Below are 57,671 nucleotides of genomic sequence, written 5' to 3' on the forward strand. Positions count from 1 at the left end.
TGTGGTTATTTCTCCTGCGGTGTCCAATGAAGACGCTACCGGGATATTCAAAAAAGGTTTCAGGGAGGTAAAACCTTACCTGAGACTTACGCCGCAGCCTGATCTCGATTAGTCCGTAGGGGCCGTCGATACGTCGTAAAACAGCAATAAAAAGGAGCGATAGATCTGTGCTATCGCTCCTTTTTTTATAACGAAATATTATTATCCCACTTTTACCAGCTGCACATCAAAAACCAGGGTTGCATCCGGGGGGATCACCCCGCCGGCACCCCGGCTCCCGTAGGCCAGCTGCGGAGGGATTACCAGTCTTACCTTATCTCCGGTCTGAAGCAGGCCTATCCCCTCTTCCCAACCCGGGATCACCTGTCCGGCCCCCAGCCGGAAACTGATGGGCTGGTTTCTCCTGAAAGAAGAATCGAAAACGGTACCGTCCGTAAGCATCCCTTCGTAATGTACGGAAACCTCTTTTCCCTTTTCGGCTTTTTCTCCCTCTCCCTTTTCCAGTACCTTATACCACAATCCGCTTCCGGTCTGTTCAAAACCTTCCGTAAGTTCGCGCAAAGCCTCCTCAGTCTTCTTTCTCTCCAGGGCCAGCCGTTCTTCTTTCGAGGCCTCAAATTTCCTGAAGGCTGCTACGGCATCCCATTGTTCCGCCTCATCTCCTACCCTTACGATTTCCAGTTTTTCTATACGGTCTCCCTGCTGAATGGCATCCACCACATCCTGTCCGTTCTCCACAAACCCGAATACCGTATGCTTATTGTCGAGCCATGAGGTTTCTACATGGGTAATAAAGAATTGGCTTCCATTAGTGCCGGGACCGGCATTGGCCATCGAAAGCACTCCGGGCCCCTTGTGTTTCAACTCCGGATGGAATTCGTCGTCAAACTGATAACCAGGGCCTCCAACACCGGTTCCCTGGGGGCATCCCCCCTGGATCATAAAATCGGGGATAACCCTGTGAAAGGAAAGACCGTCGTAATACGGCTGCCCTTCCGGTTTTACCTCGTTTTCCAGTGTTCCTTCGGCCAGACCTACAAAATTCCCTACGGTCCCCGGTGTCTTATCGTGAGTGAGTTTTACGAGAATTTCCCCCTTACCGGTGTGGAATCTCGCATAAATACCGTTTTGCATGAGTTTTTTATTTGTTTAAGTCCGCAAAGATAGCGATATTTTTTATGCATTCTGGTAGATATACACCTCGGTAGCCCCCATACCGTACTTCCGGTAATCCGCATCGTAGTATTTCAGGTTGTCATAACGTCCGAAAAGAAATTCCAGTTCCGTCCTGAGCACTCCTTCGCCTACACCGTGTATAAATACGACTTTCCTGATCCGCCTGCGAATGGCAAATTCCAGCTGTCTCGTGGCAGTGTCCAGCTGAATGGTGAGTATATCGTAATTGCTCAGCCCTTTTACCGAGGGCACCAGCTTTTCAATATGAAGGTCCACCTCCATGCCGGGCATATCCCGTTCCTTTGCCTTCGGCACCGGTTTTTTCCTGCGTTCCGGCTGCTCCTTATCCGCCAGGTACCTGTCCGGTGACAGGGATGCATTCCGCAACAGGGACTCATCGGATATCTTTACCACTTCGGCAGGTGACAACTGCAATTCAAAACCCTCATCGGTACGTATTACGAGCACGCCGTTCCTTATGCCGGTGACCTCACCCCTGAGGGAGTCGTCTATAGCCTCTACGCGGTCTCCCTTTTGAATGTTTTCCCTCTCCATATCGCCGTTATTCTAAAGTTCTACTCCTCTTCTTCTTCCCTGTTCTCATTGCTGTTGTCACGCGGATTGTCCTTTATCCATTTGGCCGTAGCACCGTACAGGCCGTACATCAGCAAAACAAATCCCGCGATCAGGATATAGGGCCTGTCCTCTCCGCCCTTGCCCTGACCGATAAAAGCCAGTACGGCCCCGAGAATTATCAGAAGAAAATACAACAGGGGGTGATTTTTAAAACGCATGTTTCTTTTTCTCAAAAATAATATTAATTTAGATACCCGTAGCTAAACACCATTTCAATTTTGAAGGCAGATCAATATATGCTTCCCTGCATCAACAAGCAAATTCTGGGCGTGGAATGCCCGGGATGCGGGATGCAGCGCGCCGTAGCCCTGTTGTTCGAAGGCGACTTTACAGCTGCTTTTTACATGTACCCGGCCATTTACCCCCTGATACTGTTTTTTATATCCCTTCTGGCAGACCATCTCTGGAAAAAGAAAAACTTCTCGGGTACCTCATCGGTACTGGCTGCCATAAGTGTTGTTGTTATTCTCGGAAATTATATCATGAAATTCATTTAAACAAACAGACTTCATACTATGGAAACACAAAAATTACCAAACGCCACAACAGCGCTCGTACTGAGTATTGCATCCCTGTTCTGCTGCTGTTTTTACGGCATAGGGATTATCCCGGCAGTCATTGCGCTGGTCCTGGCCAACAAGGACGTCAAAAAATACAAACTGGAACCCGAACTGTACAGCAACTACAACAATGTAAAAACGGCAAAGATCATTGCCATTATTGGTATCGTGATGAACCTGGCATATTTCGTATACTTCCTGGTACTTCTGAGCACCCTTGGCATGGAGGGCATCATGGAGCAGTACAGGATCATGCAGGAGCAATATGACATGTAGTACATCCTGATATACCGGGAGTTATAAAAAAAGAGGCTGCCCTGATCTTTCGGACAGCCTCTTTTTTTTCGAAACGGGATGACATTGATCCGGTTAAAAACTTTGTGCTTCCGGCTTCGCGCCTATTCCGTAATATTCCTTATGTTCCGCAACAGTTGCTCCAGCCCGTTTGCCTTGATCTCAAGCACGGCTTCCAGCTGTTTTCCGAGAGTTCCACCCGGAAAACCTTTTTGCCTGAACCATACGAGGTAAGCTTCCGGAAGCTCCGTCAGGTACCTGTCTTTATATTTGCCGAACGGCATTCTGGCCTTTGCCAGTTTTTCGAGAAATTCCCGGTTGTATCCTGTTTCCATCCTGCATTAATATAGAACTCGTCTTGGGTTGTTTCATTTAGGCTAACCTGCCCTTGCGACAGCTGGCTCGTTCGCTAAAACAGCCCAGTGGGCTGTTTCGTAACGCTCCGCCCTGTGCCCAGATCAAGGCTTTTTGAGCCACATAGCCATAGCTATGGGGAGAGAAAAAGACAAAATATAGGTGCAAAAGATGGTTTTGCAGCATATTATAATAACTCAAGACGAGTTCATATTATATCAGGTAAAAATAGGGATAATTCCAACAAGTCCGAAACATCCATTCATCCGGTATTTAATACTTTTCATCCGGTTTTAAAAAAATTACTTTCATCAATCATGCCCATCACATTCAGGAGATTTATTTTCAGATTTGATATTTAGACAGGTATCCAGTACTCTATTTCACCGGGAAAATGCACTACTTTAATAAAAAAAGCTATAAAACATGCTACAATCCCACTTATTCCTAATGTAAATGTTTAAAAAAATATTATCACACAAACAATCCCTCCGGATTTACTGCCGGAAACTTTTTATTTAAACAGCAACAGCACTATTGTCCTGTTAAAACTTGAAACACGACACATATATTACTGATTATAAATACAATATACATATTTTAAAAGTAAACGGACTTAAATTTTTCTTTGATGATTATTTGCCAAAATTCAAAATTCCTATTTTGCAAACCACTTAAAATCAAATACATTTATAAGTCCAATCGACCTGAATATTAATTATCTGATTTTTATGGGACACTAGTGCAGCAACAGCATAAATAACTATCAACATTTTAATTTAATCCATTATCTATGAAAAAATTTTTAGCTGAATTTATAGGCACCTTCTGGTTGGTCCTGGGAGGATGCGGAAGTGCAGTCCTGGCTGCAGCATTCCCCGAACTGGGAATTGGTTTGCTGGGTGTTTCACTGGCTTTTGGTTTAACGGTACTAACCATAGCCTATGCCCTGGGCCATATTTCGGGTGCACACCTTAACCCCGCCGTATCAGTAGGACTATGGGCCGGGGGACGCTTCAGTACGAGGGAACTTGCTCCCTATATCGTTGCACAAGTACTGGGTGGACTGCTGGCTGCTGTCGTACTTTATGTTATTGCTACTGGTAACGGTAGTGATATAGGCGGTTTTGCGGCTAACGGATACGGTGAACATTCACCGGGAGGATACAGCGTGCAAGCGGCACTGCTCACCGAAATAGTAATGACCTTTATGTTCCTGATTGTAATTTTGGGAGCCACCGACCAAAGAGCGCCTGCCGGATTTGCAGGTATTGCCATAGGACTTGCCCTGACACTGATTCACCTGATCAGTATTCCAGTAACCAATACCTCTGTCAATCCTGCACGAAGTATCAGCCAGGCTGTTTTTGTAGGCGACTGGGCCCTTGAGCAACTATGGTTATTCATCTTGGCTCCTGTTGCAGGTGCCATTCTGGCCGGACTGGTATACCGTATCTTTCAGAAAGAAAGCAATTCCTGACCTCTGACATACATGCACTATAAAAAACGGCACCGGAGATTTACGGTGCCGTCTCATAACATGATATATCTTAACTACTACAAAAGCGTTTTTATAATATACTCCACACTGATATTTTCTGCTTCCGCCTTGTAATTCTTGATAATACGGTGTCTCAGTATCCCGGTGGCCACCGCCTTTACATCCTCTATATCCGGAGAGAACTTCCCGCGAACCGCCGCATGTGTCTTGGCAGCAAGGATCAGGTTCTGCGACGCCCTCGGGCCGGCACCCCAATCCACGTATTCACTTACGATCTTCGCAGCCTGCGGGCTTCCGGGACGTGTACTTCCCACCAGGCGGACTGCGTATTCCACCACGTTGTCGGCAACAGGTATGCGCCGTACCAGATGCTGAACGGCTACAATTTCCGCCGCATCAAATACGGGAGACAGTTTTACTTCCCTGTCTACCGTAGTCGATTTGACTACGGCGACCTCCTCTTCAAAGGAGGGGTAGCCCAGTTCGATGGCAAACATAAACCTGTCGAGTTGTGCTTCGGGCAGGGGATAGGTTCCCTCCTGCTCTATCGGGTTCTGGGTTGCCAGTACGAAGTAAGGCGGTTTGAGGTCATGGCGCTTGCCGGAAACCGTTACCGACCTTTCCTGCATGGCCTCCAGCAGAGCGGCCTGTGTCTTCGGCGGGGTACGGTTAATTTCATCTGCCAGTATGATATTGGCGAATACGGGCCCCTTGATAAAACGGAACTCCCGGTTGGCATCGAGGATCTCATTTCCCAGGATATCACTGGGCATAAGGTCGGGGGTAAACTGTATCCGTTTGAAATCCAGTCCCAGCACGTCAGACACCGTGCGTATCATCAGGGTCTTGGCCAGTCCCGGAACACCGATCAGGAGTGCGTGCCCGCCGGAATATACGGAAAGTAATATTTCTTCTACGACATCTTTCTGGCCTATGATCACCCTGGCTATTTCATCTCTCAGGATTTGATGTTTTTTTACCAGTTCCTTTAAAGCCGCAACATCAGACATAGGTTTTTTCGGTTTAAGAAGATTAGAAAGATTACCGGAAAGTCGCCGGAATCGTTAAAAACAGTCTGTAAAAAGCTTTCCTTTACGCACTATTTCTTAACCCAGTTATTGGAAAAATCACAGCCCTTATAATCGGCATTTACCATAATATAGGTATCCGTTATGGTTTTCTCCATCCATTCTTTTACGGCCTTGATCTGTTTTTCCTTGAGCGCCAGGTCTTTTATCTTGAGGTAATCTTTTACATAATCCGCCTTGTGATCGTCATACCTGTTGGTCACTTTTATAATCTTAAAGGTAACCTTGCCCGGTTTCCTGGGATCTTCTTCTTCATATACGGGAGATATCTTCCCGGTTTCAAGGTTTCTGACCTGGTTATACATGGTGGGGTCCAGTTTGGTAAGCTCAAACCGCGTATCCATATTACTGGGGTTCCGCAACTGTCCTCCCTCGAATTTCGTCTCCTTTTCATCAGAAAATTCCCGTGCGGCATCTGAAAAAGAAACCTCTCCGTCTGCAATCTTCTGACGCACTTCTTCCAATTCCTTTTTGGCCTTTGCCAGGGCTTCGGCCGGGATTTCCGGATTGATCAGTATATGTCTGAGGTCGAGTTCCTGTCCCATGATCTTGTCTACCATAATAATATGCCATCCGAAATCTGTTTCAAAAGGTTCGGAGATCTCTCCTTCCTGCAGGCTATAGGCCACGTCCATAAACTCCTTGGCAAACCCTGTATTCCTGGTAACGTGATAGTACCCTCCCTTGGAACTGGACCCCGGGTCTTTGGAATACAGTATGGCCTTGGTGGCAAAACTGGAACCGTTTTCCTCTATGTCCCGCTTCATCTCATTGAGACGATCGACCACCTTCTGCTTTTCTTCCTCCGGGACTTCCGGTTCTTTCACGATCTGGGAAATCTCCAGTTCCGCACCGAATACGGGGCGCTCATCTTCGGGAATATTGTTGAACCACTGCCGCACTTCCTCGGGAGTGATCTCAATTTCATCAACGATCTTGGTCTGCATGTTTTCCGCCAGCATCCTTATCTTGTTGATCTGGAAAAGCTCTTCCTTAAAGCTTTCCTCATCCGATTTCTTATAATAGGCCAGCAGCTTTTCCATAGTTCCTACCTGTCCCACGAGAAAGTTGAGCTGTTGTTCCGTCTGGGCCATGATCTGCTTGTCAGACACCTCAAGGCTGTCCTGTACGGCCTGATGGGCATAGAGTTTGTCCTCCATCAGTTTTCCGAGCAACTGACAGCGGGTAATATCTTTAATGGAATTACCCTGGTTCTGCAGGTCGATATAACTTTTATCGATATCCGATTCCAGTATGATATAATCTCCCACCACAGCGATCACACCGTCTATTTTCACCTTGTCGGAAGACAGGTTCTGGGATACCTCCGTAGTATCGCGTGCCGCTGCCGCCTCGTTATTCTCTTCCACTGCATTTTCCGCAACTGCCGTTTCCTGCCCCATGGACACCTGCATCACACATAAGGCAACCCCGGCAATAATCTTACTTATCCGATCCATAAATTTCAAATTTCTTTTTACTCAAAGCCTCTTCTACAATTTCTCTCTCTGTGTTCCGTACAAAATCCAGCTTTTTCTTATTCAGCAATATCTGTTTTATCGTCGGTTTCACATAAGAGATAGGAGCGGTGTCATTTCGCTCCAGGATATCATTAATATACACCAAATATACCCCTAAGGAATCTTCCAGCTCAATAAAATGCGATTTTTTTATCTTATTTTCATGTTCTTCCAGTGCAAGAACGGGAATTTTTCGTAATATCTGGGTCTTTTTGGCCCAGATAGTATCTTCCAGGGAATAGGATTTGAACTGTATGGCCATTTCTTCCAGGCTTTCCCGGTCTTCCGGTTCGAAGCGTTCAAATTTTTCCCGTACATCGTCGAGCTTCCCGAAATCGGGACTCAACTCGATATACCGGAACTGCCACAATTCCTCGTTGAGCCTGAAATTATCCTTTCTCATCCCGTAAAAGGAAGTGATTTCCGAATTGGTAATGGCCGTATCCATCGCACTATTCACCAGGGCCTCCTTATAGGTGTTGGTATACAGGTCGATCTTGTATTCCTCTATAAGCTTTTCAAATTCCCTCAGCTGTTCTTCCGGGAGGTTCATTTCGGCCTTTTCCATAACGAGCTGTCTCAGGGCCCAGGAATTCACAAAATTGTTGCGCACCACGGCACTGTCTTCCGCAGACATGTTTTCCCCGTATATCCCGGCGAGATCGCGGGGATAAAGAAAATGGTCCCCTACCCGGGCCACTGCGTCTTTCTCATCTTCTCCCGCAAAATACGAACAACCCGCCAGGGCAAAGAGCATTATAAAAGCGATCACACAATTCCTGTACATCTCATTTTTTTACGCACCGCATCCACAATCCCGGGGAAAACCCGTAAAACAGATCCCTTATCTGCCGGCCATCTTCAAAACGGTGCCATCCAAAAGCAAACAAAAATAGTAATTCGATAAAACATTGCAAGTCAGCCGCCAAACGTTTAACAAAGATTTAGTAGGAACTGCCGGCGGGTTGCTGATTATTACGGTTTACAGCGGTTATTCCCCCGATGTTCAGGGCAGGCACTGCGGTCCCGATGACAACTTCCGGCTTCCGACTCCGGCTACATCACCCTCTCCGGCTGTAGTTCGGCGCTTCTTTTGTAATGGCCACATCGTGCGGGTGGCTTTCGTGAATACCCGAAGAGGTGATCTGCACAAACCTGCCGTTCTCTTTCAGGCTTTCGATATCTCCGGCGCCGCAATATCCCATACCGGCCCTGAGCCCGCCTATAAACTGGTGCATGCTCTCTACCAGGTCGCCCTTATAGGCTACCCGCCCCACGATACCTTCGGGGACCAGTTTTTTGATATCGTCTTCGACATCCTGGAAATAGCGGTCCTTACTGCCCTGTTTCATGGCTTCCACAGAACCCATTCCCCTGTAGCTCTTAAACTTCCGGCCTTCGTAGATAATTGTTTCTCCCGGTGATTCCTTGGTACCCGCAAGCAGCGACCCGAGCATTACACAATCGGCTCCTGCAGCTATGGCTTTGGGAATATCCCCGGTATAGCGTATTCCCCCGTCGGCAATTACCGGAACTCCGGAACCCTTAATGGCCGCAGCCACTTCCAGTACTGCGGAAAACTGCGGAAAACCGACACCGGCAACAACCCTTGTCGTACAGATAGACCCGGGGCCTATGCCTACCTTCACGGCATCTGCACCGTTTTCCACAAGGTATTGTGCAGCTTCGGCCGTCGCTATGTTCCCCACCACAACATCCAGTTCGGGAAAAGATTCCTTGACCAGTTTTAAAATACTCACCACCCCCCGGGTATGCCCGTGAGCCGTATCGATAATAATGGCATCGACCCCGGCACCGACCAGGACTTCGGCACGCTCAACCGCATCTGCAGTAACCCCGATGGCCGCAGCCACCCTGAGACGTCCGTATTTATCCTTGTTGGCCAGGGGCTTCTGGGTAAGCTTGGTGATATCCCTGAAAGTTATAAGCCCTACCAGTTTGTTTTCGGCATTGACCACGGGAAGCTTTTCGATCTTGTTTTCCTGCAGTATCCCTTCGGCATCCACCAGTGAAGTTCCCTCTCCTACCGTGACCAGGTTCTCGGAAGTCATGACCTCCTGAATGGGACGGCCGTCACTTTTCTCAAACCTCAGGTCCCTGTTGGTCACGATCCCCTTGAGGTACCCGTTCTCATCCACTATGGGAATGCCCCCGATACTGTGCTCTGCCATGTTTTTCTTGGCATCGGCCACCTTTGCCGTCAGCGGCAGGGTAACCGGGTCTATGATCATGCCGCTCTCGGCACGTTTTACTTTGCGCACTTCCAGGGCCTGTGCCTCTGCGGTCATATTCTTGTGCAGAACGCCTATCCCCCCCTCTCTCGCCATCGCTATCGCCATGGCAGATTCCGTTACCGTATCCATTGCCGCCGACACGATCGGGACATTGATGGTAATATTTCTGGTAAACCTGGTCTGGATATTCACCTCTCTGGGAAGTACTTCAGAGTAGGCCGGGACGAGAAGGACATCATCATATGTCAACCCTTCTCCTACAATTTTTGAACTATGAGCTTTCATCTGCAACTTATCAATTAGTTGCACGCAAATATACGTCAATTTCAGGGACTACGGCTTCTTTTTCAGATTTTTTAATCCACAGCAAAGATCATTTCGGCCCGAACACCTTTACAGCCTCATTATACGCACTCTCGAAACTCATGGGGGAGAGCCCCGTATCCACTCTCGCAGCGGTAAAATAAGACAGCATCTTTTCCGTGGGCATGTTTCCGGTGAGTTCGTCCCTGGCCATGGGGCATCCTCCGAACCCCTGAATGGCCCCGTCGAACCTCCTGCAGCCCGAACGATAGGCCGCATCCACCTTCTCATACCAGGACGAGGGCGTGGTGTGGAGGTGTGCCCCGAACTCCATCTCCGGATATGCCGGGATCAGGTGGGAGAACAGGTAACGTATGACTTCCGGGGTAGAGCTGCCTACGGTATCGGAAAGCGATAGTATCCGCACTCCCATGCCAGAAAGTTTTTCGGTCCACTCCGCCACGATCTCCACATTCCAGGGATCTCCGTAGGGATTTCCGAAGCCCATGGAGAGATAGGCGACCACTTCCTTCCCGGAGCCCGCAGCGATATCCAGTATCCGTTGTAATATCACGGTAGATTCGGCTATGGTCCTATGCGTGTTCCGCATCTGAAAATTCTCCGATATGGAAAAAGGATAGCCCAGGTAACTGATCCCGGGATATGCCGAAGCATCCTCTGCCCCCCTTACATTGGCCACGATAGCCAGCAGTTTGCTCCGGGTATCCGACAGGTCGAGAGCCTCCAGTACCCTGGCTGTATCGGCCATTTGGGGGATGGCCTTTGGCGATACGAAGCTGCCGAAATCAACCGTGTGAAACCCCACACGCAAAATCGACTGAATATAGGCCACCTTCATTGCCGTGGGTATAAAATCCCGGATCCCCTGCATGGCATCCCTCGGACATTCTATGAGTTTTACGCTATCCATTCACCCGGCAAAGCATTTTCATCTGTTCAGGAGTAAACTCTTCAAAATCGTCGATCAGCAGATCGGCCAGGGACAGGTCCTGGTTTCCCGAATTGGGGTTCCGGTATCCTACCGCCTTCATTCCCGCAGCCCTGGCGGCCTTAACGCCATTGGTGCTGTCTTCTATGACCACAAAGGTTTCCGGAGCGATCCCGTATAATGCCGCAATGCGAAGAAAAATATCGGGAAAGGGTTTGCCCCGGGCCACGTGTTCGCTACTCACCACATGGTCAAAATATCCCGAAAGTCCCGCCTTTTCCATAAAGATCTCGATAAGCCGTACCGGGGAAGAAGACCCCAGTGACAACCGGACGCCTTCTGCCTTCAGCCTGTCGAGCAGGTCTGTAATGCCCCGGGTCAGCGGTACCTCCCGCTCGCCGATGACCTCAAAAAAATAGGACTTATGTGCTTCCAGCAGTTCTGCAGCACCTCCTTCGAGCTTAAAATCCTTCTGCAGTTTCTCCCACATCATCAACGCTCCCATACCTACCAGCCCGAAATGATATTCACGACTGATATGCACTCCTTTAGCCTGCATTACCTCTCCCAGGATCTGCATGTGAATCGGTTCGCTGTCTACCAGCACACCATCCATATCAAAAATAACGTGTTTCATATACTCCAAAATCTTGAACCTGTTTGTTCAAATGTAAAAATTTATTATCGGATTGTAGTCTCCGGGTCACCGTCCTTTATTTCTTATTGCCTCTTTTCAGCAATGCCCTGTTTATCCGTTTTACCAAAGAGGGCCCTTCATAGATAAACCCGGTATACACCTGTACCAGGCTGGCACCGGCTTCGAGTTTTTCCAGGGCGTCTTCCGGCGAATGCACGCCTCCCACACCGATAATGGGAAAACTGCCGCCGCTTTCCCTGTTCAGGAAACGTATCACCTCGGTAGACCGTTCCTTCAGGGGTTTTCCGCTCAGCCCGCCTGTTTCTTCCCTGTTCGGGGAGGCCAGCCCCTCCCTGGAGATCGTCGTATTGGTCGCTATGACCCCTGCTATTCCCGTTTCCCCTACGATGGCTACAATATCCTTTAACTGGCCGTCGGTAAGGTCGGGGGCTATTTTCAGCAATACCGGTTTGGCGCCCTTGTTCTGTAAGGGGTGCTGTTGCAGGGTGAGCAGGAGCTGCTTCAGGGGCTCCTTGTCCTGCAGCGCCCTGAGACCGGGCGTATTGGGCGAACTCACATTCACCACAAAATAATCCACATAAGGGTACAGGGCCTCGAAACACTTGCGGTAATCCCCGGCGGCGGCTTCGTTGGGGGTCACCTTGTTCTTCCCTATATTTCCCCCTATCAGCACACCTTTGTTTTTTTTCAGTCGCTCTGCAGCGGCTTTCACCCCGCCGTTATTAAACCCCATACGGTTTATGACAGCGCTGTCTTCCCGGAGGCGGAACAACCGCTTCGGCGGATTTCCCGGCTGTGGTTCCGGCGTGAGTGTCCCGATCTCTACAAACCCGAAGCCAAAGCCCGAAAGTTCGTTAAACAACCTGGCATCCTTGTCAAACCCCGCAGCCAGCCCTACCGGGTTGCTGAATTTCAGACCGAAAACCTCGCGTTCCAGCGCGGGGTCCTTTACCGTGTACAGGGCAGCGATCAGGCCCCGCATTCCCGGGATGCCGTTTACCCATTTGATAAAGCCGAAAGTAAAATGATGTACTTTTTCCGGATCGAACTGAAAAAGCAGGGGGCGAATAAAATATCTGTACATGATGTCATTGTGTTCTTGTCCGGCAAAAATACGGGAAAAGACCGACAGATCATATACAACGGTTATAAAATGCCGTACTCATATACCAGGAAGTCCGATGGGTCGTAAAGAACGGTCAGGTTCCGGAGATCACTCCCTTTCCGGGAACGTCATCAACTGTCAAAGTCGAGTTTCTTACGGCGAAGTTCAAAATTCTGCCCGAGGTATACCTTGCGCACCATCTCATCGGCAGCCAGTTCTTCCGGTTCCCCGGCCTTGAGTATGCTACCTTCGAACATAAGATACGAACGCTCGGTAATCGCCAGGGTTTCCTGCACATTGTGGTCGGTGATCAGGATACCGATATTCTTGTTCTTGAGCTGTGCCACGATACGCTGTATATCCTCCACCGCCACCGGGTCTACCCCGGCAAAAGGTTCGTCCAGCAGGATAAAATTCGGGTCCGTGGCCAGGGCACGGGCAATTTCGGTCCTTCTCCTCTCCCCTCCCGAGAGCAGGTCGCCCCTGTTTTTGCGGATATGCCCCAGGCCGAATTCCTCGATCAGCCCCTCCATCTTCATGTGCTGCTCCTTTTTGGACAGTTTGGTGAGCTGTAATACGCTGAGTATATTCTCTTCGATACTGAGTTTTCTGAACACCGAAGCCTCCTGGGCCAGGTACCCTATTCCGTTTTGCGCCCTTTTATACATGGGGAAACGGGTAATATTCAGGTCGTCCAGATAGATACTCCCTCCGTTGGGCTTGATAAGACCGACGATCATGTAAAAAGAAGTGGTCTTTCCCGCACCGTTGGGGCCCAGCAGTCCCACGATTTCCCCCCGGTTCACTTCGAGGGAAATCCCCTTGACTACTTTTCGTCCCTTATAGGACTTCATGATATTATCGGCTCTGAGTTTCATGTATTACATTTACTTATTCTGGTCTCCCCCTCTCCGGGCATACGCCTGGACACAAAAAACATGCCGGCATTGCCCGGTGCCATGCATTCCGGCACCTGTGCCGGGTATATTTAATCCTGCTCCACGCGTAAAAATACAAAAAACATCCTTTTTACCTTCCGGTCCGGATATACCTTAACAGCTCTAAGAAGTCTTTTCTTCCAGGGCATCCCAGAACTCATAGGCCCTCCGGAGATGCGGCACTACAATGGTACCGCCTACCAGCGTGGCTATTCCGAGCGCTTCGGTGACCTCTTCTCCCGAAAGTCCTGCCTTATGGCATTGTTCCAGGTGATATTTTACACAATCGTCGCACCGCAATACGGCAGAAGCTACCAGTCCCAGCAACTCCTTGGTACGCACATCGAGGGCCCCGGGCATATAAGCATTGGTATCCAGGTTAAAGATACGTTTTACCAGCTTGTTATTATCAGCCAGGATACGGTCGTTCATCCTGGAACGGTATGCATTAAATTCGTCTACAATATTTTCAGCCATATCCCTTTTGTCTTACATTTTACGCAGCGCTTCCTGTTCCTCTTTTTCCCTTTTGGCCTGTTTTTTCAGTACACGGGACGAAATAAAGATGCTCACCTCGTACAGGATCATGATCGGAATCGACACCACGATCTGGCTCGCGATATCGGGAGGGGTGATCACCGCAGAGAGGATCAGCACGATAACGAGCGACACCTTCCGCTGCTTCCTCAGGAATTCCGGCGTCACCAGCCCCACCCTGGTGAGGAAATAAATAAGTATGGGCAACTCGAAGATCAGTCCGCACGAGATCACCGAGGCCCTGATCGTAGATATATACGAACTCAGGTCGATATCGTTGTGCACCTCCTGGCTCACCTGGTAGGTCGCCAGAAAATTGATGGACAGCGGGGATATCACATAATACCCGAACAACACCCCGATAAAGAACAGCAATGAGGCAATAAAAATAAAGCCCCTGGCATTTTTTCTTTCGTTTTCATACAGTCCGGGACCTATGAATTTCCAGAACTCATAGAGCACATAAGGGAAAGCCAGTATGAACCCCGCCCAGATGGCGGTCCAGATATGTGCCGAAAACTGCCCGGCCATGGTACGGCTCTGTACCTGGAACGGCAGCTCCTTGTCGCAGAAAGAATCGTCCATCCCTATGGCCCTGGACATCTTACAGAAGAACTCATAGGTTACGAAATCAGATTTTTTCGGACCGAAAATGATGGTGTCAAAAATAAAGTCTTTGGCTATAAAGGCCACAACACCTACAATGACCACTGCCAGGGTAGCCCTTATGAGATGCCACCGGAGTTCTTCCAGGTGGTCGAGGAACGACATCTCCTCCTGATTCTTTTTCTCAGCCATTACAGTATTCCTTCTTTTATCAGATTATGCAGATGAAGGACCCCGGCATATCCCTTATCATCCTCTACCAGGAGCTGGGATATACTGTTCTTCTCCATCATCTCCATGGCATCCACGGCCAGCGCATCTGCCTCAATACTTTTCGGGTTTACGCTCATGATGTCCCGGGCCACGAGTTTACCGATATTGTCGTACCTGTTCAGCATCCTCCTGATGTCTCCGTCGGTAATCACTCCCACTATCTTTCCCTGTTCCGTTACAGCAGTGGCCCCCAGCATTTTCTCGGAGATCTCCACGATCACCTTTTTCACATCGGTATCCGGGCTCACTTCAGGCTGCATGTTTGCCGTTACGACATCCCTTACCCGCAGGTATAATTTTTTCCCCAGGGCCCCGCCGGGATGATACTTTGCAAAATCCTTGCTGGTAAACCCCCTCAGGTCGAGCAGGCATATGGCCAGTGCATCTCCGATAACCAGCTGGGCCGTGGTACTGGTGGTAGGCGCCAGGTTATTCGGGCAGGCTTCCTTTTCCACATAGGCATTCAACACGTAATCGGCCTGCTGCCCCAGCAGGGAATCCTTATTGGCCGTAATGGCAATAAGCGTATTGGCCCCGTTTTTGAGCAGGGGCACCAGCACCTTTATTTCGGGGGTATTCCCGCTTTTGGAAATACAGATCACCGTATCGTCTTTCTGGATGGTCCCGAGGTCCCCGTGAATGGCATCTGCGGCATGCATGAATACTGCAGGGGTTCCTGTCGAGTTCAGGGTAGCTACTATTTTTGTAGCTATAATCGCACTCTTCCCGATCCCCGTGATCACCACCCTTCCCGGACTTTCGAAAATATGAGTTACGGCACTTGAAAATTCATCATCTATCAAAGATTTAAGATGATTTATTGCGGTACTTTCAGTTTCAATTACTTTTTTTGCAACTGCTTTTATAGCCTCGTTATTACTCAAGATTTTTTTAAGGATTTATAATTTGTCAAAAATAAAGTTTGTTATATCTTTAGTTGTGCAAATGTATGTAAAATAGTAAAACGATAGAATGAGTTCAGTTGAAATTGACCTGCATAAAAAGTTAAAGCAATATTTCGGCTTTAACCAGTTCAAGGGATTACAGGAGGGCGTCGTAAAAAGCATAGTTGACAATCACAATACATTTGTGATCATGCCTACCGGGGGAGGCAAATCGCTCTGTTACCAGCTGCCTGCGCTGGTGAAAGAGGGTACTGCGATTGTGGTTTCCCCGCTTATCGCACTGATGAAAAACCAGGTAGATGCCCTGCGCGGCCTTTCGTCCAGTGAAGGTATTGCCCATGTGCTCAACTCTTCACTGACCAAAAACGAGGTAAGGACCGTGATGAAGGATATTTCGGAAGGCACGACAAAACTGCTGTATGTAGCCCCGGAATCCCTGACCAAGGACGAGTATATCGATTTTCTCCGTTCCGTGAAAATCTCGTTTGTCGCCATAGACGAAGCACACTGTATTTCGGAATGGGGGCATGACTTCCGCCCGGAGTACCGCAATCTGCGCAACATCATCAAGCGGCTGGGATACGATATTCCCATTATTGCGCTGACGGCTACGGCCACTCCCAAGGTACAGGAAGACATCCTGAAAAACCTGGGGATCACGGATGCCAACACGTTCAAAGCTTCTTTTAACCGTCCCAATCTCTATTACGAGGTCAGGCCGAAGACCAAGAATGTGGATGCCGATATCATCCGTTTTGTAAAACAGAACCAGGGAAAATCCGGGATTATCTACTGTCTCAGCAGGAAACGGGTGGAAGAACTGGCACAGACCCTGCAGGTAAACGGTATAAGTGCCGTTCCGTACCACGCCGGGCTGGATGCCAAGACCAGGGCGAGGCACCAGGACATGTTCCTGATGGAGGACGTAGATGTGGTGGTGGCTACCATCGCCTTCGGAATGGGCATAGACAAACCCGACGTACGCTTTGTCATACACCACGACATCCCCAAAAGCATAGAGAGTTATTACCAGGAAACCGGAAGGGCAGGAAGAGACGGAGGAGAAGGACACTGCCTGGCTTTCTATTCGTACAAGGATATTGAGAAGCTGGAAAAATTCATGGCCGGCAAACCGGTGGCCGAACAGGAGATAGGCCATGCTTTGTTACAGGAAATGGTGGCGTATGCGGAGACTTCCATGTCCAGGAGAAAATTTATCCTGCACTACTTCGGGGAAGAATTTGATGAAGTCAGCGGAGAAGGTGCCGACATGGACGACAATATCCGGAACCCCAAGAAGAAACACGAGGCCAAGGACGATGTGGTCAAGCTGCTCTCCGCCGTCAAAAACACCAACCAGAAATTCAAGGCCAAAGAGATCGTCAACGTGCTTACCGGGAAGGTAAACGCACTGATAAAATCGCATAAAACCGATGAAAAACCGTTTTTCGGGCTCGGAAGCGAAAAAGACTCCAAACACTGGATGGCACTGGTACGCCAGACCCTTGTGGCCGGGTTGCTGAGAAAGGAGATCGAAACCTATGGCGTGCTTTTCCTTACCCCTGCGGGCAGCGATTTTCTGGAACACCCGCAATCGTTCATGATGACCGAAGACCACACTTATGAAGATTCGGGCGAGGACGCCATAGTCACGGCAAAAAAATCGGGTACCTTAGCGGCCGATGCCACATTGCTCCGGATGCTCAGGGACCTGAGAAAACGGGAAGCCCGGAAACTCGAAGTCCCCCCCTTTGTCGTATTTCAGGACCCTTCCCTCGAAGACATGGCCCTGAAATATCCCATTGATATGAAGGAACTGCTCAACGTACACGGTGTGGGAGAAGGAAAAGCCAGGAAATACGGCAGGCCCTTTATAGAGCTCATCGCCAGTTACGTCAGGGAAAACGACATCATAAGGCCCGACGACCTGGTCGTTAAAAGTACCGGCGCCAACTCGGCGCTGAAACTGTACATCATTCAGAATGTAGACCGCAAGCTCCCCCTCGACGATATTGCCCGGGCCAAAGGGCTGGAAATGAATGATTTCATCAAGGAAATGGAACAGATCGTCTACAGCGGTACCAAACTGAATATCAATTACTGGATAGACGAGATCCTGGACGAGGACCAGCAGGAAGAACTCCAGGAATATTTCCTCGAAGCCGAAACCGATAAAATATCCCTCGCCATGGAAGAATTTGACGGGGATTATGAAGATGAAGAAATACGGCTGTACCGTATCAAGTTTATCAGTGAAGTCGCCAATTGATTTTCCCTCTATATACAGTCCCCAACTGTCCGCTCCCTTTCTTACCATAACCTATCCTTCTTCAAAGCCGATTTGCCCAACAATGTCATTCTGCTGTAAATCCGGAGATATTCTTAGCCCTCCCAACTTCAGACTTCGTGCTTTCATATTGCCCCTTTTTGCATATATTTGACAAATTTTTTAACAAAAAGAGCCTGAAGCGTATAAAAAGTCCGGTCCCATTGTATTTAAGGACTTTTTCCAAACAGGCTCCCAGTGTCCATAAAAAACATAAAAACTAAGGAATGAGAAAATTAGTTTATCTGGCCCTGTCGCTGGCCTTTGCCTGCAACAGCTCTCAAAAGGCAACAACACCTATCCAGAAAAAAGCCGATTACGATCCGGTACCTTATGCCGGTACCATTACCCGGGAAGAACTCAAAGACCACCTGTACACCTATGCTTCCGACGAGTTCGAAGGCAGGGAAACGGGAAAACCGGGCCAGAAAAAGGCGGTGGAATACCTGAAAAAACACTATGTAGACCTGGGCATCCCCGCTGCACAGGGGAACGGTGACTATTTTCAGAAGGTTCCGCTTATCATCAGTACCATGCCCGAAGGTACGGCAAGTGTTTCGGGACAGCAGTTTCAGATAGGGGAAGACCTGGTCGCTTTACAAGCCCCTGCCCGGAAAGAATACACTGCCGATGAGATCGTATATGCCGGTTATGGCATCGATACCCCCGAATACTCCGATTTCGACGGTATTGACGTGCAGGACAAAATTATCGTTATCGCTGTCGGAGAACCTAAAAACGACGATGGCACCTATGTTATTTCCGGTACGGCCACACCTTCCAAATGGTCTGACCTGAAAATATCACTTCCGGACCGGCTGGACATTGCGGATAAAAAAGGGGCCAAAGGCGTCCTTATCTTTGACGGGTCGCTGTACACGATGATCCTCCAGCAATACAATTTCATGAAAACCCGTTCCGCCGGCGGACGCATGCAGCTCGACGCCGAAGAAGACAATGATTTCTTCTATGCCTTCGTAAGCCCGGAAATGGCCGGAGCCATTGCCCCGGACCTGGAAAACATGGAAAGCGGTGCTGCGGTCAAAACCGATTTCAGGATCACCTTTACCAGTGAATCGGAACACATCGATTCTGAAAATGTAGTAGCCTATATCAAGGGATCTGAAAAACCGGAAGAATATGTGGTGATCTCCTCGCACCTGGACCATATCGGGGTGAACGACGACGGGCAGATCAATAACGGTGCCGACGACGACGGTTCGGGAACGGTTGCGATGCTGGAAATAGCCCAGGCATTCAAAAAAGCGGCAGACGACGGCAACGGCCCGAAAAGATCGGTGGTATTCCTGCATGTTACCGGCGAAGAAAAAGGATTACTGGGGTCTGATTACTATACCAGGAAACCCGTTTTCCCGCTCGAGAACACCGTTACCGACCTCAATATCGACATGATAGGGCGCATAGACCCGAAAAGGGAGGGAGACCGCAATTATGTATACCTCATAGGATCGGACAAGCTGAGTACCGAACTGCACAACCTCTCTGAGGAAGTCAATAAAAAATACTGTAACATAGAACTGGACTACACCTTCAACGACGACAATGACCCCAACCGCTTTTATTACAGGAGCGACCATTACAATTTTGCAAAAAACAACATTCCCGTGATCTTCTATTTCAACGGGACCCACGACGACTACCACCAGCCCGGAGACACTCCCGACAAGATCAACTACGATCTCCTGGAAAACCGCGCACGACTGGTATTCCACACTGCCTGGGAGGTAGCCAACCGCGACAAGCGGCTCGTGGTAGACAAAGCCATGCCGGAAGAATAGTTTTTCGTATTCCCGCATCAAGACAAGACCGCACTGAAATAACAGGCGGTCTTTTTTGGTTTATGGAATTGCTATGGTTATTAGGTTATTGGGTTATTTAGTCAACACGCAATAACTCAGTAACTCAATAACTCAGTAACTCAATAACTCAGTAACTCAATAACTCAGTAACCCAATAACTCAGTAACTCAATAACCCAAGGATAAAAAATACCTGAAACGAGGGATGGGAATAACCCCTTTTCTCCCCTATATTAGCAGCAATATTTTACGCGAAATACGACCATAATGACAGAAGTATTTATCACAGATGATCATCCCATAGTACTGGACGGGCTCAGGAATCTCCTGGAAACCAGCGAAGACATATTGCCCGCCGGCATCTTCCAGAACGGCACAGACACCCTGAAAGCCCTGAAGGAAAGGGAACCGGACGTATTGCTGCTCGACATCAACCTTCCCGATATCAACGGAATAGAGCTGAGCAAACAAATACACGACACCTATCCCGAACTGAAGATCATCATTCTCAGCGTACACAACGAAAAAGCCGTAATACGAAGTGTACTGCAAAACGGCGTAAACGGGTACGTCCTCAAAAACTCCATTGGCGACGATATCCTGGAAGCCGTCCGGAAAGTGATGGACGGAGACCTCTACATGTGCCGGCAAACCCGGCAGATCTACGAAAGCGAGGACAGCAACGGGCCGGATGTGATCCCGAAGATCACCCGCAGGGAAAGGGAAATACTCCAGCTGGTCACGGAAGGGTACACTTCCGCGCAAATTGCAGACAAACTGTTTATCAGCCCGTATACCGTAGAGACACACCGGAAGAACCTGATGGAAAAATTTGACGTCAACAACATGACAGCGATCATCAGATACGCTACGGAGTTCAAATTGTTATAATGGTTATCGTTGTATTCAGACAACGCGTAATAACCAGACATTCTTCAACAAAATCAACGTTACTTTTAAGAAACTGCGGAACCGGAATTGACATTCATCAGGCACTCAATAGTTATGGTAGTGCCTTTCCCCTTTTCGGATAAGATATCCATATCGCCCCCCAGAAACTCTACCCTGGCTCGGATATTGGTCCATCCCGCACTGCGTTTTCCGGAAATGGCCTCCATGTCAAAACCGACGCCATCGTCTTCCACAGTCAGGAATATCTTGTCTTCTACCTGTTGTAACTGTACGTAGATCAGGGATGCCCTGGCGTGTTTTATCGCATTGTTTACCAACTCCTGCATAATGCGGTAGACCACCATCTGCCTGGAATGGTCCATATCATTCGTATAATTGAAAACACTGCAGTCCATACGTATCCGGGAATTCCTGAACCGTTCGCAATACTCCTTTATCGCCTCTCCCAACCCGTATCTTATCAGTATCTCCGGCATCATACTATGGGCTATACGGCGCAATTCATTAACGGCATCATCCAGGTGTTCCATCGTCTTGTCCATCAGCCCCTGCCCCTTGGCTTCGGTAAGTATATTTCGCACTGCCGACATTTCAATTTTGATTCCCGACAACAGTCCGCCAAGCCCGTCGTGCAGGTCCCGGGCCAGCCTGCTCCGTTCCTGCTCCTGCCCTTCCAGCATGGCAGAGAGCAGGGCTATGTGGTTTTTCTGCTCTATTTCTCCCATTTCCATGAGGTGGAGCTGTTTCTGCTGCTTCATGGCCCTGGTACGTTGCTGATTGGCATAAAACAGGAAGATCACAGCGATAAACCCGATAATGGTAAGGCCTATATAAAGCTGGTTCAGCTTTTTTCCATACACCAGTTTTTCCTGGAGCACTGCCAGCTCCCGTTCTTTTCTGCTGGCCTCATACTGGGCTTCCAGTTTCTGAGCGAGCGCCATTTTCTCCATGTCGAACTTATCGGTATATTCCCGCACATACTGCTTGTAATATTGAAGTGCCTCGGCAGGTTTTCCCTGTTTTTCCCGGATCATGGAAAAGTACTGCGATACCTTGGGTACTATCCGCTGGTTGGCAACCGGGTCTTCATGTACGGAAATAGCCGCATTGCCCACCAGGAATTCTGCCCGGGTATAGTCTTCTTCAGAGATGGCATAATCGGCCAGCATGATATAACTCCTGGCCAGTACCGAATGCTCCCCGATACGACGCGCTTCCTCCACGGCCATATCGAGATAGTTAAACACGGAATCGCGATAAGACACCGGCAGATACCCCGAATATATTTCAGCGATATGGTAAGCGGCCACCGGCAAACGGGAAAGGTGTATCACCCGGTCGCGATGGCGTTCCAGCACGTTTACCGAATGTTTGTAGTAATACAGTGCCGAATCGCGGAGGTGTTCCCTCGACATATCCTTTGTAAAACGGTCGAAAAAGCTATGGGCCTTTAACTGAATGGCCGTGGTCATGGCATCGGGATCTCCGCTTTTCCGGGCATCCTCCATACACAGGGCGGCATATTTACGCTGGTTCTGGGTATCACTCCACTGGCCATAGATATCTGATATATCAGCATATACCTCACTCCGCCATTCGTATTTTTCAGTCCCTTCCAGGTCTTCCAGGGCCCTGAACAGGTCGATAATGGCCTCCCGGAGCTTATTTTCCCTGACCATCAGCCGGCCCCTGGTGTACTGTACATATCCCAGGACCGCCTTATGCGAGGTATTCTTTACATAATAGACAGCACTATCCATACTCTCTCCCGCCTGTAACATCTGGTCGTCACCGGCGTAATACCGGGCAAGAACCGCAAACAGGAAAGCCTTATAGTGCTTGTCTTCAAGGTGGTCGGCAAGCCTCAATGCCCGTTGTATCATCTCAAAACCATCCTTGTGTTCCCTCCGGTAGTATACCACCTCGGCCAGTCTTGCCATGGTCATTATCCTTTCCGGCTCCGACAGGTTCCGCCGCGCAAGTTCCAGCCGGAGGGAATCCTCCACAATATGCGCTTTGACCGGCAGGGCAGCCCCCAGCGCCAATCCCAGAAAAAGCCATAGGGCAAACGAAGCGGGTGATATTTTATACAAGAGGTTCCTGAACATTCGTAAATTATTATTTGAGAAACGGTTTCCGAAAATATGGCTGTTATACCTTCGTACAAAGGTACCCGGGCACGGCATCATGTACAATCCCAGAAAAAGGGTATTTTAGGGAGTATCGGTCTTCCCGTGAGGGACCTCATCCTTCCCCTGCACTGCTGCGGGAAGCCCGTCTTCCAGGTTGGGCAACGGCGCTCCTACCGTAAATTGCTGAGTGGTAATACGCATGGTATAAAAACTTCTCTTTCTCTCGGCTTCCAGCACTATACTTTCTGTAGATGCGAACATGTTTTCGGTAGGTACTTCCCAGAACCCCCACTGCGTCCCTGCCGACCATATGGTTTCCCTGCTGCCATCGGTACGCGTCCAGCGCAACACGGGCTGCCCCAGGAGAATATCTTCCTCGGAAGACATGGTTTCCAGGCTGTCCTGTAGCGATTTCGGGACAGGTACGGGCTCAAAAAAAAGCCGGAAGGCTTCGGGTATACCCGCTTCATCTTCAGATATCACCCCGTCTTTCAGATCATATACTACCGTCCGCCCTGGGGTACGTACCGTGAGATTTCCCTCGAAGGTCAGTTCAAAACGACATTCGCCGGGATTTACATAATGCCCCGTCATGCCAAAACCCCACGATTCCACCCGCTGTACGATCTTGTCCTTATGTATGCTAAGGCGATATCGTCGGGTACCCAGCAGGTCTATTTCCTTTTTCGAAAGGCCCGACACCTTTTTTCCGGCATCCTCACATATTCCTACCGCATCGAGATAACGTTGCCTGATAATATTGTTCCCGTCATCATCTACAGTCTCCATACGCTGATCCACATAGATATCCGGAACTTCATCGGTACCACACGAAAAAAGCAATAACACAACACCCCCGGTAAACAAAAGGCGTAAAACCTGTAACGGGGTGTGCATATTCATGAGGTAACGGTTGTTGTTTTTCGTGGCAATCACGGGGTAAAAATACTTTTTTTCAACAAAACACAGCCTAATAATCATGGTTTTATACACTTCCCCGGAAAGAGATCACTCCCCGGCACAAGCCTGGCTTTGCTTCTCAGAATAATAAACAACCCGGATGTCCGACACCCGGGCTGCCTCCTGTTTTACGGGTAAATTCATTCTTCATGAAAAACGGACACCGAAGGGAAGTAGTAGCCTTCATAGGCCTTTTCTTCCTTTCTGCCGGCAGTGTGTGCGTCGTACAGGAGAAGCAGATTATTACTGAAACTCTCTCCGAACCCTTTATTTACGGTATTGACCACCAGGGTTTCCGCGTTCCGGTCATACCCTATTCCCGAACCATAAGTAACCCGTTCTCCGGGCAGGGTTACAAAGGGAGAAGACAGGGAAGCGGTATCTCCGGTATAGCGATAAATCTCATTTCCCCCGCTAAACGCACTGTTCTTTGCAATATACACCTCCGTATCTCCCGCGGTAATAGACCCCGGGTGCCAGGCTCCCCACGAACCGTGGGCCTGGAACCCGAGTTCCACTTCCACGGTCTCCAGAGAAAACGGTTCTACTCCTATAAGCCGGGTACCCCCGGCCATCCATACCCTGCCGTCGGCGGTCTGTGCAAACCCTGTAACGATCCCCGGTATGGTCTTTTCTATTTCCAGGGAAGAAGCGTTCAGGATTATGGCGCCCTGGCTTTGTGAAAGGACAAAGACATGGTTACCTGCTTTTATCAGGTCGCCGGTCTGCCCGTCAATACCTTCTACCCTACTGCCCATTTCCAGCGGCTCCAGGTTTAAGTTATACAGCCCGTTGCCCGAACTCACCAGCCCCCGGCTGTTATCCAGTCCCGCAAAAGCACGCCAGTCATTACCGCCCTGTGCCGGTATTCTTCCTTTCTCTTTCAAAGAATAGGCATCTGCCACCACCAGGGGGCCGCCTACTTTTGAAAGGAGAAAGAGCTGTTCATTATGGATCGTTCCGAACTGCAGCGTGGAACTTACAGGTAACAGGTCCTTGTCCGGGTTGGCCTTTACGAACACACTGTCCTCCACAGCCCCGGTATCGTACCGGTAAAAACTTAAGGTACCCGTTCCATGCCCGAACCAGCCTTCGTTAACAATAAAAAAACCGTTTTCATATCCTCCGAGAGTATGGATCTTATAGACGACAGCGGCTTCATCCTCATCATTTGTAACGGTAAAAGATATTTCATAATCTCCGCGCTCGGCAGGCTCAAAGGTAAAAACGGAGTCCTTTCCCACTTCTTCGCCGGCAATCATCCAGCGGCAAGAAACCGAACTCCCGGACTGCCATTGAGGCTGTAGTGTAATGGTCTGCCCCAGGGTAAGTGTATCCTGTAGCTTCTGTTCGATGATCACCACGGAATCCCGGGGCACTTCAACCTCTCCCCCGGGGTTTCCTGAGGGATCATCTTCCGTAAAGTTATCATCATCGCTGTCACATGCCACAAAACCGGCAAAAACCAGCAGGCATAGTATGCGGATTATATATCTGGTATGTTTCATTGCTGTAAATTTTATTCGTTGTTTTTTTATGGCATATTAAGATCGGAAACCCCGAGGATCTCGGTAGACAGTTCTCCCAGCCATCCCATATTGGCCTGTATACCGGTCTGTACCCGGATAAAATCGATACCTTCCAGTGATACCTTATCGCCATTTTCATCCATAGCATCCGAAATATCGATCTCATCGCCTCCCTGGATATTATCGGCATATCCGTAATCGAAGGGTGCGCTGGTTATGTATGAAGGATTGCTCATATCAATATTCACAGAAGGCAACAGGGTACCCTTAAGCGTATAACTGTCTTCTTCTATCCATTCCGGGTAATAGGGCTGCTGGTGAAAAGCATTGACAGCCACTTCCCCGCTGTTGCCCCGGTTATCGGTCCACGGTACACTTTGTGCAGGGTCCCCTGGCCGGTAGTATGTCACTTCATAATCGCGGGTAGCCCCTTCCATATCGTGAGCGCTTCCCTTTATCTCATACCAGGTGTCATCAGGCAATCCGTTGCCGTTCTCGTCGGCCATCACATAGATAATACCGGGTTCGGAAAAATTGCTCATCGCATTGTTGGCAAACAGGATATCCGGCTCTCCTTCCCTGTTGATCACCGTATGGTCGAAGCCGAGTACGATACTTCCTCCCCAGGCCCCGAGGGTCACCATCCCGGTTTTACCGAGAATCCCCTCGGCGCTTTCAAAATTACCCGGGCTCTTGTTCATAAACTGCCCCGGGGCAGGGCGATATTCGAAAAGTTCAGTGACATAGCGGTTGCTGTCCCCGGTCACCGGACGGATATTAAGGGGAACTGTAATTTCAAATTTCCTTGTCACTTCTCCCCCATCGTTAAAAGCGCGGTATACCAGGGTATGTTTACCGCTTATTACCGCTTCAAAAACATACCGGTTACCGGAAGCGACCAGCGAATCGTTCAATATCCATTCTTCTTCATATACCAGTTGATCTAAGTTGCCGGAAACAAACTCCAGCTGTTCCCCGATAGGGATTTCCAGTGACGTATCGGTTACCGACAGTGCTACCCTGGGTTTTATGGGGATAAGCTCATCATCCCCTGTACAGGACCCCGTAAAAACGGCCATTACAGCGCTGCATACATAAAGGGCAATGCTTTTACCCAGTGTGTTCTTTGTGTTCATTTCTTTTAGATTAAATAGTTAGTTATTGTAAGCGTCCTTATTTTACAAAAGCTATATGTGCCGGAATATCACCTGTGACCTGTGTCCATTTTAATGTACCATCGGGGTTAAAGCAATACAGGGTTCCCGGGCTTACGTAATCTTTGGCATCGGTAAGCAGTATTTCACCGTTCTCAGGATTAATGGCTATACCATAAGGAACCTCTATGTTTTCCTGAGTTTCATCTTTAATAAACATTTCGTTGATTATTTTCTCCGTACGCGTATCGATCATGCTGTACGAAACCACATTTTCATTGGTGTGATAATTAAATTCGGTGCTATAGGCATAGAGTATCCCGTCATGAAGGGTCATGTTGCTCACTCCAAGGTCAAAAACCTTTTTTACGGTATCTGCCGCTACCACGTACAAACTGGAGGGTATATCGTAATAATCACCTCTAGAAGAGACATACAAATCTCCGTAACTATCGACCTTTACTCGGTGCAGATTGATCCCCAGTGCTATACGCTTCTCCTCTTTAAATGATACTATATCGATCACGGAAAGTGTATTCTCATAATCCGGTGGACTATACCCCCCGGAATTGGCCACATAAAGTTTTCCGTTATACCCGGCCAGCTCCTCCGGTTGTCTTCCCACTTCTACCGTACGGGTAATTTCCAGGCTGGTAGTATCGATCTCGGCCACCATCCCGTTGGGGGCATCGGGGTCTATGGCCACTTCTCCGAGATAGGCGCTCAGGTAGGCCTTCCCCCCGTAAAAAGTGATATAGCGGCAGTTCTGCACATCTATTTTCCCCAGCCGTTTCCCGGTATGTACATCGAGTACTTCCACCTTATTGGAAACATTGACCACCACATAGAGTTTGGAGCCATAGACGGCAATATCGTTCCCCACATCGCCCAGCCCGCCTACCAGGCCGGGATTGGCCTTGCTGAACACATTCCTGGTATAGGTGCCGGAGCCGTAATCGTAAAAATCCAGCGACGCTTTATTCGCCCCCATATTACCTTCGTTCAGCAGGTAAAAGCCATCGGTATATGTTCTTTCCTCTCCTTTTTCTTCGGGATCAAAAGTGTCGTCGTTACGGCAGCCCGCCACCAGGATCACTCCGCAAAAAAACAGGTACCTGAAGTGTACTATATTTTTCATTTGTATTGGTTATTGAGTTATTCGGTTATTAAGGTTATCAGGCATCGTCTGAATAACCGAATAACCTGATAACTTAGTAACTGCTCCGTGCTCCTTCCCTTCTTCACAGGGTATAGTTCAGCACAATACGATAAGAACGCCCCGGCATGGGGAAATTCCTGATCACATCGTAATATTGGTTCAAAAGGTTATTGATCTCGACGGCAACCTCCATTTTGTTTCCGAAAACATTCATTTCATGCCTTGCAGCCATATCATGGGTATACCAGGGCTGCAGGTAATTCGACGGGATATTGGCCTTCTGGCTATAGCGTTCGCCGGTGTATATAAAGCTGTAATTGAGCTGCCATTTGCGGTATGCTGCCGAAATACCGGCGCTTCCGCTGTGCACCGGGATATAGGGGATCTGGTCTCCGTATGCCGAACTTCCGGGAGTTACATCAAGCGCTTCCTGCCAGGTAAAGCTGAGCTGTGCCCCGTATACCAGTCCCCACCCGGTTTCCCCGGACAGCTTTGCTTTCGCCTCTATTCCCGTGGTTTCCACCTTTCCCAGGTTGAGCATCGTCCACCGGAACAGGTTGGTTCCCGGTACGGCAACGATCTTGTCCCTGATCCATATCCTGTAAACATCGCCCTGAAGTTCCAGCAGGTATGTTCCGGGGTGGTACCTATAGGAAAAGCCGGCATTGAGCTGTCTGGTATATTCCGGTTTTAAAAAAGTATTGCCTATAAACGTGTAATAGAGGTCATTGAACGTCGGCATCCGGAAGATACGCTTGTAAAAAGCCCTTAACCTGAAATCCGGGTTACCGAACGGTTGCCAGCCCGCCATCAGGGTGGGGGTAAATTCCTGCCGGTCTTCCGCCCCTTTATAATACCGTACCCGGTCTTTGACCGTGGTACTCAGCAACCCCGCCTGTATGTTTAACCGGGGCAGGTCTATATTGGTGGTCAGTGCCACCAGGTAATTGTTCCGTTCAGGGTAGGCAAAGCGGTACAGATTGGCATCCAGGGTATTGTTTTCGTAATCCACGGCCAGTCCCAGTTTCCAGAAACCGGTGAACCTATACGTATTGGACAGGGAAAAATAAAGGCTTTCCTGGTGGTACCTGTTATCCAGAAAGCCGGAGGTCGTCACCATTTCCGGGTCGAGGTAACGGCTGTAATCCTTGCTGTATTTCCCCCGGAATACCACGGAATAACGTTCGCTTACCTGCTGCCGGAACTCACCCTGGAGAAAACTGTTCCTGTCCCACAGGCGCTGCGCCCGGTAAAACCTGTTGGCCACTACCGCGCCGGGCAGTCCTCTTTCGGAATCGTAATGATAGTATTTCAGGAACCATTTGCTGTTGAACCCCGTGGTACCGTAAAGTGCCCCTTCTACCCGCCAGGCATTGATATCGGCATTTTCCCTGGTGGCCGTAGTGTCGTAAACACCATTGGTAAACCGGTATTTATAACGCCCATGTGCATAGGTATAGGCCGTGCTCAACCGGGCCGAAAGGTAGTCGCTGATCTTGTAATCAAGATTGAGATAAGGATTTGCCAGTCCGAATGAACCCGTTTTTATTCCCGCGTGAAGATGATAGGTCTCGCCCGCTGCAAATTCCGGTTTCCGGGATTGCAGGTATATGGTGCTGGCCGATGCATAGGCTTTTGCCGACTGCCCCGCGTCCGGGCGCTGGCCGTTGTAAAGGGCGATCTCTTCCATATTGTCCAGGGCATACTTGCCCAGGTCTACCTGCCCGTTCTGGGCATTCCCGAGACGGATACCGTCGTAAAACACCCCGGTATGCTCGGTGCCCATACTGCGTACATTGATGGTCTTCAGGCCGCCCACCCCGCCGTAATCCTTAAGCTGCACCCCGCTGAAATACCTGACGGCATCGGCTACCGAAAGGCTGTTCAGCTTTTTCAACGCCTCTCCCGTCAACACCTGTACCGGTACAGGAGCCGTATGTTCCGGCAGTTTTCGCTGTTGCCACAGCACCACCTCTTCCAGCTGGCGGTACTCCGTAAGGCTATCCTTTTCCTGGGCATATCCCGCATAAGCGGCAAACACCGGCAGGCACCCCCACAGGTAACGCCATATTGCAGTACATCTGTTGTTTTTAGCTGACATCTCCCGTATCAAACCTATTTATATGGCCGGGACGACGGAAAGTAAAAGGATACGGATATCCTCATATTCCGGCTTCAATCCCCGAAAGCCATGAATAAACCATATAAACCGGCAGGTATTCTGACTTGCTCCCTCCCCCGGCCTTCCCATTCCTCTCCGGAACAGTGGCCATTAAACGGGTTCGGTTTTTACGAGCTTACAGCTGCGGGACAGTTCCGGATTCACACCGGATTCCCTTTTAATACCGGTGCAGGGCACCGGTAACCGATTTTCGGCAAAGATAGTTTATTTTGGCGAACCGGGGAACGCGGGTCTCATAGAACCGTCAGTTACGGGCTTAAAGCCAGTATTTTCAGTCTGTCACAGGAGTCTGCAATTCCGGGAGAATCCGGGCATAATCGAATCCGATGTGATGGTGATTATAGAAAAAAAACACAGATCATTATTCAGCTTTTATTTCCAGTAAAGCGACCTTCAGATTATGGTTCTGAACAGGGAGTTCATATCATTCCTGTACTATATGGGCCAATAAATTAATGGTCACTCCGTTAGGGTCCTTTATAAAAAATCGCCTTACTCCCCAGCTTTCATTGGTAATCGGATAGACAATTTCAATATTTTGCTTTGTAGCACGCTCATACCAATGATCTATACCGGAAACTTCAATGGATAAGAATACCGCTGAATTATCCGGACTTTTGTCCTTTTCATTCCGGAATACGGATATTTGCGCAGTGGTATTTTCTACAGATACAAAAGTCAGTATCCATCCCATATCCATGGCCAGTTCCATGCCTAAAAAATCTACATAAAATTTCTTACTCTTTTCTATGTCATCCGAATAGATATTCGGCACAATTCTTCGCATGTTTAATGATGTTTTTATGTGTAAGCGGTGACCAATGCTGCGTAATATACAAATATACACAATGATCTATTTCCTTTTACGGACTATCAATGCACATGACACCCTGTCCCGGTTACTTTAAGCATATAGCTGACAAGAATGATACTCCCGGTGATATATACCAGTATTCTAAGGCAGTGCTCCTTAACTCCGGTTGGACGGTTCTTCTGCCATAGGGCAAGGGCAAAAAGCAGTAATAAGGGAATGGTGGCGGGATACAGCTCCAGGCTTTTCCCGAAATTGCCCTGCAGCAGGGCCAGCAACGACCTCTGAAAACCGCAGCCGGGGCAGTCGAGCCCTGTAAGCCACTTTACAGGACAGGGTATAAGATGATGCCGAAGCCAGTGCCAGATCTCAGACATGTCATAAAATGATCATAAAGCCCGGATGTTGGTGTCCGGGCTTTCTGTTTACTATATCGTCCTGCTTTGTTCTTTTGCAGGCTTTCTATATTTCCGGGTCTATCACCTGAGCCTCCTGTGCAGACGGCCCCTGGTAACGGGCATCTCCGAAACCGAGAATGGGGAAAAACACAAATGGCAGCAGCACGAGCCCGATAGTAAATCCTTCGCTCTTTCCGAAACTTTTACTCAACAGGTTGGTGATCCACACCTGAGCCACGATATTGACGCAGGGTAGCAGCAACAGCACGATCCACCACATGGGTTTCCCTACGATCTCTATGAGTACCACAATATTGTATATCGGTACGATCGCGGCCCACCCGGGTTTTCCGGCTTTTTCAAAAACCTTCCACATTCCTGCTATGAGAAGTACTATTATTGCCAGGTAAATTACCATCCCAATAAGTCCGGCTACCGCGCCGATCTGATCATTTGTTTCCATTTTTACTACCGTTTGAAGTTTTTAGATTATGTATGCTGCAAAAATAGCAAAAACCACAAACCGTACACCATCCCCGAAAACAAGTATTTTAACCGGATCGGGGAAAGATCTCTACCTGGGCACAAGAGCTTCAACAGCATAACGGAAGTCCCGGAGATTTAACTGCGTTGAGCCCTTCGGGGTTCTCCTATCCCGATGCTCGGGACAGACTGTCGGAATGACAACCACGAACCTGTTCAGAGTCATGAGCCCCCCCCCATCAACAACTTGTAAACCAGCACACTAATAACTAACAACTACGAACTAAGAACTAAGAACTACACCCCCTAATGTACCGCCGAGGCATCAACTTTCCCGGAGCCCTTTCTGATGAGCAGTACAAAAGGTACGCAGACCAGGAACAACACCCCGAGGTACATAAAGATATCCATATACGACAATACGGTACTCTGCCTGGTAATGGCCCCTTCCAGCAACTGGTAGGCCTTGTTCAGCGATTCGTTGATGCTGTACCCCTTGCTGATAAACATCTGCTGGTAGGCATTAATGCGCTCCTGTACTTCAAAATCGGCCCCGTTAAGATTGGGGATGAGGTTTACCCGGTGCTGTTGTCCCAGCCGGGCCACAAAGGTGGTAATAATGGCAATCCCGAACGAACCTCCCAACTGCCTCATCATCCCGGTAAACGCCGCTCCCTCTCCGATATCCTTTCCCTTAAGCGTGGACAGCGACAGGGTGGTTATAGGCACAAACAGCAGTCCCAGTCCGATACCCCTGGTGACCAGCGGCCAGAAAAAATGTTCCGCCCCGGTATCGGGGGTCATCATCAAATACATCCAGTAGCTGTAAATAAAGAATATGGCAAACCCGCCCGCAGCGAGATATTTTTGCGATACCCCGCGTTCCAGCAGCTTACCGATCACCGGCATCATAAGCCCCGTGGTGATGGAACTCGGGATAAGCAGCAGCCCCGCATCGGTAGCCGTCCATCCCAGTATGGACTGGGTATAGATAGGAATGATAAAAGTAGACCCGTACAGGCCAAAACCGAGGATAAAGGTAAGCATCGTACCCATTCTCAGGTTGTAATTCCTCAATACCCTGAGGTTTACGATGGGATGCTCATACACCAGTTCACGCCATATGAAAAGCACGAGCCCGAAGACCGATACTATACTGAGAATAACAATGGTAGCATCTGAAAACCAGTCGTCCTGCTGCCCGTGTTCCAGTACAAACTGCAGCGAACCGATAAAGGAGGCCAGGAATACGATGCCCCACCAGTCGACCTGGCTGGCCCTGAGCTTTTCTCCGTATTTCGGGCTTTTTACATAGAGCATGGTAAGGAATGTAGCTATAATACCTATGGGCACATTGATATAGAAAATATAGGGCCATGAAAAATTATCGACCAGGTACCCCCCCAGCGGCGGACCCAACGTGGGGCCTACGATAACTCCCATACCATAGATGGCCTGGGCCATGCCCCGTTTTTCCAGCGGGTAGCTTTCCGTAATAATGGTCTGGGCGGTAACCAGCAGTGCACCGCCTCCCATTCCCTGGATAAAGCGAAAGAGCACCAGTTCCCATATATTGGTGGCATTACCACATAAAAAGGAGGTCACCGTAAAGATAATAATGGACGCTGCAAAATAATTCCGCCTGCCGAACTGTTTGGAAAGCCAGCTCGTCATGGGGATAATAATGACATTGGCGATCGCATAGGCGGTAATTACCCAGGCAATGTCGTTCAGCGACGCCCCGAGGCTTCCCCTCATATCGTTGAGGGCCACATTGACGATAGTGGTATCTATGATTTCCAGGAGGGCACACAAGATGGCAGTAATTGTGATAATCGCCCTCCGGAAACCATATTCTACCAGGTCATTTTCGTTTGTTTCCTGTATTTCAGCCATAGCTTATTTTAAATGCACGTCTACGAATACGTTCATCCCGGAACGCAGGCGGGCCAACTTTTCCTGATCGTTACCGGGAGCAAAATCTATTTTTACGGGAAGCCTCTGTACGGTTTTCACAAAGTTCCCGGTGGCATTATCCGGGGGCAGCAGCGAAAACCGGGCACCCGTTGCAGGAGAGAATGCGGTAACTTCAGCTTCGAATTCCTCCCCGGGGTAGGCATCGACCTCTATGCTTACCTTTTGCCCCGCTCGCATCTTGTTGAGCTGGGTTTCCTTGAAATTGGCCACCACCCAGAGGTCATGGGTGTTTACCAGGTAGAACAACGACTGTCCCGGGCGGACAAACTGCCCTTGCTGCAGGTCTACCGCAGACAACTGCCCGTCTATGGGTGCCGTAACCACGGTATACCCGAGGTTGAGCAATGCCGCATCCAGGTTGGCCTGTGCACTTTCCACATTGGCTTCGGCCACAATCACCTGCTTTTCGGATATTTCGGTCTGGGATACGGCAGCACTGTGCTGGCTGCTGGTAGCCTTTTGCCGGCTCTGCAGGATCTTTAACTGCTGCTCTGCCTCATCCCTGGCCGCAAGGGCCTGTTCGTATTGCTGGGCCGTAATGGAGTGATTCTCATACAGGTTCTTAAACCTTTCGTAATCCTTGTTTGCCCTCCACAACCGTGTCCTGGCAGTTTCTATATTGCCCCTGGCCGACTGCACCTGCGATCCGGAAGCTGCGGCATTGGCCACATACGAACCTATGCTGGCCTTTGCCACAGCGAGCTGGCTTTCGGCCGCTGCCAGGCCGGCACGGGCCTGCTCCAGCCTCACCTTGTAGTCCTGGTCGTCGATCACAAAGAGGGTATCTCCCTTCTTTACCGTTTCGTTATCGGTAACGTAAACCTTTTTTACATATCCTTCAACACGGGGTATCACCGGGTTCATCCTGGCTTCTATCTGTGCGTCGTCGGTAGTTTCGTGTGAAAAGGAATGTATTAATTTGTATCCGCCGTATACCGCACCTACTGCCACCAGTACAGCGATAATGATCACAAATTTCTTATTGGTCTTTTTCTTCTGTTCCATTTTCTGAAAAATGATTTGTTTATTGATTTATATGGTTAGTCAGCGTACCCTGTGCAGTCAGGAATTCGTAATACTTACGGGTGATCTCCGCCCTGGCATAGGCCAGGTCTATTTTTGACTGCAGCTGCTGTATATCGGCCTCCAGGAGATCGTTGGTATCTACCAGCCCGTTGTCGTACTTGTCCTTTACGATACGGTAATTCTCGGTGGCCTGTTCCTGCGATTCGGTATACACCTCGTATTTCCTGATGGCGAGCCTGTAATCTTCAAGAGCATTTCTGACCTGTATATCTACCTGGTCGGCATACCGGTCGAGGGAATACTGAAGTTCCGTAGCCTTGCTCCGTGCTTTTTTAACATCGCTTGCGGACTTGAAAATATCCGAGATGTTATAAGACACCCCCAACCCGAAATTCATCGCATTGGTCACGGTCAGGGCATTGTGTATATCGGCGGCGACATAGCCGCCTACGAGTTGTACCGAGGGAAAGACCTTACTTCGGGCCACCCTGATCTCGTCTTCCGCGGCCTTTTCCTGGTAGCGAAGGGCTTCGAGATCACTTCGGGAAACCGCCACGCTGTCTGACAGGGCAACAGGGGCCATATCGAGTTCGCCCTCGCTCACCTCAACAGCAGTCCCCTCCGGCAGCTTCAGAAGTGTAACCAGCCTGTAATGGAGGATACGCTCATTTTTAAGGGCCTCTTCAAGGGTCACCCTTACATTGGATTCCTGTAATTTGGCCTTTAAAAGGTCGTTACGGGCCAGCAGGCCGTTCTCTTCCATAGCCGTAAAATCCTTTACCCGCTGTTCCGCACTTTTGAGGTTTTCCCGTACCAGGATCACCGTTTGCCGGGCCTTGTACAGGTTGATATAATCGGTGACGGTTTTCATGACCAGCTGCTCCTTTTCGCTCACCGCAGTCAGTTTGGCCGCTTCAAGACGGTTTTCCCCTGCGTGCACGAGATTTTTGAGCCTGAACCCGGAAAACAACGGTACCGAAGCACTCACCTGCCCCAGCATAAGGCGGTTTACATCCGGGGCGACACCTTCTCCGCCTTCCCCGTCTCCGGACAGCAGCGGACTTTGTATATTGGGCTCCGTAAGGTGCAGGTACTGCCCTGAAACCCCCAGGTCGGGATATCGGGCATTCCTGGTCACATTTAACTCGCTGACAGCCGTATTTACCTTTTCTTCGGCAATTTTTGCTTCATCCCCGTTGGTCAGTGCCAGTTTTATGGCTTCCTCAAGCCCCAGCGGTTTTCTCTCCTGTGCCGTAAGTCCCGTTGATATTACGGATAACAGGAAAAACAATAACAATTTAGATTTCATACAGTACAAATAAATTCTGATTAAGCTACTTGTAAACAATACATTACATTAATATGATCAGATCCTTTTTTTGTCCGGGACCCGGAAATGAAGTTTTTCCGGCTTCTGCCGGCCGGATACCCGGCGTGCCGCGGACTTGTGCCGCAGAACCTGCCCCGAACCCGTGTTACAGGTTAAGGGCTTCCGCTGGAAAGTAAGGCTTTTACGGTTTGCTGAATATGTGCCGTTAAGGTAGTATACACATAATCGTCTATGGCGTCTTCCCCGCTTATCTGTAGAAGAGCCAGAAAAAATTTCTTGTTGTAGTAAAAGTGGAAATAAGTGCCCAGCACGGTAGGTATGATAAGCGCGATGTTAATATCCGAAGCAAACACCCCCGCTTCCTGTCCGTTCCTGATCAAGGTTTCGACCAGCTTGTAGTTTTCGATCTTCTGGGAGATATATCGCTCGAAACTCACCTGCCTGACCGGGTTCGAATATTCGAAATTCACCACCTTATAGGCGCGCCTGTTATCGTGTATCCTCCGGATCATAAAGGCTATCATATGGTCTATCTTCTCATGGTACCCCCCTTCTTCCGACATCACCTTGTCCATCTCCTTCCGGAACCCCGCAAACCGGTGAAACAACAAGGCATCCAGCATTTTTTCCTTGGAACCGAAATAATAGGAGATCATGGCGATATTGATACCGGCCTCTTTGGCGATCTGCCGTACCGAGGTACCGTCAAAACCGTTCTCCGCAAACAGCTTTTCAGCAACTTTGAGAATATGAACCTGTTTTTCATTGAGTTCCATGCCTCACTTTTTAATTGAAGGGGCAAAATTAAACATTCGTTTGAATTAAACGTTTGTTTAGTTTTTGTTTTTACATTTTTTTAACATTGAACAACACATTACAAAACAAGGCTCACTACTGTTCCCTGCCCTTCGGTACTTTGCAGTTGTATTCTTCCCTGGTGCAACAACACGATCTGTTTGCACAGGCTCAGCCCGATCCCGCTTCCCTTTTTTTTGGTACTGAAAAAGGGTACAAATACATGCTCCATCACACTTTCGGGAATTCCCCTTCCGTTATCGGAGACCCTGATACGGGTATGTTCGTTCCCCGGACGGTCTGCAGCGATCACGATATGGGGGTTTTCTATTCCGGAACACGCATCTACGGCATTCAGGATAAGATTGATAAGTACCTGTTCGATAAGATAGGTATCGATCTGCACTTCCAGGTCATGGGGCGTTATACGATAATCCACAACGATATTTTTTGCACTCAGGGAAGGATACATAAGCTTGTGAATATTCCTGAAAAGTTCTTCTGCGGATATCCTGTTTTTATTGAGTTGTGTGATCTTGTTCAGGCTCCTGTAAGTCTTTGCAAATTTCATCAGGCCCTCGCTCCTGGTTTTGATGCTATCGATCCCCAGGTGCAGGTCCTCCATTTCCAGGGGGTGGGTCTCCGGATGCTCCATCGCTTCCTGTATATTCGATTTAAGGGTTTCGGCCAGGGAAGAGATGGGCGCTATGGAATTCATGATCTCGTGGGTCATGACACTCAACAGTTTTTTCCAGGCATCCGATTCGTTGCGGTTCAGGGTATCGTCGATATTCTGCAGTACGACCAGCCTGAAACTGTCTGCCCCTACCCGGAATACGGTATTGGACACCAGCATCTTGCTCTTTTGCCCGTTTACCTCAACAGTTACATCGGTTTCACCTGCATGTTCGTTTTCAAAGACGGCGGCGAACACTCCGGGCTTTCTGTCGGCTATAAAGCTCACATTCCGTACCGAAGGGATATCGATAAACCGGCGGATCGACTCGTTATCCCACAATACCTTCCCGGTTTCCAGGTTATAGGCCATAATTCCCACCCCGGCCATTTCCAGGATCTTCCTGAGATACTGGTGCTGCAGCTCTTTATCGCCCTTGATCTCCACAATGGTGCGGTTTACCTCGTTAAACCCCCGGTATAGTTCTTTAATTCCCCCGGGCGCCCCTGACTCCGGGTACCAGCGGGAAAAATCGCGGTAACGGACCGCTTCAAAAAATCCGTCCACCGCCTCAAACCGCCTGTTACAGAATACGTACAGATAGTAACAGCCCATTCCGGCAAACAGGAGCCCGGCAATACAGAGATAGCTGTTGGAGATGACCACCCCGAGCACGGCACCTGTAAAACCGGCCATGAGCATCCCGACACGCCATAAAAAGGCTTTTTTATAGGCACTATAGATCATATTTGTGTAATCTGCGGTACAACGCTGCCCGGGTGATCCCCAGCTCCCTGGCCGACCTGGAAATATTACCGTTATTCTTCTCAATGACTTTCAGGATGGTCGTCTTTTCCACATCTTCCAGGTTATGGGTGTCCGGTACTTCCGGGCGCTGGTATTGTTCTATGGGCGAAAAGACAAGGTCGTCCCCGTACAAGACATCGTTGTCGGCCATAATAACGGCCCGTTCCAGGGCATACTGTAATTCCCGTACATTCCCGGGAAAACGGTATTCCTTCAGTCTGTTGATAAAGCTACTGTCCATTTCAAAGGGCTCCTTCATATATTTTTCGGCGTAGACCTGTATAAAATGTTCCGCCAGCATACGGATGTCCTTTCCCCTGTCCCTCAACGGGGGCACTGTGATCTCCACGGTATTGACACGATAGACAAGATCCTTGCGAAACCTGCTTTCGTCGGCCAGTGCAGGCAGGCCCGTATTGGTAGCGCATATCAACCTGATGTCTACCGGTATCTGTTCGTTGCTTCCGAGGGGAGTGATATACCGGTTCTGCAATACGGTAAGCAGGCGTGCCTGCTGCTGCAGGCTGATATTCCCGATCTCATCCAGGAAAAGCGTCCCGCCCGAGGCAGCTTCAAAACGTCCCATACGGTCTTCACGGGCATCGGTAAACGCCCCCTTACGGTGCCCGAAAAGCTCGCTCTCGAACAGCGTGGGCGTCAACGCCCCCAGGTCTACCTTTACAAATGGTTTGTCTTTCCGGAGGGAATTATCGTGTAATGCCCTTGCGATAAGGTCCTTGCCCGTACCGTTCTCCCCGAGGATCAGTACATTGGCATCGGTGGGGGCTACCTTGCGGAGTTTTACGAAAACGTCTTTCATCACTTCGCTTTCCCCGAGGATCCTTCCTTCCGATACCCCCGGGGGCCTTACTCCCTTCTTACGCGATTTTTTTCTGTCCAGCACATCCTGTACGGCCCGGACGATCTTTTCGTTCTTCCAGGGTTTTACCAGGAAATCGGACGCCCCTTCCTTCAGCGAGCGTATGGCCAGGTCTATGGCACCATAGGCCGTAATAAGGATAACATCCGCCTTGTCATCGGTTTCCCTGATCCTGCGGAGCCAGAAAAGCCCCTCGTTCCCGGTATTGACCAAACCGTTGAAATTCATGTCGAGAATAATGATATCGAATTTCGACCGGCGGAGCAGAGACAGGATATGGTCGGGTTTCTTTTCGGTGACCACTTCCTTTACCTTCGACTTGAACAACAACCGCATGGCGGTCAATACGTCGGCATCGTCATCTACAATTAATATACGGGCGTCTTTTAATTTCATGCGTTATGTTTACCGGCTGTAACATCCAGCCCATGATTACAATAATACAACTTAATATCCTTTTCAGGAAAAACTCCTTCGTTCAATTTCCCAAAACACAAAAGTGTACCGGCACCGTACATAAAGTGTACTGAAACCGGACATATTCATCTCTTCAACAAGAAATAAAAAGCTAACAATCAACACTATACAACAATGGCACGATAATGCCAGGATACTATGGCAAATTGTACTTTTATGGACATTCCGATCGAGAAAAAACGCTTTACCCCTACCCGCATTGCCATGATGGCCGGGGGTGTTTTATTGATTTCTCTTATTATCTTTATGATCGTTTCTTCCACGGGAGGGTCCAGGCTGAATGTGGACACCGAACGCCTTAGCATTAACGAGGTAAAACAGGGGGTATTCCAGGAAAATATTCCGGTAAACGGTATTGTACTCCCCATAACTACCATTTACCTCGACGCCGTGGAAGGAGGACGTGTAGAAGAAAAATTTGTGGAAGACGGTACGGTCATGAAAGCCGGCGACCCTATCCTGAGGTTGTCGAACACCGACCTGGAACTGAGCCTGGTAAACCAGGAAACGGCAGTGTATAACCTGCTTACGCAGATGCAGATACAACAGAATGCGGCAAGGCAGAACACCATCAACAGGCTCAACCAGCTCACCGATGTGGAAAACAGCCTGGTGGAGGCCAAACGGGTTTATACACTGAACAGGCGCCTGTACGAACAGCAGGCCCTGGGCAAACAGGAACTTATGGAGGCAGAGAACAATTACAAATACCAGCAGGAACGCATGAAACTGGCTAAAGAAGTGGTAAAACAGGACTCCATTGCTTCGGGCCAGGAGCTGGAACAGGCCGAAAGCTCGTATAACCGGACCCGGAATGCCCTGGAACTCATGCGGAAAAAAGTAGGTGACCTGGTGGTAAGGGCCCCGGTAGACGGACAACTCACCTCCCTCGATGCAGAAATAGGACAGTCCAAAACCAAGGGGGAACGACTGGGGCAGATCGACGTCCTGAGCGGATATAAGATCAGGGCCGATATCGATGAACATTATATTTCCAGGATATACAACGGGCAAACAGGTACCTTTACGTTTAAAAACAGGGAATTTCAACTGGTGATCAAAAAAGTATTTACCCAGGTGACCGGCGGACGCTTCCAGGTAGATATGCATTTTGAAGGAGAGGTCCCCGAAGGCATCCGTCGCGGACAGACCTTGCAGATACGCCTCGCCCTGAGCCAGGAAAAAGAAGCCCTGCTGCTGGCCAAAGGCGGATTCTTTCAGGAAACGGGCGGCAACTGGGTGTTTAAAGTCAGTGAAGACGGAAAAAGCGCCTACCGCCAGGAAATACGGCTGGGAAGCCAGAATACCGAATATTATGAAGTACTCGAAGGACTGCATCCGGGAGACCGGGTCATCACTTCCGGGTATGATAACTTCGGGGATATACAGGAGCTGGTTTTGAAATGAAATATAGCGTACGAAGCTCGAAGCACGGAAAATTTTTCTTCGTACTTCGGATTCCGGGCTTACGACTAAAACAACAACATCAATGATAAAAATAACCGACTTAGAAAAGTACTACCGTACGGAGGAAGTACAAACCGTAGCGCTAAACAAGCTTTCTTTTGATGTCAGGGAAGGAGAATTTGTCGCTATCATGGGGCCTTCAGGTTGCGGGAAATCCACCCTGCTGAATATTCTCGGTTTGCTGGACGACCCGGACGGGGGCAGTTTTATATTTAACGGTATCGAGGTATCCGGGTTTAACGAACGCAAAAGGGCCAACCTGCGCAAACACAATATCGGTTTCGTATTCCAGAGCTTTAACCTTATCGACGAGCTTACCGTTTACGAAAATGTGGAACTGCCCCTTATCTATACCGGGGTGAAGGCCGGTGAACGTAAGGAAAGGGTACAGCAGGTACTGGAAAAAATGCAGATCATGCACCGCAGGAACCACTTCCCGCAACAGCTGTCGGGCGGACAGCAACAGCGGGTGGCCGTGGCACGGGCCGTAGTGAACAACCCCAAACTCATCCTCGCCGATGAGCCTACGGGAAATCTCGACAGTTCCAACGGTAATGAGGTGATGGACCTCCTTACGGAACTCAACCAGCAGGGAACTACTATTGTCATGGTAACCCATAGTGAACACGATGCCAAATTCAGTCATCGTATCATCAGGATGCTGGACGGACAGAAGGTTACGGAGAACATCCTGGCAGGATAAAAGCATAAGACCCTTTTTACAACCAAATGATAGTTTAGTTTAGTTAACAGGGGTTTATGTTGTCCGGACATCCGGTTACCCGCACAATAACCGGGTGATCCGGCAACTATATCACGGGTATGGTACCGGGACAGGCACCACGGTCGGGATGACAGTCTGCCCCAAACTAAAAAACTAACAACTAAGAACTAAAAAACTAATATGATACGGAACTATCTTAAAATAGCATGGAGGAACCTGTGGAACAGTAAATATTATACTGCTATGGGCATTCTCGGTCTTGCCACAGGCCTATCAACCGGGATTTTTATCCTTCTCTGGGTACAGTCGGAACTCCGCTATAATGCCTTCGATCAGTCTGCTGGCCAGATATATCACGTAGGCAGTGATATGAGCTCGGGAGACGATTATACCGTATGGAGCACAACCCCCGGTCCGGTTGCCTTCCATGCGACGAAAGATGTTCCGGGAATAGTACATGCCGTACGGGTGCGAACAAACTGGAATTATTCGGTATACTCCTTCGACAATAACCATTTCGAAAAAGAAACCGCGGCTTATACGGATCCCGATTTTTTTGCCTTGTTTCAAACCCGTTTTCTACATGGAAACCCGGAACAGCCATTCAAGGGAAACAAGTCTGTCGTTATCACCAAATCGGCAGCAACCAGATTTTTCGGTTCGCAAAACCCCATAGGAAAAATGATCACCGGGGATTATAAAGACACTTATACAGTCACCGGGGTCATAGAAGACCTGCCTACAGACAGCAGCCTCGACTACCATATCTTTTTCCCGGTTTCCCTTATGGATCAATTCTATGTAAACAGCACCTACTGGAATTCCAAAGACAGCGATTGGGGCAATTTTAATTATGAGACCTATCTCCAACTCGCTCCTGGTATTTCTCCGGCAACCATAGAAAGTAAGCTTACGGACATCCAGCAGAAAAACGACCCCAATGCCACTCCCCTGTTTTCCGGGAAGGCATACCACCTGCAACCCGTGTCGGAGATGAATCTGTATGATGCCAACGGTGCCCCCTCAGGGATCCAAACTGTAAGAATATTTATTGTAGCTCTCTTCCTCATACTGCTTATTGCGAGTATCAATTACATCAATATCTCTACCGCACGAGCCATGAAAAGAGCCAAAGAAGTGAGCATACGTAAAATTATAGGTGCAGGAAAAAAACAACTGTTTTTCCAGTTTATTACGGAGTCCGTACTCTTTTTTGGGCTATCCGGCTTATTGGCACTCGGATGCATATTGCTGCTGCGTCCCTATTTTGACGAAATCTCCGGAAAAGAATTGCAAATTTCCCTGTTCAATAAGGAATTATGGAAAGTATTGTTTTATACTTTTGCCGCTACCCTTCTGGTATCATCCATATACCCTGCCCTGTTTTTAACCTCCTTCCGTCCGCTACAGGCTATCAAAGGAAAAATACTTCCAGGAGCGAGGACTACTTCCTTCCGCAAGGTATTGGTCACCGTACAATTTGTTTTTTCCATCATTCTTATCAGCGGCACCCTTATCATAGGAAAACAATTAAAATACATGAAAAGTAAAGACCCCGGGTATAACCGGTCGCAAATCCTTACGTTCTATCTCCAGGGAGAAATGTCCAGACATTCTGCTGCCATAAAAAACCAGGTCGAAAATATGCCCGGAGTAAAAGGGGTTTCCTTTTCCAGCAATTATATTCTCAACAATGGCAATACCACAGGCGATACCGATTGGGACGGAAAAAAACCCCAGTCCGATTTTATTGTAAACCCTTTCGGTATGGATGCCAATTTTATTCCACTGATGCAAATGGAGCTCGTTGCCGGACAAAATTTCACTGGCACCCCTTCCGATTCTACACATTATATTCTAAACGAAACAGCTGTAAAACTGGCCGGAATAAAAGATCCTGTCGGGAAACGCTTTAGCCTTTGGGAAACCGAGGGTATTATTATCGGGGTAATTAAAGACTTCAACTATACTTCCATGAAACATAAAATTGGACCATCCGTAATATATTACGCCCCCGATGCCTCCCGTATATACATTAAAATCAACGGCAGGGAAGCAAAAGATGCCATAGCCGGCCTTCAAAAGATATGGAATAATTACAATTCGGGATTCTCTTTTAATTACTCCTTTCTGGACGATGCCTTTGACAAAATGTACCGGAGTGAAATTCGCACTGCTAAAATCTTTAACATCTTTTCGGTCATTGCCATCTTTGTTTCCTGCCTGGGACTGTTTGCGCTTACCACATATACCACACAAATGAAACGTGGAGAAATTGGGGTACGCAAGGTTCTCGGAGCCTCGGTATTCCAAATTACCCGCTATCTCACCACCGGGTTTCTGAAACTCGTGGTGCTCTCCGGAATCATAGCCATTCCCCTGGCCTGGTACCTGATGCAGTGGTGGCTCCAAAGCTTTGCATATAAAGCTGCCATAGGCTGGTATTTATACGCCATGGCAATAATCTTAGTAATACTCGTAGCTGCCATCACCATGAGTTTCCAGACCGTTAAAGCAGCAATGGAAAACCCAACCAAAAGCCTGAGGGAACAAGGATAAGTAATGAATCACTAAGAACGGAGTAAAGATGAAAAAGAGTTACAGGTTGTTTCACAAGGATGTAAGAAGAAACACAGAGGTTCACGAAGAAGACCGGGATCACAGTCCGCCCCAAACTAAAAAACCAACAACTAAGAACTAAATAACTAATATGATACGGAACTATTTTAAAATAGCATTCAGGAATTTATGGCGACATCGCAGTTTTGCCATGCTGAATATCGGTGGACTGGCCATTGGCATGACCGCCGGGTTCCTGATATTTCTTTACGTTTCTTTCGAACTTGAATATGATGATTTTCATACTAAAGGCAACCGTATCTACCGGGTAATCACGGATGTAAAAACGCCGACGGAAACCATGACGGTTTCGAATACTTCCTGGGCTTTTGCACCTCACCTGGAACGGGAATTCCCGGAAATAGAATCTGCCGTACGGATCAACTACCTGAGTATGCTGGTGCAGCACGGAGAAAAAAAATACAATGAGGATCAATCTTTTGCCGCTGATTCCGCCTTCTTCAAAATTTTTGATTTCAAACTGTTAAAGGGAAATAAAAACACCTGTTTACAGGCTCCTTTCAGCCTTGTATTATCAGAAACCGCAGCACAGAAATACTTTGGGGATCAGGATCCAATGGGAAAAACTTTGAAAATACTTGAAGAAGGCTATCCGGTCAGGATCACCGGAATCATGGAAGACATCCCGGAGAATTCACATATTAAGGGAAATATGGTCCTATCCATGACTACCTTTACACAAAGTATTGACAAAGATGATGATCCGGACAATGAATGGGGTAATTTTGTTCCTTCCGCATATGTTTTACTGCGAAAAGGAACCATAGCTTCCGCTCTGGAAAAAAAATTTTCAGGTTTTATAGATAAGAAAGTCGGGCAGAGTCTCAGTATAGATCAAATGAGCTACTCTCTTTTTCTCGAGCCCCTGGACAAAATACACTTGTGGTCAGACCGCGGTAGTAATGACAAGGGCAATATCAACAATATATACGTATTCTCCGTCATAGCTGTTTTTATTCTTCTGATAGCGTGCATAAATTTTGTCAATCTCACCACGGCAAGATCAGTAGAAAGGGCCAGGGAGGTGGGAATACGAAAAGTTATTGGCGCAAAAAGATCACAACTGGTAATGCAGTTTGTTGGTGAGTCTCTGATTATAAGCATCCTGGCTTTTTTCATTACATTAGTCTCTACAAGATTATCATTACCTTATTTCAATCAGTTAGCCGGAAAAAATATGGATACCCATTTTACTTTTTCCGTATCTCACATATTTACTCTTCTTTGTGTTGCTCTCTTTATAGGTATTCTTTCGGGTATATATCCCGCTTTTATATTATCTGCTTATAGGGCTTCCAGAGTGCTCAAGGGAAAATTCTCAGGCAGTTCACGGGGCATTTTATTACGCAAAGGCTTGGTTATCTCCCAGTTTGTCATTGCAATCGGGTTGATTATCGGTACTATTGTTGTTCATCACCAGATGCATTTTATGCAAAGCCGGGATATCGGTTTTAACAAGAACCAGGTCCTTGTTATGAACACAGGAGTAAACCACGCCCAGAAAGCCTTTAAACAAAATCTGGAAAGTATACCCGGCATAGCCTCCGTATCACTTACATCGGCTTTTCCAGGATGGAGCAACAATATAGCCTATTCACAAATAGAAAACAATAACGGAGATTTTCAAAAGGCTAATATTGGCATCTATTTTGTTGATTTTAAGTTCATAAGACAATTCGAACTTAAAATTATTGCAGGACGCCCCTTTTCGGAAAAATTTGCTACTGATACTACCCAGGCCATTATTTTAAACGAAAAGGCCGTAAAGTCCCTGGGGTATAACAAGCCCGAAAATGTTATAGGAAAACGATTTGAACAATGGGGACGGGAAGGGGAAGTAATCGGGGTTATAAAAGATTTTAACTTTACCTCCCTGCAGAATGAGATCAGTCCGCTCAGTCTCAGAATAGAGCCTTCCAGAACTAATTTCATGGCAGCCCTTATAAATTCGGAAGATATACCTGCGACTATAAAAAAAATAGAGGACAAATGGGATGTATTTCTCCCCCAAAAGCCATTTACGTATTTCTTCCTGGATGAATATTTCGACCGGCAATACCGAAGTGAAATACGTTTCGGAAGATTGTTTCTCAGCTTTTCCATCCTGGCTATTTTTATCTCCTGTCTCGGGCTGCTGGGACTGGTTTCCTACAGCACCCTTCAAAGAAAACGTGAAATAGGTATCCGAAAGGTTGTGGGAGCATCGGTAACCGGGATTGTCAATCTGCTTTCTTTACAATTTGTAAAACTCGTGGCAATCGCCTTTCTGATTGCCTCTCCGCTGATAGGACTGGTAATGCATTACTGGCTGAATAATTTCGCCTACAGAATATCCATGGAATGGTGGGTATTTGCTGCCGGAGGTATCATAGCCCTGTTTATTGCCTTGGTCACCGTAAGTTTTCAGGCCGTTAAAGCGGCTATGGCCAACCCGGTGAAATCGTTAAAAACGGAGTGATGGGGTTCGGTAGTTACTGGATACAGGTTACAGCCGGTGGTTTCAACAGCACAAAGGAAGCTCCGGAGATTCCTCCCCCGACCAAGGGCCGGGACAGGCACTACGGTCAGGATAACAGTCCGCCCCAAACCAAAAAACCAACAACTAAGAACTAAAAAACTATTATGATACGGAATTATCTTAAAATAGCGTGGCGCAATATTAAAAAGAGGAAAAGTATAGCTTTTATCCATATTACAGGACTGGCTATAGGCTTTACCTGTGCCACTCTTATTTTTCTGTTTATCAGCTTCCATCTGTCGTTTGATAATTTTCATCGAAATTCCAATCGTATATACAGGCTGGTTACCGAAATACACAGAGAAGATATCAGGTATAAAGCTACAGTTCCTCCCGGACTTCCCAATGTGTTTAAAAACAATTATAGCTTTGCTGAAAAAGTCACCAAAATAGTAGACTGGGATGAGCAATTGATCACCGTGAAATCCGGAGATTCGCAGGAATCCTACAAAGCTAAAACAGCTTTTACCGAACCTGATTTTTTCCGGATTTTCAACTTTCCACTCCTGCACAAGAATTTTTCGGACGAACTGGACGCTCCCAACACTGCCGTAATTACACCGCAAGCAGCGCAGAAGCTGTTCGGGGACACCCCCCCTATCGGAAAGACTTTTGTCTGGAACAACGAGGAAACCGTGCTGGTTACGGGAGTTCTAAGAAACCTGCCGGAGAACACGATGTTTACCTCAGAAGTATTTATCTCCCTTAATACACTGCGAAACTCCTGGGTGAGCAAGGAAACCTGGACCGGAACCAGTTCGTCTCTACAGAGTTTTGCCCTTCTGCACCCCGGTCAGCATCCGGCAGACATCGAACAAGTAATGAAATCTTTCAATGCCATATACCTTCCAGATGCTGATAAGGATGAATACACTTATAAATTACAGCCCTTTAACAGCATACATCTCGACACACAATATTCCGGAGGAATTTCCAAAGAATTACTGTGGACACTCGGGATAGTGGGGATACTTCTGCTCCTTATCGCCTGTATCAATTTTATCAATATCGCAGCAGCCCAGTCCGCTTATCGTTCGAAGGAAATCGGCCTGAGAAAAGTGTTGGGAGGTTTCCGGAAGCAACTCCTGCTCCAGTTCCTGACCGAAACTTTCCTTATTACGCTCATCGCTCTTATAGTCGGATTGGGACTAAGTATCGTATTATTACCCTACTTCAATAACATTTTCGGTTTATCACTTTCTGTATCCGGACTTCTGACTTTACCTTTTACCATCTTCTTTATCATACTCCTTCTCGGAATTCCGGTGCTTGCCGGAAGTTATCCGGGAATTATCCTGGCGAGGATTGCACCCGTACTGGCATTAAAACAAAAACTGACCCAAAAAGATACCGGAGGGGTAATGACCCGTCAGGTACTTATTACCGGGCAATTTATTGTTTCCATCATTTTAATTGCTATCATGCTGCTCATCTCAAAGCAGATCAGGTATGCCACACAATCGGATCTGGGATTTGATCCTTCTGCGATAGTCATGGCCGGCCTTCCTGATCTGCCCGATGAAAAAATGAAAGCTTCGGGATTGACAAGCCTGAAAAGCGAAATACTCAGGTCTCCCTATATAGAAGAGGCCTCCGTATGTTTTACAAGCCCGGGAGCCCCGATTAACGGATGGGGAACTGACGTCAGTTTCAATGGAAACCCCGGACAGGAAAAGTTTCTCATCGAATCGAAAATGGGGGACAAAGATTATTTGAAAACTTTCGGGATCAGACTTGTAGCCGGCCGGAATTTTATACAGAAAGACAGCACGGACGAAGTGTTGGTAAACGAGACCTTTGGAAAAAAAATCGGGATAAACGATCCGGAAGAATTGATAGGCAAATCGATAACGATCAGTGAAGATTATATACACGGCCGTATTGTAGGAGTCGTAGAAGATTTTCACGACAAGGATTTCCGGCAGAACATCAGCCCCGTATTTATTGCCTGGGACCCTGATCGTGCGTATAATGAACTCGGAATAAAAATAAACCGTACCCATGCGGCAGAAGCGATCCGCCATATCCGGAACGTGTGGTCTTCACATTTCCCGGATTATATTTTCGAATATCATTTTCTGGATGAGCGCATAGCAGAAATGTACGAATCGGAACAACAGTTTCTGGCCCTGACCAGAATATTCTCCCTACTGGCTATCTTTATTTGTAGTATGGGCATCTACGGACTGATATCCCTGTTCGTCTCACAGAAGACCAAAGAGATCGGCATCAGAAAAGTTCTGGGAGGAAAAGTCTTTAACATTCTGAAACTATTCTCAAGAGATTTTCTGAAGATGATAACCATAGCCGGACTTATCGCTGGCCCCATAGCCTGGTATTTTATAAACAAATGGTTACAGCATTATACGTACAGAACAACAGTAAGCTGGTGGATATTCATTTTACCTATTGGATGTATGCTGCTATTAAGCCTGGTCATTATAACCTGTAAAGGATATAAAGCAGCCATGAGCAACCCGGCCAAAAGTCTTAGAACAGAGTGATGGGGTTCGGTAGTTACTGGTTACAGGTTACAGCCGGTGGTTTCAACAGCACAAAGGAAGCTCCGGAGATTCCTCCCCCGACCAAGGGCCGGGACAGGCACTACGGTCAGGATAACAGTCCGCCCCAAACTAAAAAACGAACAACTAAGAACTAAAAAACTAATATGATACGGAACTATCTTAAAATAGCCTGGAGGAACCTGTGGAAGAATAAAGGATATTCCCTCCTTAATATCGGCGGACTGGCCATAGGAATGGCGGCGGCCATACTGATTTTGCTTATGGTACGGCAGGAGCGGAGTATGGATATGTTCCACCACAAAAAGGACCGGTTGTATATCGCGGGGAACCAGTCGGAATTTGACGGTGAAACAGCGACCTGGTTTGCTACCCCTAAACCCCTGGCCCCGGCTCTGAAGGAAGAATTCCCGGAGATCGTACATACCGCCAGGTACACGTCCAACAGTGACTTCCTGTTGCGTTCAAAAGACCGGAAAAACACGGTGCGATCGGCTTTTATCGATCCGGAATTCCTGGAAATGTTCGACTTCCCCCTGCTGGAAGGTGATCCGGACCACCTCTTCGATCACCCGGACAATATTGTCCTGACGGCCTCCACGGCAAAAAAGCTTTTCGGTACCGACCGGCAGCTTGCCGGAAAAACCGTAAAAATAGACAGTACCGATTACGCCACGGTTACAGGGGTTCTCAGGGACCTGCCCGAAAACACCCAGTTCCGGTTCGAAGCCATACTCCCCTGGTCCTATATGGAAAAACTGGGCTGGAGCGATGACTTCTGGGGCAACAATTCGGTAGCCACCTTTATAGAGCTGGCCCCTGCCGCGAGCCCGGGCCAGGTCGGGGAGAAAATACGGGATATTACCATAAGACGAAGCAATCACGAGGAAAGTAATGAGGTGATCCTTCACGGTATTCCGGACTGGTGGTTACGTTCGCGCTACGAAAACGGAAAAATAGCCGGCGGGCGTATAGAGATGGTTCGCCTGTTTACCCTTATCGCCTGTTTTATCCTGTTTATAGCCTGTATCAATTTTATGAACCTCAGCACGGCCCGCAGTGAAAAGCGGGCACGTGAGGTGGGCGTCAGGAAAGTGTCAGGGGCAGGACGACACGCCCTTATCGGGCAATTCCTGGGAGAATCCGTTCTCATGGCATTCCTGTCGGGAATCCTGGCCACAGGTATTGTAATACTCGGGTTGCCGTATTTTAATACGCTGCTTTCGCATCCGCTCCACCCAGGCATCGACGATCCTTCGTTATGGGTATTCTTAGCGGGGATCATTCTGGCGACCGGTATCCTGGCCGGGGCTTATCCTGCCTTTTTCCTGTCTTCATTTAACCCCGCCAGGGTACTTAAGGGCAGCCTGAAGGGAAACAGGGGCAACTTTAACCCCAGAAAGATACTGGTCATCACACAATTCACCATTGCCATAGTCCTTATCGTAAGTACGATAGTCATTCACCGGCAGATAGCCTATGCACAGGACAGGGAAAACGGGTATGACCGCAATAACCTGATCTACGTCATGGAACAAGGCGATATTCCCAAAAGGGCGCACCTGATCAAGGACGAACTGCTCCGCAGGAATATAGCACAATCCGTAAGCCGTGCCGGTTCTCCCGTTACCGAGGCCTGGAGCAATGGCTGGGGCATGGAGTGGAAAGGAAAAAAGGAAGGGGACAAAACCATATTCGATCGCTATTACGGCGATGAAGACCTGGTAGCAACCCTGGGACTGACCCTGGTGGAAGGACGGGATTTCGACCTGAGTGAATTCCCTACGGATTCTACAGCCATGCTGCTCAATGAAGCAGCCGTAAAAGCTATGGGATTCAAAAATCCTATCGGGCAGATCGTGAAGGATAACGACGTAGACTGGCATGTGGTAGGCGTAGTCAAAGACTTTATAATCCGCTCTCCCTACGATCCCATAGTCCCCATGATTATAGGCGGTTCCGGCGGGTGGTTCAATGCCCTGCACATCAGGTTCAATCCTTCCCTGAATACGGCAACGGCACTTTCGCTTACCCGTGAAGTATTTGAAAAGTACAACCCCGATTATCCCTTCTTCTATCATTTTGTAGATGAAGCCTATGCCCGGAAATTCGAAGATTCCAGACGCAAGGGAAAACTCGCCGCCCTGTTTGCCTTCCTCACCATTTTCATTTCCTGCCTGGGGCTCTTCGGCCTGGCAGCCTATATGGCCGAAAACCGTACCAAGGAGATCGGGGTACGCAAGGTACTCGGGGCCTCGGTCAGTTCCATAGCAGGGTTATTGTCAAAAGAATTTATACTCCTGGTCCTCGCAGCATGTGCCATAGCCTTCCCCATTGCATACTGGGCCATGAGCAGGTTCCTGCAGGACTTCGATTACCGCATCTCCCTCGGCTGGGATGTTTTCGCCATAGCCGGAACAGGTGCCGTGGTACTCGCCCTCGCCACCGTGAGTTTCCAGGCAGTAAGAGCCGCCACGGCCAACCCCGTCAAATCGCTGAAAACGGAGTGATGGAGTCGGGGAGTTACAGGTTGCAGGTTGCGTTGCCCGAATACGGACACTTTCTGTCCGGTATCGGACAATACATCCTGTAACAAAAAAACATAACACACTGATTACATAATAGTTATTTTTTTGGCCCGGTAGGTGCGATTCGGAGTACCACAGCATCACATAAAAGATAAAATCACATGCTACTACAACTAAACAACATCTTTAAATGGGTAAACAACGGGGGAAATACGACCTTCCTGCTCAAAGATATCAACCTCACCGTGGAAGAAGGGGAGTTTATCTCCATAATGGGGCCTTCCGGCTCGGGAAAGACCACCCTGCTCAATGTGATCGGGATGCTCGACGGGTTTAATGAAGGGGAATATCACTTTCTGGAAAAATCCGTACACCAACTCAGGGAAAAACACCGTTCCGCCCTGTATAAGGAATACATCGGTTTTGTGTTCCAGGCCTATCACCTTATCGACGAGCTCACGGTGTATGAAAACATAGAAACGCCGCTATTGTATAAAAAATTCAAGACCGCCGAACGTAAGGCATTAGTGGCCGATATGCTGGACCGGTTCCATATCGTAGGCAAGAAGGACCTTTTCCCGGAACAATTGAGCGGCGGACAACAGCAACTCGTAGGCATTGCCCGGGCCCTTGTTTCCAGGCCGAAACTCATACTGGCCGACGAACCTACCGGGAACCTCAACTCCCGGCAGGGAGAGGAGATCATGGACCTCTTTAAGAAACTCAATGAAGAGGGGGTAACTGTCATACAGGTCACCCATTCCGAAAAAAATGCAGCCTACGGATCGCGGGTCATCGAGTTGCTGGACGGGCGAAACGTTACACCGTAAACCCCGAAATACCGATACCCGAATTGCTTAAAGTAATGAATACAGGAACCTTATGCGGGATTTCCGCAAAATGGAATGTACCTGTGCAAACATCATCCAAATGCATATCCTGATCAAATATATCGTTGTACTGCTCACCTTGTGGTGTGCGACACTCTGCGCCCAGGAAAACACCTCCCCGCTTACCCTGGAGTACTGCCTGGAAACCGCCCTGAAAAACAACCTGGACCTCAAGGGGGCCCGGCTTAAAGCCGGATCTTCGGGGATAAACTACCGGCAATCCAGGGCCGACCTCCTGCCGGGACTGAACGGCAGCTATAACCTGGGGGTCACCAACGGGCGAAGCATAGACCCCTACACCAACAGCTACCTCGACCAGCGGCTGACCTTCTCCAATGCAGGCCTGCAACTCAATGCCGTGGTCTTTAACGGCTTCAGGCTGCTCCATACCATCCGCCGGGAACGCTACAGCATGGAAGCCTCCGAAATGGAAGTACAGGAAGCCCGGCAAACCCTTATCCTCGAAATCACCCTCGCCTACCTGCAGATACTCAACAGCAGGGAACTGCTGAAGCAGGCCAAGGCCCGCGAAGTGACCACCGGCAAACAGCTGGAACGGCTTCGCATCCTGTATGACGAAGGTTCCGGAAATCCCGTGGATTACACGGATATGCAGGGACAACTCGCCCTGGACAGGACCGCGGTGGTCGAAGCCCGGAATGCCCTTGAGGTAGCCGTACTCGATCTCCGCAGGCTGATGAATACCGACGACGGGGTTCCGGCAAACTTTACCGAAACCGGTCTGGCAGAAAAAACAGCAGCGTATCCCCATTCTGCCGAAACAGTCTATCGCGACGCCCTGGCCAGCCTTCCCGTGCTCAAAGCCAAGGAATTAAGGCTGGACGCCGCCAGGAACAGCGTTAAGGTGGCCCGCGCAGCATTTATCCCCGAGGTCTCCGTATTCGGCGAGCTCAACACCAATTACTCCAGTGCTGCCGAATTCCTGAAAGAAAGCGGGAGTTCCGTAACGGAGACCGGCGATTTCGTTTCTGTCGACGGCCAGGAATACCCGGTACTCCGGGAAGAAACCCGTTTTACGGGAGAATCCATCAGTTACAACGACCAGTTCAGCAACAACCTCAGCTCCGCCATAGGGGTAGCCGTAAGCATCCCCCTGTTCAACGGTTTCAGGGCGAGGAACAATGTGGCCCTTGAAAAGATAAAAATGGAAGAATCCCGGTTAGACCTTGAAAACACCACCCTGGAACTCCGGCAGGCCATCTCACAGGCCCACCTGGACATGCGATCGGCATATGACCGCTACCATATCCTCTCGGAACAGGTAGCGGCCTATGAAGCCTCGTTCCGGGTCAACGAGGTCCGTTTTAACAACGGGGTGTCCAATATCGTGGAATACCTCACCAGCAAGAACAATATGGACAACGCCCGCATCGCCCTGGCCAACGCCCGGTACGAATATATGCTACGCGTACGGGTGCTGGACTATTACCGTGGGATATAGCTATTGTTCACCATCCTGAACAGACATTCCCATCTGGAACGGGTAGATCTGCAGGGGCAGTTTTTCTTCGCCCACGGCATCCCTTATCTGCCTGTATATAAACTGGTAATGCATCCTGGTCATGGAATCGCGGGTAAAGGGGATGCTCCTTTTCAGCCTGTCTTCCAGGGTCATCAGGCGTGCCAGGGCTATGGCCCGTACATCGGTATGCAGGGTACTCCCCTCCGAGAGCTTGGCCAGCAGGGCATCTATAAAACCTCCCTTGGGCTCTTTGGGGTTATACAGGGTAAGTATGCTGGCCACATAGGCTTTCTGAATGCTCCTTCGGTACGGATCGACCGGCATATTGGATTCCAGCTCCTTCCAGACCAGTCCGCTTACATCCGCTACAAATTCCTCGGGCATATACGGCTCTTCATACTTATAGCGGTCGGCGATAAACTCCATACGGCTCAACCGGCTTCCCCCGAGCAGGGTGGTCATCACCCCTTCCATGGTCTTGGAAAAGTTCTTTTTGGACAAGGGGGCTTCTATCTTGTTGACCACATCACCGTACAACAGCCAGGAAGGTTCGTGAAAGACATAGGTATCTATAAAATCGAGGGCCTCCTTCTGCCTCGTTTTGTCCACAGGGGCATATACATCTCCCTGATCTCCTATGGTTTTGGGGGTGACGTAAAGTCCGCCGATATTTTTCAGGACGTGCGTTACGTATTTGTCATACTGCCGGTACACGGCATTGTACACCTCTTCCAGGCCTTCGTAATCATCACTCTTGTCTTCCCGGGTCCACTCCAGTAACTCGGGCACCACACGCTGCAGGTTCTTGATGCCATACGCACTGGCGATCACGGCATTGTCTCCGAGGTCTTCCGATTGCGATCGGGGGTCAAAATCCCTTCCTTCTCCGCCAAACCAAAGGCGGGGGTTGGCCGAAATGCTGTCTGTCGCCCACTGGCTCAGCAGTTCCTTTTCCTCATCAGGAGACATCTGCCCCGGGAACCGCGAATAGCCCCATTGTATGGCCCATTTGTCGTAATCCCCTATCCTCGGCATCATCCCTTTTATGGAAATGTGGTCTTCCGGCTGCGCCACATAATTAAACCGGGCATAATCCATAATGGAACTGGTGTGCCCGTGTTTTTCCAGCCAGGCACTGTCCCTGAGCTTTTCCACGGGGGTCGCGTGGCTGGCCCCCATATTATGGCGCAGTCCCAGGGTATGCCCTACCTCATGCGAGGCCACAAAACGGATCAGTTCCCCCATAAGCTCATCGTCGAATTTCATCTTCCGCGCACGCGGATCGATCACCCCGGCCTGTACCATATACCAGTTGTGCAGCAGGTTCATCACATTGTGATACCAGCCTATATGGCTTTCCATGATCTCCCCGCTCCTGGGGTCTGTGATATTGGGGCCATAGGCATTCCTGACCGGTGAAGCAAAATAACGGATTACCGAGAACCGCGCATCTTCCAGGCTCATGCTGTCGTTGTCTTCCGGCCATTCCCTTCCCACGATGGCATTTTTAAACCCGGCCTGTTCAAAGGCCTCCTGCCAGTCGTTAACTCCCTGTATCAGGTAAGACCTCCATTTTTCGGGCGTAGCGGGGTCGATGTAAAACACTATGGCCTTTTCGGGCTCTACGAGTTCTCCCCTTTTCCATCGCTCCATGTCTTCCTCCTTAGGTTCCAGCCGCCACCGGTGAATATAGGTATTGCGGTCGGCCCGCTGCTGGTCATCACCATATTCCCAGTAGGAACTGGCAAAATAGCCCACCCTGTTGTCGAAATAGCGCTTTTTCATGGGCACCTTCGGCAGCAGTACGATGGAATTATTGATCTCTACCGTGACCACCCCTGAAAGCACCGCAGCCGGAAGGTTCTCCCTCTTGTCTTCCGATATTTTGGCCTTATAGGTCTTTACCGTCTTGATCTCGGTATTGATGGGATAGGTATTGATATCCCTGATATACGACTTGTCTTTTTCCAGGGACAGCAGGTTCAGTTTCTTTTTCTGTTCGTCCGACAAACTCAACAAGGCATTTTCACTGTTTATAAAGTTTGTCACATCGATCACATACGACTTGTCCTTTCCTTTTATGGCTTCGATATCAAAAGCCTCCATTATAGGAGAAGCACTCGAATTGTTTACCGCCCTTGAAATGGCATCCTCCTCACTGGCCTTGCTCACCAGGGTCTGTACACGCAGGAAGATCTTATTGGCCGGACCTTTTTCAAACCAGATGGTCTTTTCCCCGATCTCCTCTCCCCCGTAGGCGGGCGCCCCTGCGGGAGTCTTTATAAACCGCGATACGACCAGCATCTCCCGCTGCAACAGGCTGTCGGGGATCTCGAGATAATAGGTCTGGTCTACCCGGTGTACATCCATCAATCCCTTATGGCTTACCGCCTCTTTGGTGATCACCTTGTCATAGGGTTTGGTCTCGCTCTGGGTATAGGCTTTTTCCGAAGCGGTTCCTGCAACTTCTTTCTTTTTCAGGACACTGCAGGAACTGACAAGACACAGTACCCATAGCAATCCGGCAACACTCTTTTTCATAGTCTGCATTTTTACTGTTGATGATTAGGTTTTATGTTGGTATTCATACTCAATACTTTCATGGGGATCTCAAAGGTATAATCCGCACTTCCCGGCTCCAGCGTGCGGATCAGGTTGTCCCCCGGGTCATTATTCACATACCGGTGCACTGCCGGCATCCGCCCTTCGAGGTCCAGCCGCTTCATGTCCATCCACCGCGTTCCCCTGAAAACCAGCTCCCGGCGCCGCTCGGCCAGTACCATTTCCAGGGCCTCTTCGGCATTGGTTGCCGTAAGCTCCCGGCCGGGGGCACCTTCGGGTATCCGGAATTCGCGAAGCATATTGACGATCTCCATCGCAGGGTTTACTTCCCCGCTCCGGGCCAGGTATTCGGCACGGACAAGATACATCTCGGGGTAACTTATTCCGAAACTCCTTATATCCGCATCATCTCTTATTGTGATGCCGGTCTCTTCATCAATCCTGGTAAACAGGCGTATCCGGGAATCGCCCTCCTGAAAATACTCCAGCAGGTCATAGGAATAAAGACAGTCACTGTAATTACTGGGTGTATTATCGATCCATAACCGTTCCGAATTAACTTCCAGGTCCGGGAAATCCTCTACCTCCATAGCATTATAATCCAGTATTTTATTTGTCTGCGGACTTTGCAGGGCTATGGTGGCATAGGTATCGGCCTCTTCATATTGCCCGGTATAGGTATATATTCTCGCCAGTACCCCTGCCGCCACATAGCGGGTTACCCTCCAGCGGTTGTTATGCGTCTCCGGCAACCATTCCATGGCCTGTTTCAGGTCGTAGGTCATCAGGTCAAAACACTCCTTAAGGGTAGACCGGGCCGGGATCTCATCGGTCACATTGATGGAA

At 48.8% G+C, this 57,671-nt stretch carries 47 protein-coding genes and 1 riboswitch (2 of these 48 running past the window's edge); of the genes, 15 read left to right on the plus strand and 32 right to left on the minus strand.

Annotated features, from left to right (window positions below):
- Positions 1 to 112, plus strand: partial view of a peroxiredoxin gene (locus DN748_RS03650; protein WP_112370394.1) — the end only. The gene continues 530 nt to the left of window position 1, outside the view; the window shows 112 of its 642 coding nt (coding positions 531–642); its start codon lies beyond the left edge, outside the window; it ends in the stop codon at positions 110 to 112.
- An 89-nt stretch (positions 113 to 201) separates the two neighbouring features.
- Here DN748_RS03650 and DN748_RS03655 read toward each other — a convergent pair whose 3' ends face one another.
- From DN748_RS03655 to DN748_RS03665, 3 genes are read right to left on the minus strand one after another with little or no spacing between them, the layout of a single operon-like run.
- The gene (locus DN748_RS03655) at positions 202 to 1,134 is read right to left on the minus strand and encodes a peptidylprolyl isomerase (RefSeq protein ID WP_112370395.1); all 933 of its coding nucleotides are present in this window, start codon (positions 1,132 to 1,134) and stop codon (positions 202 to 204) included.
- Between the two features lie 42 nt (positions 1,135 to 1,176).
- Complete coding sequence (locus DN748_RS03660; protein WP_112370396.1) at positions 1,177 to 1,731, minus strand: Smr/MutS family protein; 555 nt, start codon at positions 1,729 to 1,731, stop codon at positions 1,177 to 1,179.
- 20 nt (positions 1,732 to 1,751) lie between these two features.
- Positions 1,752 to 1,985: a hypothetical protein gene (locus DN748_RS03665; RefSeq protein WP_146746552.1), complete on the minus strand. Its 234-nt coding sequence runs from the start codon at positions 1,983 to 1,985 to the stop codon at positions 1,752 to 1,754.
- Between the two features lie 45 nt (positions 1,986 to 2,030).
- On the opposite strand from DN748_RS03665, the gene DN748_RS03670 reads away from it, so the two are divergent.
- Together DN748_RS03670 and DN748_RS03675 are read left to right on the plus strand one after the other, a co-directional pair.
- Positions 2,031 to 2,309: a DUF2752 domain-containing protein gene (locus tag DN748_RS03670; RefSeq protein ID WP_236636775.1), complete on the plus strand. Its 279-nt coding sequence runs from the start codon at positions 2,031 to 2,033 to the stop codon at positions 2,307 to 2,309.
- Between the two features lie 18 nt (positions 2,310 to 2,327).
- Positions 2,328 to 2,648, plus strand: coding sequence for a CCC motif membrane protein (locus DN748_RS03675; RefSeq protein WP_112370399.1), 321 nt, complete (start codon positions 2,328 to 2,330; stop codon positions 2,646 to 2,648).
- 122 nt (positions 2,649 to 2,770) lie between these two features.
- On the opposite strand, the gene DN748_RS03680 is transcribed toward DN748_RS03675, so the two are convergent.
- Complete coding sequence (locus DN748_RS03680) at positions 2,771 to 3,001, minus strand: DUF3820 family protein (protein ID WP_112370400.1); 231 nt, start codon at positions 2,999 to 3,001, stop codon at positions 2,771 to 2,773.
- Positions 3,002 to 3,813: 812 nt separating this feature from the next.
- Here DN748_RS03680 and aqpZ point away from each other — a divergent pair.
- Positions 3,814 to 4,500, plus strand: a complete 687-nt coding sequence (aqpZ, locus tag DN748_RS03685) for an aquaporin Z (protein ID WP_112370401.1) — start codon at positions 3,814 to 3,816, stop codon at positions 4,498 to 4,500.
- Between the two features lie 77 nt (positions 4,501 to 4,577).
- Here the strand turns inward: aqpZ and DN748_RS03690 are convergent, their stop codons facing one another.
- From DN748_RS03690 to DN748_RS03740, 11 genes are all read right to left on the minus strand, one after another.
- The gene (locus DN748_RS03690; RefSeq protein ID WP_112370402.1) at positions 4,578 to 5,531 is read right to left on the minus strand and encodes an AAA family ATPase; all 954 of its coding nucleotides are present in this window, start codon (positions 5,529 to 5,531) and stop codon (positions 4,578 to 4,580) included.
- A gap of 89 nt (positions 5,532 to 5,620) precedes the next feature.
- Positions 5,621 to 7,069, minus strand: a complete 1,449-nt coding sequence (locus DN748_RS03695; protein ID WP_236636776.1) for a peptidylprolyl isomerase — start codon at positions 7,067 to 7,069, stop codon at positions 5,621 to 5,623.
- A complete protein-coding gene (locus DN748_RS03700) occupies positions 7,053 to 7,916 on the minus strand; it encodes a peptidyl-prolyl cis-trans isomerase (protein WP_112370403.1) in 864 nt (287 codons plus the stop codon). The genes DN748_RS03695 and DN748_RS03700 overlap by 17 nt, the downstream gene beginning before the upstream one ends.
- A gap of 274 nt (positions 7,917 to 8,190) precedes the next feature.
- Positions 8,191 to 9,669, minus strand: coding sequence for an IMP dehydrogenase (guaB, locus tag DN748_RS03705; RefSeq protein ID WP_112370404.1), 1,479 nt, complete (start codon positions 9,667 to 9,669; stop codon positions 8,191 to 8,193).
- A gap of 88 nt (positions 9,670 to 9,757) precedes the next feature.
- The gene (locus tag DN748_RS03710; protein WP_112370405.1) at positions 9,758 to 10,618 is read right to left on the minus strand and encodes a hydroxymethylglutaryl-CoA lyase; all 861 of its coding nucleotides are present in this window, start codon (positions 10,616 to 10,618) and stop codon (positions 9,758 to 9,760) included.
- The gene (locus DN748_RS03715; RefSeq protein ID WP_112370406.1) at positions 10,611 to 11,273 is read right to left on the minus strand and encodes an HAD family hydrolase; all 663 of its coding nucleotides are present in this window, start codon (positions 11,271 to 11,273) and stop codon (positions 10,611 to 10,613) included. The genes DN748_RS03710 and DN748_RS03715 overlap by 8 nt, the downstream gene beginning before the upstream one ends.
- A 76-nt stretch (positions 11,274 to 11,349) precedes the next feature.
- Positions 11,350 to 12,378, minus strand: a complete 1,029-nt coding sequence (locus DN748_RS03720) for a quinone-dependent dihydroorotate dehydrogenase (protein WP_112370407.1) — start codon at positions 12,376 to 12,378, stop codon at positions 11,350 to 11,352.
- 152 nt (positions 12,379 to 12,530) lie between these two features.
- Complete coding sequence (gene lptB / locus DN748_RS03725; protein WP_112370408.1) at positions 12,531 to 13,277, minus strand: LPS export ABC transporter ATP-binding protein; 747 nt, start codon at positions 13,275 to 13,277, stop codon at positions 12,531 to 12,533.
- Positions 13,278 to 13,460: 183 nt separating this feature from the next.
- A complete protein-coding gene (locus DN748_RS03730) occupies positions 13,461 to 13,814 on the minus strand; it encodes a carboxymuconolactone decarboxylase family protein (protein WP_112370409.1) in 354 nt (117 codons plus the stop codon).
- Between the two features lie 12 nt (positions 13,815 to 13,826).
- A complete protein-coding gene (gene tatC / locus DN748_RS03735) occupies positions 13,827 to 14,672 on the minus strand; it encodes a twin-arginine translocase subunit TatC (protein ID WP_112370410.1) in 846 nt (281 codons plus the stop codon).
- Positions 14,672 to 15,637 (minus strand): KpsF/GutQ family sugar-phosphate isomerase, encoded by a 966-nt coding sequence (locus DN748_RS03740; RefSeq protein WP_112370411.1) that lies wholly within the window; start codon positions 15,635 to 15,637, stop codon positions 14,672 to 14,674. The genes tatC and DN748_RS03740 overlap by 1 nt, the downstream gene beginning before the upstream one ends.
- 88 nt (positions 15,638 to 15,725) lie before the next feature.
- On the opposite strand from DN748_RS03740, the gene recQ reads away from it, so the two are divergent.
- The 3 genes from recQ to DN748_RS03755 all read left to right on the plus strand — a co-directional run bounded on the left by recQ (position 15,726) and on the right by DN748_RS03755 (position 20,694).
- Positions 15,726 to 17,927 carry a DNA helicase RecQ gene (gene recQ / locus DN748_RS03745; protein ID WP_112370412.1) on the plus strand — a complete coding sequence of 734 codons (2,202 nt, stop codon included), beginning with the start codon at positions 15,726 to 15,728 and terminating at the stop codon, positions 17,925 to 17,927.
- Between the two features lie 284 nt (positions 17,928 to 18,211).
- Entirely contained in the window at positions 18,212 to 19,783 is a 1,572-nt protein-coding gene (locus tag DN748_RS03750; RefSeq protein ID WP_112370413.1) for a M28 family metallopeptidase, read from the plus strand.
- 287 nt (positions 19,784 to 20,070) lie between these two features.
- Positions 20,071 to 20,694, plus strand: a complete 624-nt coding sequence (locus DN748_RS03755; RefSeq protein ID WP_112370414.1) for a response regulator — start codon at positions 20,071 to 20,073, stop codon at positions 20,692 to 20,694.
- A gap of 65 nt (positions 20,695 to 20,759) precedes the next feature.
- Here the strand turns inward: DN748_RS03755 and DN748_RS03760 are convergent, their stop codons facing one another.
- From DN748_RS03760 to DN748_RS03830, 15 genes are all read right to left on the minus strand, one after another.
- On the minus strand, positions 20,760 to 22,823 hold the full coding sequence (locus DN748_RS03760; protein WP_161554462.1) for a sensor histidine kinase: 2,064 nt from the start codon (positions 22,821 to 22,823) through the stop codon (positions 20,760 to 20,762).
- A gap of 105 nt (positions 22,824 to 22,928) precedes the next feature.
- Positions 22,929 to 23,783: a hypothetical protein gene (locus DN748_RS03765; protein ID WP_146746554.1), complete on the minus strand. Its 855-nt coding sequence runs from the start codon at positions 23,781 to 23,783 to the stop codon at positions 22,929 to 22,931.
- 164 nt (positions 23,784 to 23,947) lie between these two features.
- Complete coding sequence (locus DN748_RS03770; RefSeq protein WP_112370417.1) at positions 23,948 to 25,315, minus strand: DUF5074 domain-containing protein; 1,368 nt, start codon at positions 25,313 to 25,315, stop codon at positions 23,948 to 23,950.
- A 26-nt stretch (positions 25,316 to 25,341) separates the two neighbouring features.
- Entirely contained in the window at positions 25,342 to 26,472 is a 1,131-nt protein-coding gene (locus tag DN748_RS03775; RefSeq protein WP_112370418.1) for a cell surface protein, read from the minus strand.
- Between the two features lie 37 nt (positions 26,473 to 26,509).
- The gene (locus DN748_RS03780; RefSeq protein ID WP_112370419.1) at positions 26,510 to 27,628 is read right to left on the minus strand and encodes a YncE family protein; all 1,119 of its coding nucleotides are present in this window, start codon (positions 27,626 to 27,628) and stop codon (positions 26,510 to 26,512) included.
- Between the two features lie 103 nt (positions 27,629 to 27,731).
- The gene (locus DN748_RS03785; RefSeq protein WP_112370420.1) at positions 27,732 to 29,750 is read right to left on the minus strand and encodes a TonB-dependent receptor plug domain-containing protein; all 2,019 of its coding nucleotides are present in this window, start codon (positions 29,748 to 29,750) and stop codon (positions 27,732 to 27,734) included.
- Between the two features lie 93 nt (positions 29,751 to 29,843).
- Positions 29,844 to 30,034: riboswitch (cobalamin riboswitch) on the minus strand.
- 221 nt (positions 30,035 to 30,255) lie between these two features.
- Positions 30,256 to 30,618, minus strand: coding sequence for a glyoxalase superfamily protein (locus DN748_RS03790; protein ID WP_112370421.1), 363 nt, complete (start codon positions 30,616 to 30,618; stop codon positions 30,256 to 30,258).
- Between the two features lie 86 nt (positions 30,619 to 30,704).
- Complete coding sequence (locus DN748_RS03795; RefSeq protein ID WP_112370422.1) at positions 30,705 to 31,019, minus strand: DUF2752 domain-containing protein; 315 nt, start codon at positions 31,017 to 31,019, stop codon at positions 30,705 to 30,707.
- An 85-nt stretch (positions 31,020 to 31,104) separates the two neighbouring features.
- On the minus strand, positions 31,105 to 31,503 hold the full coding sequence (locus DN748_RS03800; protein WP_112370423.1) for a DUF5684 domain-containing protein: 399 nt from the start codon (positions 31,501 to 31,503) through the stop codon (positions 31,105 to 31,107).
- 326 nt (positions 31,504 to 31,829) lie between these two features.
- Positions 31,830 to 33,419, minus strand: a complete 1,590-nt coding sequence (locus tag DN748_RS03805; RefSeq protein WP_112370424.1) for a DHA2 family efflux MFS transporter permease subunit — start codon at positions 33,417 to 33,419, stop codon at positions 31,830 to 31,832.
- A 3-nt stretch (positions 33,420 to 33,422) separates the two neighbouring features.
- Complete coding sequence (locus DN748_RS03810; RefSeq protein WP_112370425.1) at positions 33,423 to 34,505, minus strand: HlyD family secretion protein; 1,083 nt, start codon at positions 34,503 to 34,505, stop codon at positions 33,423 to 33,425.
- Between the two features lie 19 nt (positions 34,506 to 34,524).
- Entirely contained in the window at positions 34,525 to 35,835 is a 1,311-nt protein-coding gene (locus tag DN748_RS03815; protein ID WP_112370426.1) for a TolC family protein, read from the minus strand.
- A gap of 173 nt (positions 35,836 to 36,008) precedes the next feature.
- Complete coding sequence (locus DN748_RS03820) at positions 36,009 to 36,632, minus strand: TetR/AcrR family transcriptional regulator (protein WP_112370427.1); 624 nt, start codon at positions 36,630 to 36,632, stop codon at positions 36,009 to 36,011.
- A gap of 98 nt (positions 36,633 to 36,730) precedes the next feature.
- Positions 36,731 to 38,074, minus strand: coding sequence for a sensor histidine kinase (locus DN748_RS03825; RefSeq protein WP_112370428.1), 1,344 nt, complete (start codon positions 38,072 to 38,074; stop codon positions 36,731 to 36,733).
- Complete coding sequence (locus DN748_RS03830) at positions 38,064 to 39,410, minus strand: sigma-54-dependent transcriptional regulator (RefSeq protein ID WP_112370429.1); 1,347 nt, start codon at positions 39,408 to 39,410, stop codon at positions 38,064 to 38,066. Before DN748_RS03830 ends, DN748_RS03825 begins: the two co-directional genes overlap by 11 nt.
- A gap of 237 nt (positions 39,411 to 39,647) precedes the next feature.
- Here DN748_RS03830 and DN748_RS03835 point away from each other — a divergent pair, with 237 nt between their 5' ends.
- The 8 genes from DN748_RS03835 (at position 39,648) to DN748_RS03870 (ending at position 54,242) form a co-directional block, all read left to right on the plus strand.
- A complete protein-coding gene (locus DN748_RS03835) occupies positions 39,648 to 40,898 on the plus strand; it encodes an efflux RND transporter periplasmic adaptor subunit (RefSeq protein ID WP_112370477.1) in 1,251 nt (416 codons plus the stop codon).
- Between the two features lie 82 nt (positions 40,899 to 40,980).
- Positions 40,981 to 41,661 (plus strand): ABC transporter ATP-binding protein, encoded by a 681-nt coding sequence (locus tag DN748_RS03840; RefSeq protein ID WP_112370430.1) that lies wholly within the window; start codon positions 40,981 to 40,983, stop codon positions 41,659 to 41,661.
- 201 nt (positions 41,662 to 41,862) lie between these two features.
- Entirely contained in the window at positions 41,863 to 44,241 is a 2,379-nt protein-coding gene (locus DN748_RS03845; RefSeq protein ID WP_112370431.1) for an ABC transporter permease, read from the plus strand.
- Between the two features lie 151 nt (positions 44,242 to 44,392).
- A complete protein-coding gene (locus DN748_RS03850) occupies positions 44,393 to 46,780 on the plus strand; it encodes an ABC transporter permease (RefSeq protein ID WP_112370432.1) in 2,388 nt (795 codons plus the stop codon).
- A gap of 164 nt (positions 46,781 to 46,944) precedes the next feature.
- On the plus strand, positions 46,945 to 49,344 hold the full coding sequence (locus DN748_RS03855; protein ID WP_112370433.1) for an ABC transporter permease: 2,400 nt from the start codon (positions 46,945 to 46,947) through the stop codon (positions 49,342 to 49,344).
- A gap of 164 nt (positions 49,345 to 49,508) precedes the next feature.
- Positions 49,509 to 51,872, plus strand: coding sequence for an ABC transporter permease (locus tag DN748_RS03860; RefSeq protein WP_112370434.1), 2,364 nt, complete (start codon positions 49,509 to 49,511; stop codon positions 51,870 to 51,872).
- 179 nt (positions 51,873 to 52,051) lie between these two features.
- Positions 52,052 to 52,720: an ABC transporter ATP-binding protein gene (locus DN748_RS03865; RefSeq protein WP_112370435.1), complete on the plus strand. Its 669-nt coding sequence runs from the start codon at positions 52,052 to 52,054 to the stop codon at positions 52,718 to 52,720.
- Positions 52,721 to 52,820: 100 nt separating this feature from the next.
- Positions 52,821 to 54,242 carry a TolC family protein gene (locus tag DN748_RS03870; RefSeq protein WP_112370478.1) on the plus strand — a complete coding sequence of 474 codons (1,422 nt, stop codon included), beginning with the start codon at positions 52,821 to 52,823 and terminating at the stop codon, positions 54,240 to 54,242.
- Here the strand turns inward: DN748_RS03870 and DN748_RS03875 are convergent, their stop codons facing one another.
- Both DN748_RS03875 and DN748_RS03880 read right to left on the minus strand, forming a co-directional pair.
- Positions 54,243 to 56,804 carry a zinc-dependent metalloprotease gene (locus DN748_RS03875; protein ID WP_112370436.1) on the minus strand — a complete coding sequence of 854 codons (2,562 nt, stop codon included), beginning with the start codon at positions 56,802 to 56,804 and terminating at the stop codon, positions 54,243 to 54,245.
- An 11-nt stretch (positions 56,805 to 56,815) separates the two neighbouring features.
- Positions 56,816 to 57,671 carry the 3' portion of a RagB/SusD family nutrient uptake outer membrane protein gene (locus DN748_RS03880; protein WP_112370437.1) on the minus strand. Its footprint extends 500 nt past the window's final position, so 856 of the gene's 1,356 nt are visible here — the last part of the coding sequence; its start codon lies off the right edge, out of view — the gene reads right to left on this strand; it ends in the stop codon at positions 56,816 to 56,818.

The sequence above is a fragment of the Sinomicrobium soli genome (assembly GCF_003285545.1).
Classification (GTDB): domain Bacteria; phylum Bacteroidota; class Bacteroidia; order Flavobacteriales; family Flavobacteriaceae; genus Sinomicrobium.

Bases quoted from the DNA above. Each gene is read 5' to 3' on its own strand.
- DN748_RS03655 (WP_112370395.1), bottom strand. From the start codon at position 1,134: ATGCAAAACGGTATTTATGCGAGATTCCACACCGGTAAGGGGGAAATT.
- DN748_RS03660 (WP_112370396.1), bottom strand. From the start codon at position 1,731: ATGGAGAGGGAAAACATTCAAAAGGGAGACCGCGTAGAGGCTATAGAC.
- DN748_RS03675 (WP_112370399.1), top strand. From the start codon at position 2,328: ATGGAAACACAAAAATTACCAAACGCCACAACAGCGCTCGTACTGAGT.
- DN748_RS03680 (WP_112370400.1), bottom strand. From the start codon at position 3,001: ATGGAAACAGGATACAACCGGGAATTTCTCGAAAAACTGGCAAAGGCC.
- aqpZ (WP_112370401.1), top strand. From the start codon at position 3,814: ATGAAAAAATTTTTAGCTGAATTTATAGGCACCTTCTGGTTGGTCCTG.
- DN748_RS03690 (WP_112370402.1), bottom strand. From the start codon at position 5,531: ATGTCTGATGTTGCGGCTTTAAAGGAACTGGTAAAAAAACATCAAATC.
- DN748_RS03695 (WP_236636776.1), bottom strand. From the start codon at position 7,069: ATGGATCGGATAAGTAAGATTATTGCCGGGGTTGCCTTATGTGTGATG.
- DN748_RS03700 (WP_112370403.1), bottom strand. From the start codon at position 7,916: ATGTACAGGAATTGTGTGATCGCTTTTATAATGCTCTTTGCCCTGGCG.
- guaB (WP_112370404.1), bottom strand. From the start codon at position 9,669: ATGAAAGCTCATAGTTCAAAAATTGTAGGAGAAGGGTTGACATATGAT.
- DN748_RS03710 (WP_112370405.1), bottom strand. From the start codon at position 10,618: ATGGATAGCGTAAAACTCATAGAATGTCCGAGGGATGCCATGCAGGGG.
- DN748_RS03715 (WP_112370406.1), bottom strand. From the start codon at position 11,273: ATGAAACACGTTATTTTTGATATGGATGGTGTGCTGGTAGACAGCGAA.
- DN748_RS03720 (WP_112370407.1), bottom strand. From the start codon at position 12,378: ATGTACAGATATTTTATTCGCCCCCTGCTTTTTCAGTTCGATCCGGAA.
- lptB (WP_112370408.1), bottom strand. From the start codon at position 13,277: ATGAAACTCAGAGCCGATAATATCATGAAGTCCTATAAGGGACGAAAA.
- DN748_RS03730 (WP_112370409.1), bottom strand. From the start codon at position 13,814: ATGGCTGAAAATATTGTAGACGAATTTAATGCATACCGTTCCAGGATG.
- tatC (WP_112370410.1), bottom strand. From the start codon at position 14,672: ATGGCTGAGAAAAAGAATCAGGAGGAGATGTCGTTCCTCGACCACCTG.
- recQ (WP_112370412.1), top strand. From the start codon at position 15,726: ATGAGTTCAGTTGAAATTGACCTGCATAAAAAGTTAAAGCAATATTTC.
- DN748_RS03750 (WP_112370413.1), top strand. From the start codon at position 18,212: ATGAGAAAATTAGTTTATCTGGCCCTGTCGCTGGCCTTTGCCTGCAAC.
- DN748_RS03755 (WP_112370414.1), top strand. From the start codon at position 20,071: ATGACAGAAGTATTTATCACAGATGATCATCCCATAGTACTGGACGGG.
- DN748_RS03760 (WP_161554462.1), bottom strand. From the start codon at position 22,823: ATGTTCAGGAACCTCTTGTATAAAATATCACCCGCTTCGTTTGCCCTA.
- DN748_RS03770 (WP_112370417.1), bottom strand. From the start codon at position 25,315: ATGAAACATACCAGATATATAATCCGCATACTATGCCTGCTGGTTTTT.
- DN748_RS03775 (WP_112370418.1), bottom strand. From the start codon at position 26,472: ATGAACACAAAGAACACACTGGGTAAAAGCATTGCCCTTTATGTATGC.
- DN748_RS03780 (WP_112370419.1), bottom strand. From the start codon at position 27,628: ATGAAAAATATAGTACACTTCAGGTACCTGTTTTTTTGCGGAGTGATC.
- DN748_RS03785 (WP_112370420.1), bottom strand. From the start codon at position 29,750: ATGTCAGCTAAAAACAACAGATGTACTGCAATATGGCGTTACCTGTGG.
- DN748_RS03790 (WP_112370421.1), bottom strand. From the start codon at position 30,618: ATGCGAAGAATTGTGCCGAATATCTATTCGGATGACATAGAAAAGAGT.
- DN748_RS03795 (WP_112370422.1), bottom strand. From the start codon at position 31,019: ATGTCTGAGATCTGGCACTGGCTTCGGCATCATCTTATACCCTGTCCT.
- DN748_RS03800 (WP_112370423.1), bottom strand. From the start codon at position 31,503: ATGGAAACAAATGATCAGATCGGCGCGGTAGCCGGACTTATTGGGATG.
- DN748_RS03805 (WP_112370424.1), bottom strand. From the start codon at position 33,419: ATGGCTGAAATACAGGAAACAAACGAAAATGACCTGGTAGAATATGGT.
- DN748_RS03810 (WP_112370425.1), bottom strand. From the start codon at position 34,505: ATGGAACAGAAGAAAAAGACCAATAAGAAATTTGTGATCATTATCGCT.
- DN748_RS03815 (WP_112370426.1), bottom strand. From the start codon at position 35,835: ATGAAATCTAAATTGTTATTGTTTTTCCTGTTATCCGTAATATCAACG.
- DN748_RS03820 (WP_112370427.1), bottom strand. From the start codon at position 36,632: ATGGAACTCAATGAAAAACAGGTTCATATTCTCAAAGTTGCTGAAAAG.
- DN748_RS03825 (WP_112370428.1), bottom strand. From the start codon at position 38,074: ATGATCTATAGTGCCTATAAAAAAGCCTTTTTATGGCGTGTCGGGATG.
- DN748_RS03830 (WP_112370429.1), bottom strand. From the start codon at position 39,410: ATGAAATTAAAAGACGCCCGTATATTAATTGTAGATGACGATGCCGAC.
- DN748_RS03835 (WP_112370477.1), top strand. From the start codon at position 39,648: ATGGACATTCCGATCGAGAAAAAACGCTTTACCCCTACCCGCATTGCC.
- DN748_RS03840 (WP_112370430.1), top strand. From the start codon at position 40,981: ATGATAAAAATAACCGACTTAGAAAAGTACTACCGTACGGAGGAAGTA.
- DN748_RS03845 (WP_112370431.1), top strand. From the start codon at position 41,863: ATGATACGGAACTATCTTAAAATAGCATGGAGGAACCTGTGGAACAGT.
- DN748_RS03850 (WP_112370432.1), top strand. From the start codon at position 44,393: ATGATACGGAACTATTTTAAAATAGCATTCAGGAATTTATGGCGACAT.
- DN748_RS03855 (WP_112370433.1), top strand. From the start codon at position 46,945: ATGATACGGAATTATCTTAAAATAGCGTGGCGCAATATTAAAAAGAGG.
- DN748_RS03860 (WP_112370434.1), top strand. From the start codon at position 49,509: ATGATACGGAACTATCTTAAAATAGCCTGGAGGAACCTGTGGAAGAAT.
- DN748_RS03865 (WP_112370435.1), top strand. From the start codon at position 52,052: ATGCTACTACAACTAAACAACATCTTTAAATGGGTAAACAACGGGGGA.
- DN748_RS03870 (WP_112370478.1), top strand. From the start codon at position 52,821: ATGCATATCCTGATCAAATATATCGTTGTACTGCTCACCTTGTGGTGT.
- DN748_RS03875 (WP_112370436.1), bottom strand. From the start codon at position 56,804: ATGAAAAAGAGTGTTGCCGGATTGCTATGGGTACTGTGTCTTGTCAGT.